The organism is Oxalobacteraceae sp. CFBP 8761 (assembly GCA_014841595.1).
GTDB lineage: Bacteria > Pseudomonadota > Gammaproteobacteria > Burkholderiales > Burkholderiaceae_D > Telluria.
This window is the reverse complement of sequence record JACYUE010000006.1, coordinates 57,672-112,744: the sequence shown is the minus strand read 5'-3', so window position 1 is coordinate 112,744 and position 55,073 is coordinate 57,672. Positions and strand designations below refer to the sequence as shown.

The window sequence follows — 55,073 nt, the reverse complement described above, 5'->3', positions numbered from 1 at the left end:
CGTGAGCTTCTGTCGAAGTACGAGTTCCCAGGCGACGACGTCCCAATCATCAAGGGTTCGGCACGTATGGCCCTCGAAGGCAAGCCGGGCGAAATGGGTGAAGAATGCATCACCCGTCTGGCCGAAGCACTGGACACCTACATCCCAACGCCAGAGCGCGCTGTTGATGGCGCGTTCCTGATGCCAGTGGAAGACGTGTTCTCGATCTCGGGTCGCGGTACCGTTGTGACCGGTCGTGTCGAGCGCGGCGTTGTCAAAGTCGGCGAAGAAATCGAAATCGTCGGCATCATCGACACCGTCAAGACCACTTGCACCGGCGTGGAAATGTTCCGCAAGCTGCTGGACCAGGGTCAAGCTGGCGACAACGTCGGCCTGCTGCTGCGCGGTACCAAGCGTGAAGATGTCCAGCGTGGTCAAGTTCTGGCGAAGCCAGGTTCGATCAAGCCGCACAACCACTTCACCGGCGAGATCTACGTTCTGTCGAAAGACGAAGGCGGTCGTCACACTCCGTTCTTCAACAACTATCGTCCACAGTTCTACTTCCGTACGACTGACGTGACCGGTTCGATCGAGCTGCCAGCAGACAAAGAAATGGTCATGCCAGGCGACAACGTGTCGATCACCGTCAAGCTGATCAACCCGATCGCGATGGAAGAAGGTCTGCGTTTCGCAATCCGCGAAGGCGGCCGTACTGTCGGCGCCGGCGTGGTAGCAAAGATTCTGCCTAACTAAGCAGAGCAGAGGGAAGCGGAAGTCATTTCCGTTTCCCTCGAACAGCATTGTCAGTGAGCGCGCGCTTGCTGTATAATGCTGGATTCAGCTGGAAGTTTTCGTAGGGGTGTAGCTCAATTGGCAGAGCGTCGGTCTCCAAAACCGAAGGTCGCGGGTTCGATTCCCTCCGCCCCTGCCACCGAATTCTGGTGCCAGGCACCGAAAGTAAAGAAGAATGTCTAATCAATCCGTGCAAACTGTCAGCACCTCGAATGACAAGTTCAAGGTCGCGCTGGCGGTGGTTGCAGCGATTGCAGGCGTCGTCGGGTTCTTTTACCTGACAGGCCAGAACAAACCAGCCTTGGTCGCCGCAGGCGCCCTTTTGGCTGGTTTAGTTTTTGCTGTCCTGCTTTTGTGGACTTCCACCACCGGCCGTGATTTCCTGAGCTTTGCCAAGGAATCGGTGCGCGAGACCAAGAAGGTCGTTTGGCCGACCCGCCGCGAAGCCTTGCAGATCACCGGCATCGTGTTTGCCTTCGTGGTTGTGATGGCGATTTTCCTGTGGGGCACCGACAAGATTCTCGAGCTCCTGTTGTACGACTTTGTCCTGGGTTGGAAATAAACATGAGCGAAAACGTACAAGAAGATACCGCGCCGGAAGAAGTTCCGGCGACCGGCGCTCCGGCGGCCGGCGCTCCGGAAGAAGGCGTTCCAGAGCAGGAAGCAGCACCAGAAGCAGCTGCACCCGTGAGTGTCCCGGTCAGCAACAAGCGCTGGTACGTCGTTCACGTCTACTCGGGTATGGAAAAGAGCGTGATGCGCGCCCTGACCGAACGGATCGAACGCGGCGGCATGCAAGAACAGTTTGGCCAGATCCTGGTGCCAACCGAGGAAGTTGTCGAGATGCGCAACGGCACCAAAGCCGTTACCGAGCGCCGCTTCTTCCCGGGTTATGTGCTGGTTGAAATGGAAATGACCGACGAAACCTGGCACCTGGTGAAAAACACCAGCAAAGTCACTGGTTTCATCGGCGGCAAGTCGAACAAGCCGACCCCGATTCCGGCGCGCGAGATCGACAAGATCATGCAGCAGGTCCAGGAAGGTGTCGAGAAGCCTCGGCCAAAGACGCTGTACGAAGTGGGCGAACAGGTCCGTATCAAAGAAGGCCCGTTCACCGATTTCAACGGCAACGTCGAAGAAGTCAATTACGAAAAGTCGAAGGTGCGAGTTTCTGTTACCATCTTCGGCCGCGCAACTCCGGTGGAACTGGAGTTCGGGCAAGTCGAGAAAGTCTAAACGCGTTAATCGGAGCGTCGCAGCAGGTAGGCGGAATCCGGTAAGAGGAGCCCCGCCGGAGACGAGTAGTCGCGGTGGGGCGCTACTACTCAAGTCAAAGATAGGAGCCTTTCATGGCAAAGAAAATCATTGGCTTTATCAAGCTGCAAGTTCCAGCTGGTAAAGCAAACCCATCCCCACCGATCGGTCCAGCACTGGGTCAGCGCGGTCTGAACATCATGGAATTCTGCAAGGCGTTCAACGCCCAGACCCAGGGTGTCGAGCCAGGCATGCCAATCCCGGTCGTGATCACCGCGTTCGCCGACAAGTCGTTCACCTTCGTGATGAAGACCCCACCGGCAACGTACCTGATCAAGAAAGCCGCTGGCATCACCAAGGGTTCGGCCAAGCCGCATACCGACAAGGTTGCATCGCTGACCCGCGCTCAAGCTGAAGAAATCGCAAAAACCAAGCAGCCGGACCTGACCGCCGCCGACATGGACGCAGCAGTGCGTATCATCGCTGGCTCGGCACGTTCGATGGGCATCACGGTGGAGGGTCTGTAATGGCTAAGCTGTCCAAACGCGTTAAAGCTATCAAAGCTAAAGTAGACCGCAATAAAGTCTACGCCTTCGACAACGGTCTGTCGCTGGTCAAAGAATTCGCCACTGCCAAGTTCAACGAGTCGATCGACGTCTCGGTGCAACTGGGCGTGGATCCAAAGAAGTCGGACCAAGTGGTTCGCGGTTCGGTCGTGCTGCCAGCAGGCACCGGCAAGACCGTGCGCGTTGCTGTGTTCGCAACGGGCGAGAAGGCTGAAGCTGCACGTGCAGCCGGCGCCGACATCGTCGGTATGGAAGACCTGGCCGAGCGCGTCAAAGCCGGCGACATGCCTTTCGATATCGTCATCGCGTCGCCAGACACCATGCGTATCGTCGGTACCCTGGGTCAGATCCTGGGCCCACGTGGCCTGATGCCTAACCCGAAAGTCGGCACCGTGACCCCAGACGTCGCAACCGCCGTCAAGAACGCCAAAGCCGGTCAGGTCCAGTACCGTACCGACAAGGCAGGTATCGTTCACGCAACGATCGGCCGTGCATCGTTCACCGACGAAGATCTGAAGAGCAACCTGGTTGCCCTGATCGACGCCCTGAACAAAGCCAAGCCAACCACGTCGAAAGGTGTGTACCTGCGCAAGGTCGCCCTGTCGTCGACGATGGGTGCTGGCGTGCGCATCGATCACGCTTCGATCGCTGCTGCTTAATCAGCAAATTCAAGTCCTCGCGCCGTTGGTGCGGGGCGATTCTTTGGGCTGTCGCAGTAACTGATCGCTGCGGCAGACAATCAAAGACCGTTGGGCCAAGTGCAGAGGTTGGGCATGCGGTTAAAAGACAACCCAACGCAGATGGTGTACCCGAACAAGTTTTGTAGTCCAGCTGCGTGAATTCATCCGCTCAGTTTAAGGCTTCTTAACTTCGGACGCCGTGTGTTCGAACCGATGTGAACATCTCGTTCTCATCATTTAAGGAGATTGACCGTGGGTCTTAATCTGAATGACAAAAAGGCCGTCGTCGAAGAAGTTTCCGCAAAAGTAGCATCTGCGCAAACCATCGTCGTCGCCGAGTACCGTGGCATCCAGGTTAGTCACTTGACCAAGCTCCGTGCATCCGCACGTGCCCAGGGCGTGTACCTGCGTGTTCTGAAGAACACGCTGGCTCGTCGCTCTGTCGAGGGCACGCAGTTTGCCTCGCTGGCTGATTCCATGACCGGTCCGCTGATCTATTCGATCTCGGACGATGCCGTTGCAGCAGCTAAAGTCATCAATGACTTCGCTAAAACCAACGACAAGCTGGTCATCAAAGCCGGTAACTACGCAGGTAAGCAGCTCGACGTAGCTGGCGTTACCTCGTTGGCAAGCATCCCATCCCGTGAAGTTCTCATCTCGCAGCTGTTGGGCGTCATGTTGGCTCCGGTGTCGGGCTTTGCACGTGGTCTGGCTGCCCTGGCAGCGAAAAAAGGCGAAGGTTCTTCCGAAGCAGCTCCGGCCGCAGAAGAAGCTCCTGCAGAAGCGTAAGCTTCCCTTTTTTTTCAAGTACCAACCTGAACTACATACAAATCAAAACTGGAGTTTCAAATGGCAATTAGCAAAGACGATATCCTGAACGCAGTGAGCGAAATGTCCGTCATGGACCTGAACGAACTGGTCAAGGCATTCGAAGAGAAGTTCGGCGTGTCGGCAGCTGCAATGGCAGCTCCTGCAGCCGGTGGTGGCGCTGGCGCCGCTGCTGCTGAAGAGCAGACCGAGTTCAACGTTGTTCTGACCGAAATCGGCGCGAACAAAGTCGGCGTCATCAAGGCAGTCCGTGAAATCACCGGTCTGGGCCTGAAAGAAGCCAAAGACGTCGTCGACGGTGCTCCTAAGACGGTCAAAGAAGCCCTGCCAAAAGCAGAAGCTGAAGCCGCCAAGAAGAAGCTGGAAGATGCAGGCGCCAAGGCTGAACTGAAGTAATACATAGGCAAAGGGTGCTGTTCGCAGCACCTGATGCGGGAGTCAAAGCTTGCAAAACTTGCCGGAAGGCGGGAATTGCGGCTTTGGCTCTTTTGTCGTCCCTGCGACAGACGTCGCCAAGGAATGACAGAATAGAGGCGGCAACACCGGCTCAGAAATATCGTAACACAGCAGTTTGCTTGTCCTTTTCATCTGGCGCGAAAGAGTAAAGACTTCAGGAATTGTGTGTGGTGGTGGCGCGTGCCACTGGCAAATCCTGAATTCTTCATCCTTTCTGTCACTCACGGAGTGTCCATGCACTACTCATTTACTGAGAAGAAGCGTATTCGCAAGTCGTTCGCGAAACGCGCCAACGTTCACAACGTTCCCTACCTGCTGGCTACCCAGCTGGAATCCTACGAGAACTTCCTCCAGGCTGATGCTGTCCCATCGGGACGCAAGGCCGAGGGTCTGCAGTCGGCTTTTTCTTCGATCTTCCCTATCGTGTCGCACAATGGTTTTGCGCGCCTCGAGTTCCTGTCGTATGTGCTGGGTGACCCTGCGTTTGACGTGAAAGAGTGCCAGCAGCGTGGCCTGACCTTCGCGTCGCCGCTGCGCGCCAAGGTGCGTCTGGTGATCCTGGACAAGGAATCGCCGACCAAGCCAGTCGTCAAGGAAATGAAGGAACAAGAAGTCTACATGGGCGAGCTGCCACTGATGACCACGAACGGTTCGTTCGTGATCAACGGCACCGAGCGCGTGATCGTGTCCCAGCTGCACCGTTCGCCGGGCGTGTTCTTCGAGCACGACCGCGGCAAGACGCACTCGTCGGGCAAGCTCCTGTTCTCGGCACGGATCATTCCTTACCGCGGCTCGTGGCTCGACTTCGAGTTCGACCCGAAAGACATCCTGTTCTTCCGCGTCGACCGTCGCCGCAAGATGCCAGTGACGATCCTGCTCAAGGCCATCGGCATGACGCCGGAACAGATCCTGGCTAACTTCTTCGTCTTCGACAACTTCGTCGTGCGCAACGACGGCGGCGAACTCGAGTTCGTCCCTGAGCGCCTGCGCGGCGAAGTCGCGCGTTTCGACATCGTCGATCCGAAGTCGGGCAAGACCATTGTCACCAAGGACAAGCGTATCAACGCGAAGCACGTCCGTGACATCGAAGCTGCCGGCATCAAGACCATCTCGGTCCCTGAAGACTATCTGCTGGGCCGCGTGCTGGCCAAGAACATCGTCGACCAGGACACCGGTGAAGTCATCGCCGTTGCCAACGACGAGCTGACCGAAGAACTGCTGGGCAAGCTGCGCGACGCAGACGTGACCGAAATCCAGACGCTGTACACCAACGATCTGGACCAGGGCGGCTACATCTCGCAAACCCTGCGCACCGACGACACCGCTGACCGCACTGCGGCGCGCGTGGCGATCTACCGCATGATGCGTCCTGGCGAACCGCCAACCGAAGAATCGGTCGAAGCGCTGTTCAACGGCTTGTTCTACATGCCGGAACGCTACGACCTGTCGGCTGTCGGCCGCATGAAGTTCAACCGCCGTATCGGCCGTGATGAACTGACCGGCGACATGACCATGTCGAACGAAGACATCCTGGCCGTGATCAAGATCCTCGTCGAGCTGCGCAATGGCCGCGGCGAAGTCGATGACATCGATCACCTGGGTAACCGTCGCGTCCGTTGCGTCGGCGAGCTGGCTGAGAATCAATTCCGTGCTGGCCTGGTCCGCGTGGAACGTGCAGTCAAGGAACGTCTCGGCCAGGCCGAAGCGGACAACCTGATGCCGCATGACCTGATCAACAGCAAGCCGATTTCGGCTGCGATCCGTGAATTCTTCGGTTCGTCGCAGCTGTCCCAGTTCATGGACCAGACCAACCCGCTGTCCGAAGTGACGCACAAGCGTCGCGTTTCGGCTCTGGGCCCTGGCGGTCTGACCCGCGAACGTGCTGGCTTCGAGGTGCGCGACGTGCACCCGACCCACTACGGCCGCGTGTGCCCGATCGAAACGCCTGAAGGCCCGAACATCGGTCTGATCAACTCGCTGGCACTGTATGCCCGCCTGAACGAATACGGCTTCCTGGAAACCCCGTACCGCAAGGTCGACGGTTCCAAGGTCACCGACCAGATCGATTACCTGTCGGCCATCGAAGAAGGCCGCTACATCATCGCCCAGGCAAACGCCGCGATCAATGAAAACGGCCAACTGATCGACGAGCTGGTCTCGTCGCGTGAAGCCGGCGAAACGATCCTGGTCTCGCCAGAGCGCGTCCAGTACATGGACGTTGCACCAGGCCAGATCGTGTCGGTTGCGGCCTCGCTGATTCCGTTCCTGGAACACGATGATGCGAACCGTGCACTGATGGGCGCCAACATGCAGCGTCAGGCCGTGCCTTGCCTGCGTCCTGAGAAGGCCGTTGTCGGTACCGGTATCGAACGCACCGTGGCAGTCGACTCGGGTACCACCGTGCAGGCACTGCGTGGCGGTATGGTCGACTACATCGATGCGGGCCGCGTCGTCATTCGCGTGAACGACGATGAAGCACAGGCTGGTGAAGTCGGCGTCGACATCTACAACCTGATCAAGTACACCCGTTCGAACCAGAACACCAACATCAACCAGCGTCCGATCGTGCAGGTTGGTGACCGCGTCGCCCGTGGCGACGTGATCGCCGACGGCGCATCGACCGACCTGGGCGAACTGGCCCTGGGTCAGAACATGCTGGTGGCGTTCATGCCGTGGAACGGTCTGAACTTCGAAGATTCGATCCTGATCTCGGAAAACGTCGTCAAGGATGACCGCTACACCTCGATTCACATCGAAGAACTGTCGGTCGTCGCACGTGACACCAAGCTGGGCGCGGAAGAAATCACCCGCGACATCTCGAATCTGGCAGAAAACCAGCTGGCGCGCCTGGATGAATCGGGCATCGTCTACATCGGCGCCGAAGTGCAGGCTGGCGACGTGCTGGTCGGTAAGGTCACGCCAAAAGGCGAGACCCAGCTGACGCCAGAAGAAAAGCTGTTGCGCGCGATCTTCGGCGAAAAAGCGTCGGACGTGAAAGACACCTCGCTGCGCGTGCCTTCGGGCATGGTCGGCACCGTGATCGACGTCCAAGTGTTCACCCGCGAAGGCATCCAGCGTGACAAGCGCGCCCAGCAGATCATCGACGATGAACTCAAGCGCTATCGCCTGGACCTGAACGACCAGATGCGTATTGTCGAGGGCGATGCCTTCGAGCGTCTGGAGCGCATGCTGATCGGCAAGATCGTCAATGGCGGTCCGAAGAAGATGGCCAAGGGCGCGGCGATTACTGCCGAATACCTGGCGGACCTGGACAAGTTCCACTGGTTCGACATCCGTCCGGCAGAAGACGACACCGCGAACGCCCTCGAAGCGATCAAGGAATCGATCAACGAGAAGCGTCACCAGTTCGATCTGGCCTTCGAAGAGAAGCGCAAGAAGCTGACGCAAGGCGACGAGCTGCAGCCAGGCGTGCAGAAGATGGTCAAGGTCTACCTGGCCGTCAAGCGCCGCCTGCAGTCGGGCGACAAGATGGCAGGCCGTCACGGTAACAAGGGTGTGGTCTCGCGTATCGTGCCAGTGGAAGACATGCCGTTCATGGCGGACGGTCGTCCTGCTGACGTCGTGCTGAACCCGCTGGGCGTGCCATCGCGCATGAACGTCGGTCAGATCCTGGAAACCCACCTCGGTTGGGCAGCCAAGGGCCTGGGCTGGCGCATCGGCGAAATGCTGCAGGCGCAAGCGAAGGCACAAGACCTGCGCGTGTTCCTGGACAAGATCTACAACGAAACCGGCCGCAAGGAAGACCTGGACAGCTTCAGCGATGAAGAGATCCTGACCCTGGCGGGCAACCTCAAGAACGGCGTGCCGTTCGCGACCCCGGTCTTCGATGGCGCCCACGAAGAAGACATTCGTCGTATGCTTGATTTGGCGTTCCCGGACGACATCGCTGCTAACCTGGGCATGACCCCGTCGAAGAACCAAGTCACGATGTTCGACGGTCGCACCGGCGAAGCATTCGAGCGCAAGGTCACCGTTGGCTTCATGCACATGCTGAAGCTGCATCACCTGGTCGACGACAAGATGCACGCGCGTTCGACCGGTCCGTACTCGCTCGTGACGCAGCAGCCACTGGGCGGTAAAGCCCAGTTCGGCGGCCAGCGCTTCGGTGAGATGGAGGTGTGGGCACTGGAAGCGTACGGCGCATCGTACGTGCTGCAAGAGATGCTGACTGTGAAGTCGGATGACGTGAACGGCCGTACGAAGGTCTACGAGAACCTGGTCAAAGGCGACCACGTGATCGAAGCCGGCATGCCAGAGTCGTTCAACGTGCTGGTGAAGGAAATCCGTTCGCTGGGTATCGATATCGATCTCGAGCGCAACTAAGCAGGCCAGCAAGGCCGCCAGCCTTCGGGCTGGCTCTTCGACCTTCGAAGTCGTCGCCCCCGGAGCAGTCCGGGGCCTAAGCCCGGTGAATCAGCCGGCACACTTGGATTCCCGCCTGCGCGGGAATGACGGTTTCTAGGGTCGGGGGTTTGCAAGCACTGGCGAAAATCAGTGAGGAGCTGGCGGCAAGCAAGTCAGTAAAGAATTCAATCACCTGGAGTGATACATGAAAGCACTGCTCGATCTATTCAAGCAAGTTCAGCAAAACGAAAGTTTCGACGCCATCAAGATTGGCCTGGCGTCGCCTGAAAAAATCCGTTCGTGGTCGTTCGGCGAAGTCAAGAAGCCGGAAACCATCAACTACCGCACGTTCAAGCCTGAACGCGATGGCCTGTTCTGCGCCAAGATCTTTGGTCCTATCAAGGACTACGAATGCCTGTGCGGCAAGTACAAGCGCCTGAAGCACCGCGGCGTGATCTGCGAGAAGTGCGGCGTTGAAGTCACGCTGGCCAAGGTGCGTCGTGAGCGCATGGGCCACATCGAGCTGGCCTCGCCAGTCGCGCACATCTGGTTCCTGAAGTCGCTGCCATCGCGTCTGGGCATGGTCCTGGACATGACGCTGCGGGACATCGAACGCGTGCTGTATTTCGAAGCATACGTCGTCACCGATCCAGGCATGACCCCGCTCAAGAAGAGCCAGATCATGTCGGAAGACGACTACGCTGCCAAGTACGAAGAGTACGGCGACGACTTCACCGCATTCATGGGCGCCGAAGGTATCCGTGAACTGCTGCGCTCGATCGACATCCACCGCGATGCCGACGCGCTGCGCGTGGAACTCAAAGAGTCGAAGTCCGAAGCCAAGATCAAGAAATACGCCAAGCGCCTGAAAGTGCTTGAAGCGTTCCAGCGTTCGGGCATCAAGCCTGAATGGATGATCATGGAAGTTCTGCCGGTCCTGCCGCCAGAACTGCGTCCGCTCGTCCCGCTGGACGGTGGCCGTTTCGCCACGTCCGACCTGAACGACCTGTATCGCCGCGTCATCAACCGTAATAACCGCCTGAAGCGCCTGATGGAACTGCGCGCACCAGAGATCATTACGCGTAACGAAAAGCGCATGCTGCAGGAAGCAGTCGATTCGCTGCTGGACAACGGCCGTCGCGGTAAAGCGATGACCGGCGCCAACAAGCGTCCGCTGAAGTCGCTGGCCGAGATGATCAAGGGTAAGGGCGGTCGTTTCCGTCAGAACTTGCTGGGCAAGCGCGTCGACTACTCGGGCCGTTCGGTCATTGTGGTCGGTCCACAGCTGAAACTGCACCAGTGCGGCCTGCCGAAACTGATGGCTCTGGAGCTGTTCAAGCCATTCATTTTCAACAAGCTCGAACTGATGGGTCTGGCTACGACCATCAAGGCTGCGAAGAAGCTCGTCGAAGTGCAAGAGCCAGTCGTGTGGGACATCCTTGAAGAAGTCATCAAGGAACACCCGATCATGCTGAACCGTGCGCCGACGCTGCACCGTCTGGGTATCCAGGCGTTCGAGCCGGTCCTGATCGAAGGCAAGGCCATCCAGCTGCACCCACTCGTCTGCGCGGCGTTCAACGCCGACTTCGACGGTGACCAGATGGCTGTCCACGTCCCGCTGTCGATCGAAGCACAGATGGAAGCACGTACGCTGATGCTGGCGTCGAACAACATCCTGTTCCCATCGAACGGCGAACCGTCGATCGTGCCGTCCCAGGATATTGTGCTGGGTCTGTACTACGCATCGCGCGAGGCGATCAACGCCAAGGGCGAAGGCATGATGTTCCCGGACGTGTCGGAAGTCATCCGCGCGTACGACAACAAGGAAGTCGAACTGGCGACCCGCATCACCGTGCGTATCGTGGAATTCCCACGTAACGCCGAAGGTGGCTTCGACCAGACCCTGACCCGCTACGAGACCACGGTCGGCCGTGCGATCCTGTCCGAGATCCTGCCAAAAGGCTTGCCATTCTCGGTGCTGAATCGTTCGCTGAAGAAGAAAGAAATCTCGAAGCTGATCAACACGTCGTTCCGCAAGTGCGGTCTGCGTGCGACCGTCGTGTTTGCCGACAAGCTGATGCAGTCGGGCTTCCGCCTGGCGACGCGCGCCGGTATCTCGATCGCCGTCGACGACATGATGATCCCGGACGTCAAGAAGGGCATGATCGCTGCCGCTGAAGCCGAAGTGAAACAGATCGAGCAGCAGTACAGCTCGGGTCTGGTCACCGCCGGCGAGCGCTACAACAAGGTTGTCGACATCTGGGGCAAGACCTCCGATGAAGTCGGCAAGGCGATGATGGACCAGCTGAAAATCGAGCCGGTCACCAAGCGTGATGGCACCGAAGGCACCCAGGAATCGTTCAACGCGATTTACATGATGGCCGACTCGGGCGCCCGTGGTTCGGCAGCCCAGATTCGTCAGCTGGCCGGTATGCGTGGTCTGATGGCGAAACCGGACGGTTCGATTATCGAAACGCCGATTACCGCGAACTTCCGCGAAGGCCTGAACGTGCTTCAGTACTTCATTTCGACCCACGGCGCTCGTAAAGGTCTGGCCGATACCGCGCTGAAGACCGCAAACTCGGGTTACCTGACCCGTCGTCTGGTCGACGTGACGCAGGATCTGGTGGTGATCGAGGACGATTGCGGCACCAACAACGGCACGCACATGAAGGCGCTGGTCGAAGGTGGTGAAGTCATCGAAGCCCTGCGCGACCGTATCCTCGGCCGTGTCACCGGTACCGATGTCGTCAATCCTGAAACCCAGGAAACCCTGTTCGAAGCCGGCACGCTGCTGGACGAAGACATGGTCGAAGAGATCGAACGCGTCGGCATCGACGAAGTGAAGGTCCGCACGCCACTGAACTGCGACACGCGCTTCGGCCTGTGCGCCAAGTGCTATGGCCGCGACCTGGGCCGCGGCATGCTGGTCAACAGCGGTGAGGCAGTCGGCGTCGTGGCAGCACAGTCGATTGGTGAGCCGGGTACCCAGCTGACCATGCGTACGTTCCACATCGGTGGTGCGGCATCGCGTGCAGCAGTGGCATCGTCGGTCGAAGCCAAGTCGAACGGTACGGTTCGCTTTACGGCAACCATGCGTTACGTCACCAACGGCAAGGGCGCGCAAATCGTCATTACCCGTTCGGGCGAAGTGCTGATCACGGACGATCACGGCCGTGAGCGCGAGCGTCACAAGGTGCCGTACGGTGCGACCCTGATCGTCAAGGATGGCCAGGCTGTCAAAGCTGGTATCGCCCTGGCAACGTGGGATCCGCTGACCCGTCCGATCATCACCGAGTACGCTGGTACCATCCGCTTCGAAAACGTGGAAGAGGGCGTCACCGTCGCTCGCCAGGTGGACGATGTGACCGGTCTGTCGACTCTCGTCGCGATCGATCCGAAGCGTCGTGGTTCGGCTGGCAAGGTGCTGCGTCCGCAGGTCAAGCTGCTGAACGAAGAGAACCAGGAAGTCAAGATCGCGGGCACCGAACACGCCGTGGCCATTGGTTTCCAGGTTGGCTCGCTGATCATGGTCAAGGACGGTCAGCAAGTGTCCGTCGGTGAAGTGCTGGCACGTATCCCGACTGAATCGCAGAAGACGCGAGACATTACCGGTGGTCTGCCACGCGTTGCCGAGCTGTTCGAAGCACGTTCGCCAAAAGACGCCGGCATGCTGGCGGAAGTCACGGGTACTGTCGCATTCGGTAAAGAGACCAAGGGCAAGCAACGCCTTGAGATCACCGACATGGACGGCAACAAGCATGAGTTCCTGATCACCAAGGACAAGCAAGTGCTGGTCCACGATGGTCAAGTCGTGAACAAGGGCGAGATGATTGTCGACGGCCCTGCCGATCCGCAAGACATCCTGCGCCTGCTGGGTATCGAATCGCTGGCCCGCTACATCGTCGACGAAGTGCAGGACGTGTACCGTCTGCAAGGCGTGAAGATCAACGACAAGCACATCGAGGTGATCGTTCGCCAGATGCTGCGTCGTGTTCAGATCGTCGAAGCAGGCGACACCGACTACATCATCGGCGAGCAGGTCGAGCGTTCGGAGCTGCTGGACCAGAACGACCGCATGAACGCGGTGGGCAAGCTGCCGGCAACGTACGAAAACGTGCTGCTGGGTATTACCAAGGCATCGCTGTCGACCGATTCGTTCATCTCGGCCGCATCGTTCCAGGAAACCACCCGCGTGCTGACCGAAGCGGCGATCATGGGCAAGCGCGACGGTCTGCGCGGCCTGAAAGAGAACGTCATCGTCGGTCGCCTGATCCCGGGCGGTACGGGTCTGGCATTCCACCGCGCTCGCAAAGAGAAGGAAGTGTGGGAAGCGGAAGAGCGCCAGGCACTGCTGCAGCAAGAGAAGGCCAATATGGCCGCCGAGCTGCAAGCGATGGAAGACCAGCAAGTTGCTTCGGCTTCGGCTGAGCAGCACGACGACGGCGAGTAATCGTCTGAGTTGAAAGCGAAACGGCACCCTGAGGGGTGCCGTTTTTTTTATCTTTAAGTTTTTAAACAACGCCAAAGGTTTAGACAAGGTTACAGGAGGAAATAATAATGGTATATTTTCTTTTTCTTAATTTTAGTCCTGATCATGCAGATTAATCCGAGTAGACCAGTTATCGCATTCGCTTTACTTCGCAATTGTGGAGAGTCTATGCAAACAGATTTATTTGGAGGTGTTGCCGTATTGATTAGACCCTTGGTGAATGACCTGGCTGGACAGATCTACGATGCACAAGTTTTAGCTGACCGAATGGCTAGTGCCTATGGCATGTCCTTGCCCGCGTCAGCGCTTGAGGATTTCACTTCTAGACTGGTTTCTGAAGGTGTATTAAGAAAAGAAGAGACTAGTGGCGGCTTGGTCAGGGCAGTATATGTAGACAGCATAGCGCCTTCTGAAGTTTTGGATGCTGACGAGGCACTTTTCCAAAGTATTATTGATGACTTCTCTATTCATGCGAAGAATCGACTTGCGGCAGCAGGGAGAGAAATCCCGTCCGAAAAATTAACATCGGGATTTTTGCGCAGGCTATGTACTTTAGATTTTTCAGCGATTCGAGCCAAACCGATCGTTTCAGTAGATCAGGGAAAGGCAACTCTTTTGGGCCCAGCTGCACGAGAGGCCCGAGCTGCAAGTGAGGAACTAAGTGAAGATGCTGCGATCGATGCATTGGTAAGTTCTTACATCGTGGCACTTCAGTCAAAAAACCCTGATTGGTTACAGACGTTGACCGCTGTAGCAGATGGAGCATTAGGCCTAGAGCTAGTATTAGATCTGCAAGCGCCTACATCAGTTCCTCGACTGACAAGTACTACTGCGGTGATCGACACTCCAATTCTTCTATCGTTTTTGGATCTTTCCTCAAAGCAGCAACATGCCTCTGCAAACGCACTTGTTAATCAATTATTACAGTCCGGGGCAAAGATTGCGGCATATCAACATTCGATTGAAGAGGCTGAGTCGATTTTGTATGCAATCGAGTCGGCACGTCTGACCGGCGAGGCATGTGGTCCAACTGTTCAGCGGATGTCGAGTCCAACTTACCGTGCGTTCTTCCAGACAATACGGGGGAAAATCGGTTGGAACTGGCAACATAAAAATAATTTCGAAATTATTCAAGAAACTGCAACTCAGTTCTATCGAAATTTTACCGAGGACGATGAGTCAGAATTAATCGGGAGAATTCGTACAAATATTGTTGATCGATACCTTACGAGTGAACGAGATGCAAAATCGGTTGCTGAAACCATTCGACGATTAGGGGGCGGCCACATTCCTCTAGGTAATATAGCAAGTTGCCGCTTTATGTTTATTACAGGAAATTCGAGCTTGCAGCGGCGTAGTGCCGCTTACTTGCGTGATAAAGGATTTGTACGGCAGGGGGAGTTTATGCCGATTCTTACAGACCGTTACACTGCAGGACTCTGTTGGCTAATTTCAGGCGGAAATCAGAAAATTCTCCCTCAACAGCGCAGTTACTTGCGAACTGCGCTGTCGCGTTACGCTCAAGGAAAGAACTAGTCAGCCGGACTAAACAGTTTTTGGCTGAGCTTGACGAAACAAAAGCTCAACATTTCGAAGCATTAATGACAAACGAGCGAGCTTCTCAGTATCTAGTCGAACTAACACTAGGTAACTTAGAAGTGATCACTGCAAACAATGTTGAGGATATTTTTGTCGAAGCACAGAGACGAGCGGCAGAAACTGTGACAAAAGAACGTGACGCGTTCTATGGTGAAAAGATTGATGAACTTACCTTACAGATTGAAGCAGGAGAATCACGCGCAAATTTGTTACAGCAGAAGGTTAATGAAATTGCGCTGGAGAGCTCGACTAAAGATATGCAGACGGCAGCGCTCCGAGCGGAATCTACAATTCTTCAAAATGAATTGGGTTCCCAGAAAAATTCGATGGAGCGGCAAGAGTTTGAATTGGCTGCTGTACGACAGCGGGTCGATGAGGTTACAGAAGTAGCTTCAGTAGCCATCGCCGATAATGAAGCCAGAAAGAAGAGGGCTATAGATTTCGCGACCCGACATGCTCAGTCGCGTGTATTTCTGCTGAGGTTTATCGGTGCAGCAATTTTGTGGATTGTGGGCTTGTCTTTGGGGCTATTGGATAAGTTTTACATTCCAACTATCTCATCGGGAAATCAAGCTGTAGCAAATTTAATTCTAGTTGGAGCTCAGGCTGTATTAGGCCTTGCAGGAATCTCTCTTTTCGTCGACAAGTTCGTAGGAAAACCCGTGGAGAAATTGCGATCTAGATTATATATTGAAAAGCTGACTGACTTGGGCTATTAAACAGGAGCGGTTTCATAAATAAGGGCAGTGTCAGGTTTGACAATCAGACACAGCCTTATCTTAAGACTGCAGCGAAAACGGCACATTGCGGGGTGTCGTTTTCTCATCGTCTAATTTGGTAGCAGCGCTGGTTAGTTAGATCGGTTTTCGTCGATGCGAGATGTAACCAGCGACCAGTTGGAATACCACTAGAGGAAAGGCTGCGCAGGATTGGAAGTAGTACGCGCCACCCTGTTCCAATCGAAGATATGGGCAAACGTCGGTCGAGTGAACTTCCACAAATACGCCGACGAACCACGGGGCGACAGGTGCGAAGCAGATTATGGCAAGCCACGGTTTGACGCATGTGCAGAGCAAGCACAGAATTGCCGCAAACAAAAGTTGAGGTCAGGTTTGACATTCAGACATGACCTCGTAGCTAGCTGTGCGGGTGCATCATCGGGGGCTGACTGGCAAAGTCAGCTGTGCGTCGCGCACTTCGAGTCTGCCCTCAAGTAGGAATGCCTAGACTGTCATGCGAACTCGCCGCCACAAACGATGTCCTGCAGATAGACGCCACCCCAGAGAATACCCATCAAGTGCATCAGTATCGTCGCGCAGTTCGCCATGTTAATTTAGCGATCTACGCGTAGAGGAATCAACATGCCCCAGCCACCAGCCCTGATCATCATCCACATGCAACAGGGCATGCAATCCGCGACCCTGCCACCCCGCAACAACCCGACCGCCGAAGACATGATCGCGCGCCTGCATGCGGCCTGGCGAGCGGCAGGGCACCCTGTCGTCAGCGTCCGCCACATCAGCCGCTCACCGGACTCTGTCTTCGCACCGGGCCAATCCGGCGTGGAATTCCAACCCCGCTTCCATCCACTGGCCCATGAGCATGTGGTCGAAAAGAACGTCCCCGATGCCTTCATCCACACCGGCCTCGAGCGCTGGCTGCATGCCCGCGGCATCACGAATCTGGTGATTGTCGGCGTCAGCACCAACAATTCGGTCGAGGCGACTGCACGCACCGGAGGCAATCTGGGCTTTTCCACCATCGTGGTGTCGGATGCGACCTTCACGTTCGACAAGCCGGATTTTGGCGGCACGCATCGCAGCGCCGAGGACGTCCATTTGATGGCTCTGGCGAACCTGCATGGCGAATACGCCGAGGTCATGTCGTCCGACGACGTGCTGCGCCGCTACGCGATGGGCATCGCGTGAGAGAGAAGTAGCCCTCCAGCCCCGACCAGCGCTTCCGTGTTCATTCCCCGGAAGCCCTGGTCAGCCGAACACCCCCTCCGCATGGAATGGTCTACACTCACTTGTCTTTTCAATATCCCGAAATTTTGCCAAGGAGTGAACCATGAACAAACAATGGATGAGTGCTGTCCTGTTCGGCGCCGTGTGCGCCTCCGCCAGCGCGGCCGACATGTCGGTCACGCTGAAAATGGCGACTGATAAAGGTGAAGGCGCCAGCATCGGTACCGTGAAGATCAGCGAAACCCAATACGGCGTCGTGTTCACTCCTGAACTCAAGGACCTGACCCCGGGCCTGCACGGCTTCCACGTGCACGCCAATGGCAGCTGCGCACCGAACCAGGCCGACGGCAAGACCGTGCCTGCAGGCGCCGCCGGCGGTCACCTCGACCCGGCCAACACCAAGAAGCATGGCACCCCATGGGGCGATGGCCACCTGGGCGATCTGCCGGGCCTCTCCGTTGACGCAAAAGGCATGGCCACCAATCCGGTGCTGGCCCCGCGCATGAAAATGGCGGACCTCAAGGGCAAGGCCCTGATGGTGCACGTCGGTGGCGACAATCACGCTGATCATCCGGCGCCACTGGGTGGTGGGGGCGCCCGCATGGCTTGCGGCGTGATCCAGTAATCCGGTAGACGCACAAGCAGCAAACGCGCAGGGCCCATCGCTTGTACACCAAGCGATGGGCCCTGCGTCATTTCAACCGTTCGTTACGGCTGCGGATTCCAGCCTTCTCCGGCCCCAAACGCCGAGAACACCTGGGCGCGGGTCGAGAACCCGGCTTCCATTTCATCGGCGCTCAGCAAATAGCCGCCAACCCGCCGCGAGAGGTCCAGCGGCACGCCGGCAAGGTCGGTGCTGCCGTATTCACGCCAGCCGCTTACCGCATTGGGCACCACCGGGTTGGGTGCGGGCTGGCTGTTCACGCCCAGCCCGGCCCAGCCTGCGGGCGCCACATGCCGGTCCATCCGGGTGTTGATGAACGCGATGTTGTCGTAGCTCGCCGTGCCGCCCGGGCTGCGCGCCAGCCAGGTGGCGCCGTCCGGTACTTCGCTCTTGAGCGGGCCGCGGCCCGGACCACGCGTCAGCGCGCTGTTGAGGAAGACAAAGCCCTTGTCGGCCGGATTGATCACGCGTGCCTGTAGCACGTAACCGCCGCTGGTCGGGCTGGAGGTGTCGCCGATCGTGCGGATCTCGCTTTCTTCGAACAGCGCGGCGCGGCTGCCGCCCCAGATGAAGTCGACGTTGCCCGATACCAGGCTGCGGTAGAACCAGTTGAACCCCTTCAGGTTGAGCGTGTCCTGCTCACTGTAGAACGCGCTGTTTTTCGCGATCAGGCGGCCACCGTCATTGTTGAAGTACAGTGTTTCGGCCTGGCCGGTGGTGGGGCCGCGCAGCGTCGTGTTGTCGATGCTGAGGGTGTCGAGCACGAGCATGTCGGCCGTCTCGACCAGCATCACGGCGCGCCCGCCGGTCGCCGCTGCGGTAGCGTTTGCCACCTGGCTCGCGCCGGTGAAGGGATTGAGCGTGTTGTGGTTGGTATAGCGGATCACGACGCCATCACGGCTCTGGCCCACGATGCTGACATTGTCCTTGCCACGCAAAAAGAGCAGCTCCTCGTACGCGCCATTCATCACCCGGATCGTTACCGGCTCGGCCTTGGCGAAGTTCTGCATCGCGTAACTGAGCGCGCCCTGCACGGTGCGGAAATCGGCCACGCCATCGTCGTCCACCGTCACGGTCGTGCCACTCGGCGCAGCCGCGCGGGTGGTAAATGCCCACCCACCCGGTTTGCCGATGCCCCGGAACGGCAAACCGCCAAGGCTGGTGCCCGTGAAGACGCCGTCGGCGATCGCCACGTAATACCCCGTGTTGTAGTCCAGCTTGTTGCTGTGCAGCTTGATGGTCACCGTGTTGCCGGCAATCTGGATCGGCGTCGTGTTGACCTTGCGGATCTGGTCCTGGCCCGGATAACCGATCATGTCGGTTTCGCCGGTCAGCTTGATCACGTCCACCAGCGCATCGTCCGCCTGGCGGAAGACCCGGATCGTGCCGCCCGTGCCGAGGACTGGTTGCTTGTCGAATACCAGCTTGAGCGTGCTGTCGATATACGCAGCACTTTCCATCGCCGCCGGCACGGCGACGCCGTCGAGCTGATACACCTGGGTCGGCTGGACGAATTGTGGCGCAATCGTCACCGCAATCGAACGTGTCATGGTCGCGTCCGAACCGGCCCGGAACACGATCTCGGCCGTGCCTGCGCCGACCGGTGCGATCGTGGCCATCGCGCCGTCGAGCGTGACGGTGGCCACCGCAGGGTTGCTCGACTCGGCGGTGAAGCTGTCCGGCGTGCCGTCGGCCGCCACCGCAGTGACCTGCACCTGCAGCGGGGCGTCGCCAGCTTCGGCGGCCCAGGTGGGCGTGCCGGGGGCAAGCGTCAGCTGCACCGGTTTCATGCGCGGGTCGCCAATGCGTACGTCGTCGATCTGGAAGCTCTTGTTGGCCGTGTACAGGCCGACCCGACCACGCGCGGCAAAACTGCTGTCGGTGACCGAGCCGAGATTTTCACCGTCGAGATACACCGTCAGCGTGGCGCCGACCATCTCGAACCGCACCGTATAGAACTGGGCATCCATCGCGATCGGTTTGCGCACCGCGCGCTGCCGGTTGAGCGCCGCATTCAGCATTTTGACGATCTCGACCTGAGTACTGGTGGTGGCATTCTGCACGTTCAGGCCAGCGCCGTACCAGTTGTTGACATCGACGTAGCGGGTGACTAGGAACAGGAACTTGTTCCCGGTGGTGCTATTGGTCATCGGCCGGATGCGGGCTTCGACGAAGTAGTCGCCCGACGGCAAGGCGCCCATCTCGCTGTCCTTGATCAGGGCGAGCACGCCGCCGGTGGTGGCTGCCGTATATTGCAGCACCTTGTTGGCGCTGCCGGCAGCTTCCGTCATCACGCTGAAGGTGCCGTTCGGGCCTGGCAACGGCTTGAGGTCCCATTTGGCGCTGCCGCCATTCTGGAAGTCGTCGCAGAAGTAGAAGCCGGTCGCGGGGCAGGCCAGCGTCGGGCCGGTATCGACGACGACCTTGCCGGTGCCGCTGATGGTCGTCACCAGCTTGCCGCCGCCGGCCTGCGCCAGCGCATTGGCTTTGACCAGCGGGATCGGCCGCGCGCTGAAAGCATACGGCGGGGTCCAGGTGACAGTCGTCGGCACGCCGCAGGCGCCGAGTGGTTTGGCGTTGAGCAGCGAACCGGTGTCCTTGAAGGCGCCGGGAATCGTGCCGCCGAAATTCTCGACGACGTCGCTGCAGGCGGTGGCGCCCGCGACCTCGAACACATTGTTGTTCGACAGGATTTTGGCGGCATGGCCGACGCCAACGTAATAGCTAGTGGCATAGACCGGGTGCGACGTCGAGCCGGCATAGTAGTTGTTGAACAGGTGCACCTGGCCATAGCGCACACGCGGTGCGCGGCTGGTGACGTCGCGGAACACGTTGTTGCTGAACGTGACGCGCAGCTTGCCCTCGTCAGCCGTTGCACCGTCGCCGCTGCCGACCAGATTGTTCTTGTTGTGCTCGCCGAAGACGTTGTACGACACGGTGACGTAGTCGGACGCGTTCGTGATATCGACCGCGCCGTCATGGCACTGCTTCACCTTGCCGTTCTCGACAGGCAGGAAATTGTCGGTGCGCGGGGCGTCGGTGAAGCTGTTGTGGTCGATCCAGACATGGGTCGAGCCCGACACGGAAATGGCGTCGAAGGCGCTGTTCCAGTTACCGCTCGATCCGTCGTTCGGATCCCAGACGGGCGCGACGTCGCAGGGATTGACGAGCTTGAGGTTGCGGATGATGATTTGCGAGACGTTCGACAGGATGATGTGGCCGTTGACGATGCCCGCATTGGCGTCGCCGATCAGCGTCGTATTGCTTTTCAGACGCACCGCGCCGCGTGCCGCCTGGTCCGCGCTGCTGGCATAGGGCTGGCCTTCGCTCATGTCGAGCACGCCGACGAGCTTGATGATCTTGTTGTCGATGCCGCCGTTCTGGATCGCGGCCAGCAGCTGGGCGCGGTTGGTGACCGTGTAGATCTGGGACTGGACGGCATTCGCGCCGCCGACGGTGCCGCCGGCCTGGCTGGCCCAGCCATCGGCGGGGGCGCTCTGGCGCGCCGGATCGACTGCATCCGCAGCGTGTCCGCTGCTGGCAAAGAGTAGGGCAGCGCACAGCGCTGCATGCAAACCTGGATAGTGCATGTGTGTCTCCTGGTGGAGGAAATGAGGCCGCGAGTCCGCCGCCGCGCTTGAAGCGCTGCCGGACTGTCCTTGAATGGCGAGAGACGCGAGGTCAGGCGCGTGGTTTGCGCCCGTTGCGTACGAGCGCCAGTGCGGCCAGGCCGCCCATCAGGATCGCGGGCGCCCCGGGTTCGGGCACGGCCACCGCCGTACCGGTTTCCAGGCGCGCGCTCAGTGCGCCGAATTCGCTCCAGTCGACCCCGCTCAGGTTGAGCGCGATCGTGTGACTGTCGATGATCGACAGGCTTGGGATGCCGGTGACGCCGCTGGCACCGGTCAATGTAAACGCCGTGACCGGCAGTGCGCTCCCAAGATCGAACCGCATGCTGTAGGCGCCGGGCGCGACAGCATAGTTGGCGATCACGGTCAGCAAGCCGTCAGCGGAAAAGTCGATCCCGAACAGGAAATCCGACGTGAAGAACTCCACGCCCGTATCGGTAGGGTCGAGCTTGCTGGTATTGGCGCCCGGGCCGGCCGCGAAGCCGTGATCCAGCCCGAGCATGCCGTCGGCGGAGCCGTTGTAGGTGGCGGTGATGCTGGCGTCTTGCAGCATCAGGGGCGCCGCGTGCACGCCCCCCTGACCCAGTGCGACGAGCGCAAGGGCCTGCAGTAAATGTTTGGTTTTCAAGATGTCTCCGGCTTGTAGTTTTTTAACTGCGAAGAAGGCTCGATGTCGGAGCCGGTGCCGATCTGGTTGATGCGTCAGGCCACCGGACGATGCATCGCCTAACCGGTTCATCGATTCTAGATTGGCCTGACCAAATTTGCAATTTGGTAAACCAAAGATGCGAGATTCTTACAACAATTTTAATAACTCACGCCAGCTTGCCCAGCGTCAGTTCAGCCAGCGAACACGTTTCAACTCTGCTTTGACGAAGGCGTAGATGACGGGGGCGGCGACCATACCGGCCGGTCCGAACATGATTTCGAACGCAAACAGCACGATGAGCAGTTCCCAGACTTTCGCGCCGATGCGATGACCCTGAATCCGCGCGCTCAGGAAATATTCCAGCTTGTGGATGACAAGGAGGAACACCGCTGAAATGACGGCGGCCGGAAACGCAACGCTCAGCGCGATCGTGCAGATCAGGGTGTTCGACACGATATTGCCCACGACGGGCAGCAGGCCAAAGAGGAACGTCGCCAGGATGAGGGTTTTGACATAGGGGAGGTCCCAGCCCAGGGCCGGCATGACGGCCAACAGGTACACCCCCGTCAGTGTCGCGTTGATGGCGGCAATCTTGGTCTGTGCCCAGGCCACGTTCTTGAAAGCGGTGGCCAGCATGCTCCAGTGGCGGTGCCAGGTCCGGTAAAAGACGGAATGCCTCCCTTCGTCGGTTGGCGTGACGGTAATGCTCACCGCGGCCAGCACCCCCGTGATCCAGCCAATCACAGTCAACAGCAGGCTGCGGAGGATGCCCGAGCCAAAGCCCGCGACCGCATTGACATGCTCTTTCAAGGTGTCCGACGCCATTTCGCGCATCTCGAACAGCGATTCAGGCATGTACTCGGCCAGCGCCGGCGGCAGGAATTGCTTGATCTGCGTGATCGTCTCGGCCACCTTCAGCGAGAACGCCCGCAACGATTCGCCCTCAAGCAACCGGACCACCAGAACGCTGATGATGGCGAGCACCGCAATCGACCCCAGGCCGACCACGAAGCTCGCAATGAATTCATGCGAGCGCAGCTTTTTGTACAGGTCACGCGTGCGCAGGATGCTCAGCAGGCCGCGCGTGAGCACGAATGCCAGGAGACCGGCCAGCAGCGCCGGTACCGCGTGCAGCATCAGGGCCAGAAGCAGGCAGATGGCGAAGATCGCGGTCGCCGCCTCGCGCGGGAGATTGAATTTGTAAGTGGTCATGGTCTAGCGGAGGGTAGTTGCTTGCGCCCATCAGGCCACCGGCGAAATCTGGTGTAACGACAGACCTGAACAGCAATCGTATGGCATTCAAATAAAGTTAACTGTCGGAAAACTTTACATAGGACTAGTCCTACAAAAGTAATTCTCGGTAAGTAGCTGTTTTTACTTATTAATTTCCCACTGGCATAAAAATTGCTCTAAGTAATTTTTGTAATTTATTTCCACCGGAACTTGTAATGAAAATCAAAATAGCCGTTGCCGGCCTTTTCCTCGTCATTGCCAGTGTGAGCGCAACCTATGCTTTGACCGTTGCACGGCACCCTGGTACTGGCGGTATCGGTTCAATCAGCTTCAGCAATGGCTCTGCCAATATTGAAAGTGGCTGGACGCAAGCATTGGCCATCCTGAACCATAATCGCGCCCCGATTCGGGCTGACGTCCCGGAACCAGTCAGCATCATGCTGTTGGGTGTTGGCCTGGCTGGTCTGGAGGCTGCCCGCCGCCGCAAGTCGATCTGATCTGTTTCCCTTGCTGGTTCCGACGTGACAGCTGCCGCGGACCGGGCGTCTGACGTGGGAATTTTCGAGCGCCACTTCACCCGTCGCTGGCCTGCTCCCGCAACCACGCCAGCGCCGACGCCGCGCTGTTCAATACCGAGATATGTCCGTCATCCGGCCGCTGCCACAGCCGCGCCGAGCGGCAGCTGCGCGCCAGCCATTCGCTGTGCGCACACGGCACCACGCGGTCCTGCGCCCCATGCACCAGCAGCACCGGTTGCACGATGCGCGCGCAGTCGAAGCCCCACGGCGCGACATACGCCAGGTCGTCGTCGATCAGGCCACCCGGGCCTTCGCTGAGCGCCGGCCGGACCACGCTGTCGAACCACGACCAGGTGCCGGACAGCTCGGCCCAGTCCTCGGGCGTGAACATCTCGCGATCGAATTCCTGATTGAGCCCCTCGTGCTGCACCTTGGCCGCATGCCCTTGCGCAGCGGCCCGCAGCGCTGCCGCGCCCGATGCCGTCATTCCCTGGAACCAGTCCAGGCCCGCCGCATCGAACGGCGCCAGGCCCGCGATGCTGACGGCGGCAATGACCCGCTTGGGCAGCAGCGCGGCGCAGGCCAGTGCGTGCGGTCCGCCACCTGAATGCCCCATCACGGCGAAGTGTTCGATCCCGAGCTGGTCGGCGATGCGCGCGACGTCTTCGGCGCACGAGGCGACATCGCGGCCGCTGCGTGCGCTCGAGCCACCGTAGCCGGGCCGGTCGTAGCCGATCCAGCGGATGCCCATTTCGAGCGCGGCGGCAAACAGCGGGGCAGGTGGCTTGCCGATGTTCGGCGTGCCGTGGTGCCAGAATACCGTCAGCTCGGGTTCCTCGAACTCCGGCTTCCAGTCGTAATAGTGCAGCACCCGGCCATCGCCCAGCGTCAGTTCGTTCTCCTGCATTGCATGCCTTTCATCGCTCGATGGCGTGATGCTACAACGAGAAACGGGCTGGCGCGCACTCGTCATGCACGCCAGCCCGTTCAGGTCCTGCTACCGGCGCGAATTATTTCGCCGACTCGCGCGCCTTGCCGAACGGGTCGCCTGCTTTCCACGTCGGCATCTTTGGTGCATCGGCCACTGCGCGGCCCAGGTTCAGCGTGAACTGCGCCTGCTGCACCATGCCCGACAAGTCCCAGCTCGGATCGTATTCGTCGCCCACCTGGTGGTATTTGGCGCGGTAGGTCTTGGCCTTGGCGTTGTTCGCGTCAGCATCCTTGACCCAGCTGCTGCCGTAGCCGACCGAGAAGGCGGGCACGCCGGCCTTGGCGAAGCTGAAGTGGTCGCTGCGGAAGTAGCCGCCGCTCAGGTCCGGCTTGCTCGGTGCAATGACCATGCCCATCGATTTGGCAACCGTGGCGGCCATCGCGCCCAGTTCGGTGCGCTCGCTGCCTGGCACACTGACATCCTTGACCAGGCCAACCCAGTTCAGGCTATCGAGGTTCAGGTTGGCGGCGGTCTTGGCGATCGGCCACAGTGGTGCGGCCACATAGGCGGCGCTGCCCAGCAGGCCTTGCTCTTCGGCGCCAACCCACAGGAACATCTGGCTGCGCTTGGCTGGATTCTTCACCGCTTCGGCGGCCATCGCCAGCAGCGCGCCGGTACCCGATGCGTTGTCGACGGCGCCGTTGAAGATCGTGTCGCCTTCGGTGCCTTGCTTGCCCATGTGATCCCAGTGCGCCGAGTAGATCACCACTTCGTCTTTCAGCTTCGGATCGGTGCCCGGCACGACGCCGGCCACGTTGAATTCTTCCAGCGAGCGCACCTGCGCGCGCGCCTCGCCCTTGACACGGGCATTCAGTGCGACCGGCTTGAAGTTCCTGTCTTCGGCGGCGGCGCGCAGCTTGTCCAGATCCTGGCCGCCGGCCGCGAATACCTTGCGCGCCGTGTCGTCGGTCATCCAGCCCTGCAGGCCGCTGCCCACTTTGCCTTCGGTGAGCTGGAAGCGCTCGGCATTGGCCCAGCTGTTCTGCACCACGCTCCAGCCATACGAGGCCGATGCATCGGTGTGGATCAGCAGGACGCCGGCTGCGCCCTGGCGCGCCGCTTCTTCGAGCTTGTAGGTCCAGCGACCGTAATAGGTCAGACCCGCGCCGTTGAAGCGGTTCGCTTCGGCGGCGGTCGGCGCCGGATCGTTCACCATCATCACGATTACTTTGCCCTTGACGTCCATGCCCTTGAAGTCATCCCACTTTTCTTCCGGCGCCACGATGCCGTAGCCGACGAAGACCATCTCGGCGTCGAGCGTGTGATCGGCCTTGCCGTCGCCCGGGCCCCAGACCCAGTCCGCGCCGAACTGCAGCGGCACGGCCTTGCCGTTGGCGACGATGCCGACATTGCTCTTCTCGGGCAGCGAGCGCACGCCGGCGATCTTGACCGGCTGGCGGAAGCTCTTGCCGTTGCCGGGCTTGAGGCCCACGGCGGCGGCTTGCGTTTCAAGATACGTGACGGTCAGTTCGCCGCCGCGCTGGCCGGTACCGCGGCCTTCGAGCGCGTCGGACGACAGGAACGCCATGTGCGCGCGCAGCGGCGCTTCTTGCACGGTGGCTTTGGCCCTGGTCTGGGCATGGGTCGGGAAGGCCAGCGCCAGGCTACCGGCGAGGACGGAGAGGATGAGGGAAGAGACGATCTTGTGCATGGAGTCCTGCTGCGAAGTGAATGCTGCGAAGTTGACGCTGCATGGTTAATCAAGCCATTCATCGGGAAGGGCGCACTCGTGGCGCGCGCGGCCATTTTATGACAACTTGTCAGTAAAACCGCAGGATATCGGTCGACATCGTCGTGCCCAGCTGCGGCGCCACGCCTTGCCGGTCCGCTGGCAAGAGATGCCGTGGCAGGCCGGGGATGTGTTCCTGCACCGTGATGGCGAAGATCTCGTTGGGTTCACTTTCGATTTCCAGCTGCAGCACCCGGTCCTGCATCCCGTACAGCGACAGCGACCACGCGCTTTCCGTCGCGCTGAGCGTCACGCCGTCGACGCGCGAGCGCAGCGCCCTGGCGCCGTGCATGGCCAACGCGATATGCGGGGCGCGATTGGCCGAGCGCACCGTGAATCTGGCCAGCCGTACGTTCCCGACGTGGTTGCGCAGGATGAAGCACTCGGGGAAGGCGATCGCATCGTCGCGCGGCGCGACCGCGTACCACTGGGGCGCGCTGCGCAGGCCGAAGACCTCGACGAAGACGGTCGGCTTCGTGCGGCCTGCGAACAGGTCGCGGCGCCAGTCGTCTAGCGGCTGCTGCGGCAGCAGCCAGTAGGCACGCCACGAGTTCATGTCCTTGTAATAGACCAGCCCCTCGAGGTTCCCGGGTTCTGCAGCCTGTTCATATCGTGCTGCAGTGCTATCGGGCAGTGCCAGGCAGGCCGCCAGCGCCAGTGCCAGCGCGGCGGTGACGGCGGCCCTGCTTCGCAGCATCAGCAGCGGGCTGGCAAAGCACAGCATGGGCAGCGCCATCAGCATCGGCGGAACATGCATGTGGCCCGGTGCAAGCAGGATCCATGCATCGCGCAGCGCCGGCGGGAGCAGGCTCGCGGCCGGCACCAGGCCGGCCAGCAGCACCAGCAGGCGTATATTTGGACCTTGCCGTTCGCCCCAGCGCGTATGCAGCAGCGTGAAGGCGCCCAGCGCCGCCACCAGCGGCCAGGCCAGCAACGGGGCGAGCGTTGGCAGGAACACGGCGGCAGAGAGCAGCATCAGCGTCGGCCAGGCCAGCGCGCCGAGCACCGTCGCGGCCGTGCCGACACTGCGCCGCAACAGGTACAAGCCGGCCACGAACACACAGGCCGTGACGACGGCAACGGTCAAAGGCAGCCGGTGTTCACCGGCCAGGCCGGCGGCGGCCAGTTCGCTATCCCAGCTCCAGGTGCCCACGCGTACCACCAGCAGCAGGAAGCACACGCCGAACGCGCCCTGCGCTGCGTCCAGCACGCCGTCTTCGCCGAACTGTCCACGCCAGGCGCCGGCCAGCATCAGGCACGACAGGATCGCCGGCGCCCACACCAGCCACGCCGCGTGGTGGACGGGGCCGACGATGGGCAGCGAAAAGTAGACGTGTGCTGCCTGGCCGCCCGGTGTTAGCGGCGCCGCACCATAGGCGCGGGCGAGGCGCAGCATGGCGTCGCCCAACTGACGCGGCGCAGCGCCGGTCGCGCGTGGCTCGCCGCCCCCAAACAGCAGCACTGGCGCATCGAGCCGGGTGAGCGGGCCGATATGGGGCGCGTCGCCCAGCAGCCATGCCAGTGTCGTATTCGCGGATGCGCCACGCAGCTCGGGCGCCGCCCGCATCCAGCCCGCCAGGGCCGGTGCACCCGCGCTGCTCGCCTCCAGCATGCGTAGCGGACCGTCGACAGCGCCATCGAACCGGAGCGCCATGCCGATGCGGCGGGCCAGCGGGTGCTGTTCGACAAATCCTCGGGATCCGAGCATGCCAACGCGCTCGCCGTCGGCAAACAGCAGCACGATATCGTTGGCCGGCGGGGCGGCGCGCAATGCGCGGGCAGTCTCGAGCAGGGCGCTGGCGGTGGCCGCGCCGGGCAGGGCGTCACGCGGCGCCGCGCCGCTGTCGTAATGGGTTGCCAGCAGCAGGGCGGGGCGCCGCGCAGCATCCGGCGCAGTACCCGGAATCGTCGCGACGATGTTGTGCACGACCCCGATCGTGTGATGAATGCCGCCGAACAGCCGGGTAACCGATGTGCGTACGGTGGCGCGCTGCACGCCAGGCGCCAGTCCCATCGCGCGCAGTTGCGTCACCAGATAGGCGCGCGCGTGCGCATTGTCGCTACACCCGATCGAGCGGGGGCTGGCCGCCAGCACCCGCTGATGGTTGGTCACGCGCGCATCCCACGCGGGCGATGCGACCGATGCGACAGGCGCGGGTACATCGGGCGGGGCCAGCGCCAGCCAGGCGAGGGCGGCGAGTATGGCCAGTGCGACAGCGCCGGCAAGGGCATGTCTGAAACCCGTGATGTGGAAAGCGGGTGTTACGGCGCGGACGGCATCCATCGGTTGTTCTCCATGCACTTGTCATCAGGGCGAAAAAAAGCCCGCCGGGTCAAGAGGGGCGGGCGAAGGACGGCGGATTTGACTACTTGAGTGTCCAGACACAGGTCAGGTCCGGCGATGAGGGCAAACTTGCCGGCTTGCTACCGACGCCATCTTGAATATGAGGACAATGCATATCGACCTTCCTGCGTGTTGTGAAGGGTGCATATCTACCGCTGATGGAATCAATATATGCTAGAGCCTAGCAATTTGCAAATCCATAATGAAGTAAATTTAGTTCTTCTAGCAGGTTGTTGATGATGCGACGATGTTTCCCGCACGTCCAATCAATGCACAGTCTCACTGCGCATCGCATGCTGTATCCGCCTTTTTACCCATCGCTTCCCTGCCCGTTGTGTGAAATAATTCCCCTCTATTCCCGGGGCCCATTGCCCCGGCCGTGCATGCCGCACCAGGCACCGCACGCGCAACGCATGTGCACCACAGGCCCCCGCGCCAGGAGAACAAATTGGCAGATCAGAACAAACCCATCCGCGTCATGCTGGCCGACGATCACCCCATCGTCATGACCGGTTTTGCCATGTCGCTCGAAGCGGCCGGCATGCAGGTGGTGGGCCAGGCCAAGACCCCGAGCGAGGCCACCGCGCTGTACGCGGCCGAGCAGCCCGACGTCGCCGTGCTCGACATGCGCTTTGGCACCGAGCTGACCGGCATGGATGCGGCCCAGGCCATCCTCAAGTCCGATCCGTCGGCCAAGATCGTTTTTCTCAGCCAGTTTGACCAGGATAGTCTGATCAAGGAAACCTACCGCCTCGGCGCCCACGCCTTCGTCACCAAGGATTGCGACCCGGCCGACCTGGCCACCGCCGTGCGTCACGCGCACGAGGGCAAGCTGTACTTCCTGCCGCATATCGCCTCGCGCCTGGCCAGCATGGCCGTGCGCGGCGAAGTCACGCCGCAGTCGCAGCTCGATGAGCGTGGCCTGGAAATCTTCAAGTTCATGGCCGAGGGCATGACCAACGCCGAAATCGCCGAACGGCTCGACTTGTCGACCAAGACCATCAGCAATATCAGCCAGTCGATCAAGGAAAAGCTGGGCGTGCACCGCCAGGCCAGCATCACGCTACTGGCCGTCAAGCACGGTCTGATCGAGCCGTAAGCGATGGCCAAGCTCCTGCGCCGGATGCAGAACGCTTCACGCGCGCGTTCACTGGTCCCGCTGATCGCCATGACGCTGGCATTGGCCGCCACCGGCGCCCATGCGGTCCACGCCGCGCAGGCCCCGCAAACGGAGCGCGAGCGCGAAGAAGTGCAGGGCTACCGCTTCCAGATCATCACCGGCGACGACAGCGCGGTCACGCACCGCATCGTCGACGACCTGTACAAGCGCCTGGTGCCGACGTTCGCCGCGTTTCGCACCGAGCTCGCGCAAAAGCGCCGCATGCTCTATATCGCGATCGGCCCGACCGCGCTGCGCGATGCGCTGTCGCGGCGCTGCGATTGCGTCGTCATCTCGGCCTATACGTCGAGCCAGGTGTGGCGCGGCCTGACGGCGCGCCTGCCCAAACCCCGCCGCGTGGCCATCACGGCGGTGTACGCCGAGCCGGCGCCCAACGACCAGATGCGCCTGGCCGAACTCGTGTACGGCCGCCCCGTGCGCGTGGGCGTGCTGCTCGGCCCCGACACCGCCTTCCTGCGTCCGGTGCTGCACGACGCCACCGAGATCCAGATGTTCACGCCGGGCGACGACCTGAATCACACGCTGAACAGCATGACGCGCGCCGAGACGCTGCTGGCGCTGCCCGACAGCGACATCTACAACGCCGAAAACGTGCGCAACATCCTGCTCTCGACCTACCGCCGCAAGCAGGGCGTGATCGGTTTTTCGGCCGACATGGTCAAGGTCGGTGCGCTGGCCACCACGTATTCGGAAGTCGAAGAGATCAACGCTCAGGTAGCCGAGCTCACGGCCGATTTCGTGCGCACGGGCGAACTGCCTGCGCCGCAGTTCCCGCGCTACTTCCGCACGATCATCAACGAAGGCGTGGCCAGCTCGCTCGACCTGCGCGTGACGGATGTTGCGCGCAACTTCGCCCGCCCAGCGCCGGCGCCGGCGGCGCGATGAACCTGCGTTTCTGGCGCGGCTGGGGTGTCGGGCGCCGCATGGCCGTCATCACGATGCTGCCGGTGATTCTGCTGTTTACGTCCTTTGTCTGGTACTCGTGGTACGCGCACCGCGCGCAGGTGGCCGAAGAACTGGCCGAGCGTGGCCGTATTCTGGCGCGCGCGCTGTCCGAGACGTCCGAGTACAACGTCATCTCGGGCAACCTGTCCGACCTGCGCCTGACGATCAATGGCCTGGTGCAGTCCGACCGCAGCATCTACCGCGTCGATGTCATCGACGGCAGCGGGCGCGCTGCCGTGCGCGTGGTGTCCGAATCGGCCGCCGACGCCCAGTCGCACTATTACGAAGCCCCGATCCGCAAGCAGGTCGTGTGGATCAACCTGTTCTCGGACAACGGCACGCCGCACGTGTCGGCGTCGAGCGATTCGCGCCCGCCCACGCTCACCACCGAAGTGGTGGGCTGGGTGCGGGTGACGATGTCGCCGGCGAACATGATGGCCAAGCAGACCGACCGCTTCCAGATCGAGCTGTCGATGGCGGCGCTGGCGCTGGCCGCCAGCGGCATCCTGGCCTGGGTGCTGGCGCGCTCGCTGATCGTGCCGCTGCGCGAGGCGATCGGCACGTTGCGCCAGATCCGGGGCGGTAACTTCCGCGTCCATCCGCCGGTCACCACCGGCGGCGAGATCGGCGAGCTGCAGTCGTCGATCGGCGAGATGTCGCTGGCGCTGGGTGAATCCAAGCGCGACCTCGAAAACAAGGTGGCCGAGCGCACGCGCGACCTGCTCGCCTCGCGCAACGAAGCGCTGCGCGCCGATGCCGACAAGCGCAAACTGATCCAGAAGGTCAACGAGATCATCGAGGACGAGCGCAAGAGCATCGCGGTCGAGATCCACGACGAACTCAATGCGTCGCTGATTGCGGCGCGCCTCGAGGCGCAGGCGATCGGCCTGCTGGCGGCCAAGGCGCCTGCCGGCCCCGAGGTGGTGGAAATCAAGCGCAAGTCCGAAGCCATCACCAAGCTCGCGCTCGACCTGTACGCCAACGGCCGGCGCCTGGTGCGTCGCCTGCGGCCCGAGGTGCTCGACATGCTCGGCCTGCACGGTGCGGTCGAAGAGATGGTGCGCCATTACGACACTACATCTGGCTGCCGCTTCGACCTGCACAGCGAAGGCGACTTCGCGCGCCTGTCCAACGAGCTGGCCATTTCGGCCTACCGCATCGTGCAGGAAGCGCTGTCGAACGTCATGAAGCACGCTGCGGCGCGCTCGGCGCACGTCAGCCTGCTGCTTGACGAAGGCAAGGGCATGCTGCGCATCCGCGTGGTCGACGATGGCGCCGGCTTCGACACGGCCAGCGCCTCCGAAGGGATCGGCATCATCGGCATGCGCGAGCGCGCCTACGCGCTGCACGGCACGATCGAGGTGCGCTCGAGTCCCGGCGAAGGCACCGATGTCGCCATCGCCCTGCCATTGACACTGGCGCCGCCGGCGCCGGCCGCGCCCACTGCGCCAACCGCGACTGCGCCTGCCACACCCCCCGGCGTCATCCTGTAAGCATCACCTTTATTAGCGAAGAACTCCATGGCTACTGCACCCCTCACGCCCTACGAACAAGGCAACCTGAACCAGACCACCACCTGGGCCGACTGCATCGCCTGGTACGAGGACCTCGCGCGCCAGTATCCGGCGGTGCTGCGCTTCGAGCAGGTGGGCGTGTCCGATGCCGGCGTGCCGATCCATGCCGGCGTGGTCAGCAGCGACGGTGTGTTCGACCGCGCCGCGATCAAGGCCGCCGGGCGCGCGGTCTTCTTCAACAACAATGGCATCCACCCGGGCGAGCCGGAAGGCGTCGATGGCTGCATGGCGCTGGTGCGCGACTTTTGCGTCGAGCCGGAGCGCCTGGCTGCATTGGGCACGACCGTGTTCCTGTTTGTCCCGCTGTACAACGTCGACGGCGCCTTCAACCGCGCCGACACGTCGCGCGTGAACCAGGACGGACCGGAGCAGTTCGGCTTCCGTGGCAACAGCCGCCACCTCGACCTGAACCGCGACTTCGTCAAGTGCGACACGCTCACGGCGCGCGTGTTCAACGAATTGTTCACGGCCTGGGACCCGGACGTGATGGTCGACACCCACACGTCCAATGGCGCCGACTACAGCTACACGATGACGCTGATCCACACGCAGGCCGACAAGCTCGGTGGGGGCCTGGGCGAGTTCCTGCGCGCCGAGATGCTGCCCGCGATGTACGCCGGGATGGATGCGCGCGGCTGGCCGACCTGTCCATACGTGAACCCGGTGCAGGACAGCCCCGACCACGGCATCGCCGAATTTCTGGAAACCGCGCGTTTCTCGACCGGCTACGCGGCGCTGCACCACACGATCGGCTTCATGCCCGAGACGCACATGCTCAAGCCGTTCCGGGACCGCTACGAATCGATGCGCGCGCTGGTCGACGTCGCACTGGCCTTTACCGTGCAGAACGCCCCGCGCATCCAGGCGCTGCGCCGCGCGGCCAAGGACGCGGGCCGCACGCAGGCCGAGTGGCCGGTGCGCTGGAAGATGGACGAGGCCAATCCGTCGAGCTTCCGCTTCAAAGGGTATGAAGCCAAGTATAAAAAGAGCCTGCTGGGCGACTACACGCGCCTGTACTACGACCGCAGCAGCGTCTGGGAACGCGATATCGCCTATTACAACCGCTTCCCGGTCGATGTGACTGTGCCGGCGCCGCAGGCGTACGTGGTGCCGCAGCAGTGGCGTGAAGCGATCGAGCGCCTGGAATGGAATGGCGTGCGCATGGAGCGCATCGACGCCGACCGCATGCAGCAGGTTGCGTACTACCAGATCGACAGCGTGACCTCACGCCCCACGGCGTACGAAGGCCACATGTTCCATGACGACGTGGTGCTCGAACGGCGTCACGCCAGCGTGCAGCTGCGCGCCGGGGATTATTTGGTGCCGCTGGACCAGGACAATGCGCGCTACGCGGTCGAGACGCTCGAGCCGCTGGCGCACGACAGCTTCTTCCGCTGGGGCTTCTTCAACAGCGTGCTGGAAAAGAAGGAAGCGTATTCGGAATATGTGTTCGAGGACGAGGCCGAGCGGCTGCTGGCGCAGGAGCCAGAATTGGCAGCGAAGTTTGAACAGTGGAAGGGCGCACATCCCGGCTTGCTGACGAACCAGGAAGCGGTGCTGGACTTCATCTTCGCCAATTGCGCGCGCTACCGCGAGCCGGAGTGGCGCCGGTATCCGGTGTTCATGATCGAGCGTTGAACAGAGCGTTGAATCGTACGGTGGACGGCCTGGCCGTCCACCGTGCCGGTGTTACTTCGACGCTGCAATCCAGCGATCGACTTTTGCCTCCAGCACTGCCAAGGGCAGCGTGCCTTCATCCAGCACCACGCGGTGGAATGCCGGCAGGTTGAACTTGCTGCCCAGTGCCGCCTGCGCGCGCTGGCGCAGTTCCATGATCTTCAGGGCGCCGATCTTGTACGCCAGCGCCTGGCCTGGCATGACCATGTAGCGCTCGATCTGGGCGCGCGCTTCCAGTTCCGAGTACCCCAGCGTCTCGCGGAAGTACGTGATCGATTGATCGCGGCTCCAGCCCTTGGTGTGCATCCCGGTGTCGACCACCAGGCGCGCCGCGCGCAGCATCTCGTCGTTCAGGTGGCCGAAATAATCTTCCGGCTTGTCGAACAGGCCCATTTCCTTGCCCAGCGTTTCGGCGTACAGCGCCCAGCCTTCGGTGAACGCCGTGTTGCCGCCGAACTTGCGGAAGTTCGGCAGGCCGAGCTCCTGGGTCAGCGCGATATGGAAGTGGTGGCCCGGCTGGCCTTCATGCAGGTACAGCGTGACCATGCCGGTGCTGCCGTACTTGGTCGGATCGTTCACCACCGACCAGAACACGCCGGGGCGCGAACCATCGGCCGCCGGTGACGAATAATGGTCCGACGCCGTCTCGCGCGTCAGTTCCGGTTCCAGGCGCACTTCGAGCGGCGCCTTCGGCATCAGCGAGAACAGTTTTGGCAGCTTGGTGCGCACGTCGGCGTCGATCTTCTCGAACACGGCGATCACCTGCGCATCCGACGTGAACGGCTTGTACTTCGGCTGCTCCGACACCCAGCGCGGCAGGCCGGCCGCAGGACCGGTGTACCCCATCTTCGGGCCGATCTTGCCGTACTCGCCCTGGATGCGCGCCACTTCCTTCTGGCCGATCTCGTGGATCTGCTCGGGCGTCAGGCTCGTCGTGGTCATCGCTGCCACGCGCGCCTTGTACCACTCGGCGCCGTTTGGCAGGGCACCCCAGCCGGCCGTCGTGCGGGTGGCCGGCATATAGTCCTTCTCGACATACGTGGCCAGGCGCGCCAGTGCCGGATTGAGCTTGTCAGCGATCGTCTTGCGGTACGACGCCGTCAGTTTGGTCTTGTCGGCGTTTGAAAAGCCCGCCGGCAGCGCCTTGATCGGGCTGTAGAAGATGCTGGCCTCGGGCGTGGCCGCGACCAGTGCCTTCAGTTGCGGCAGCAACGACATCATCGGCTCGCGCGGATGCACGACGCCGCGCTTGACGCCTTCGCGCATATTCGCGATCGCCTGATCGATGTAGGCGACCATCTGGTCCAGGCGGCTCAGGTAATTGCGGTAATCCTGCGGCGTGGCGAGGGGCTGCGCGCCCTGGCCGCCGGCGTAGTTGGCCATGAAGACCGGCATGTTGAACATCTGATCCACCGGCAGCAGGTGCTCGGGGAAGGCACCAAGGCGCAGCGCGGTCTCGAGCTCGAACTTGACGATGTCGTAGCTGGCCTGGTCGCGCGGATTGAGGCGCTCGCGCGGGATCGCGCCCAGGCGTTTCAGGTAGCCGCGGTATAGCGCAAACTGGGCATCGCGGTTTTTCGGCGCGATCGGCAGGCCAAGCTGGCCGTCGAAGCGGCCGTCACCGGACTCGGTCGCCCACACCGGCTCGAAGCGCGCGTAGGCATCGTAATACTCGTCGACCAGCTTGTTGATGGCCTTGCCGGCCTGGGTGTCGGCAGCCGATGCCGATGCTGGTGCGGTGGCCGTGACCGGCGCGGCGCCGGCACTGGCGCACAGGATCAGGGCGGCCGTGGCCAGCACGCCGGTTTTGAAGAATGGGTTCATCGTGATCGAGGTCCTGGTAAAAAATCAGTAGCTGGCCAGCGGCGTGAGGGCGCCGTTCTTGAAGGTGTAGACCGTGACGGCCGTTTTCTTCAGATTGCCCTTGGGATCATAGCCGTACATGCCGACCACGCCCTGGTAGCTGATCGTGTGCATTGCGACGCCGACCGCCTTGGCATCGACCGTCTTGGCCGACTGGATCGCCTGCGCGATGAACTTGGTCTGGTCGTAGAACGATGGCGCATACACGTCCGGCTCGCGGCCGAAGCGTTTCTTGTAGCCGGCCAGGAAGGCCGCGCCGCCAGGCTGCCTGGCGACGATCGCGCCGGCCTGCGCGCAGCGCACGTTCTCGCCGACCGCGGCGCCGCCGAGCCTTGCCATCTCGGGGCTGCACAGCGTGTCACCGCCCAGCAGCGGCACGTTCAGGCCGAGCTGCTTCATCTGGCGCACCATCGGCGCGGCCTGCGGCGCGTAGCCGCCGTAGAAGATGGCGTCGACTTTCTTGGCGCGCAGCGCGGTCAGGATCGCGGCGAAGTCGCTGGCCTTGTCGTTGGTGAACTCGTGGCCCGCGACCTTGATGCCGGCCTGCTGCGCCTGGCGCTTGAATTCCATCGCGATGCCCTGGCCGAACGCCGTGCGATCGTCGATTACGCCGATGTTCTTGATCTTGAGTTCCTTGGCTGCGTAGCCGGCGACCGAGGCGCCCACCTGCGTGTCGCTCGCGACGATGCGAAACACGGTGGGGTAACCGCTCGCGGTGATCTTGGGATTGGTACCGACCGTCGACATCAGGATGCCGCTGTCGTTGTAGACGCGCGAGGCCGGAATCGCCACGCCCGAGTTGTAAGGACCCAGCACGAACTTGACGCCGGCATCGGCGAATTTCTGGGCCACGGTCACGCCCTGTTTCGGGTCGCCCGCGTCGTCTTCGGATTGCAACACGAAGCGCAGCACGTTGGCGCCGACCTGGATCTTCTGTGCGTTGAGCTCTTCGATGGCCATGCGCACGCCGTTTTCATTGTCCTTGCCGGCAAACGCATTGGCGCCCGACAGCGGACCGCTGACGCCGATCTTGACGACCTGCTCGGCAGCGTGCGCGTGCACGCCGATGGTGGCAATCAGTGCGGCCAGCGCCAGCGGCGCCATGGTGATTTTCGATGGCATTGACTCAGTCTCCCGTTGATGTGGACGGGCGCCATCATCGCACGATTCGGGCGCGCGGCGAAAGCACACGACGCCTGTAAAGACTCAGGCTGGCGTGCCGTGCGAGATCAGTTCGAGGGGCAGGGCGGTGGTGGACTTGATCTGTTCCATCGAGAAGGCCGACGACACGCCGGTCAGGCGCGCGGTCTTGATCAGCTTTTTGTAAAAGCGGTCGTAGCCGGCGATATCGGTGGTGACGACCTTGAGCAGGTAATCGACGTCGCCGCTCATACGATGGAATTCCAGCACCTCGGGCAGCGCGATCACGGCGGCGGCAAAGCGCGCCAGCCATTTTTCATCGTGCTCGGGGGTCTTGACGCTGACAAACACGGTGACCGGCAAGCCGACCTTTTCGCGATTGACGATGCTGACGCGGCTTTCGATGAAGCCTTCTTCTTCCAGGCGCTTGACGCGTTTCCAGCAAGGCGTGCTGGACAAGCCCACCTTTTCGCTCAGGCCCGAAATGGACAAAGTGGCATCCGCCTGCAGGGCAGCGAGGATCGCACAATCAAACTTGTCGAGTGAATTCATATTCCGCATTGCTGATTATAAGAATAATTATCCTACTGTTTGATTGAAAACCAGAAAGTTTAGGACGTATTGACCGTCTTTAGCTCGTACCATATTACTGGACAATAACATGTTGTGCGACACCTTTTTTATATTTTTGGCACCTATTCATGCAGACCGAAATTTACCTCGATACCAATGCCACGTCCCCGGTATTGCCCGCCGCCGCTGCCGCCGCCATGGCCGCCATGCAGGATGGCTTCGGCAATCCGAGCAGCAGCCATGCAACGGGCCTGCGCGCCCGGGCACTGCGCGAGAGCGTGCGCGCCAGTGCGGGCCGGGTCGTCGGCGCCGGGGACGGTCGCTTGATGTTCAACAGCGGCGCCACCGAAGGCATCCAGACGGCCGTGCTCTCGGCCCTGTGCGCAGTGCGCGAGCGGCGCGCGCGTGGTGAAGCCTGCGGCGACATCGTCCTGATCGGCGCGACCGAGCACAAGGCGATACCCGAAAGTCTGGCGCACTGGAACCGCCTGCTGGGCACGGACCTCGAGCTGCGCATGCTGCCGGTCGATGGCGATGGCCGCCACCGGCTCGATGTACTGCGTGCGCTGGCGCCGCGCGCGGCGCTGGTGTGCACGATGGCGGCGAACAATGAAACAGGCGTCGTATCCGACCTGCATGGCATCGAGGCGGTGCTGCGCGATGCCGGGAGCGATGCACTCTGGCTGGTCGATTGCGTGCAGGCGCTGGGCAAGCTCCCGCTCGACCTGGCCGCGAGCCGCATCGATTACGCGCCGTTTTCGGGACACAAGCTGTATGCACCGAAAGGCATCGGCATGCTGTACGTGCGCCGCGGCGCGCCCTACACGCCGCTGATGTGCGGTGGCGGGCAAGAGGATGGCCAGCGTTCGGGCACCGAAAACATGGCCGGCATCGCGGCGCTGGGCGCCGTGTTCTCGGCGCTGGAACGGGGCGACACGTTCCGCGACGGCGCCGCGCTGCTGGCATGCCGCGCGCGCCTGGTGGCGGCGCTCGAAGCGGCTTTGCCCGGCATCGTGTTCAATGCGCCCCTGGCGCGGTCGCTTCCCACGACCATCAATTTTTCGGTGCCGGATGTCGCCAGCGCCACGCTGCTCGACCTGTTCGATGCCGCCGGCATGCGCGTCAGTGCCGGCTCGGCGTGTTCGGCGGGGAAGGCCGGGTCGAGTTACGTGCTCGATGCAATGGGCGTGCCAGCCTGGCGCAGCGCGGCGGCGGTACGCCTGTCGTTTGGCGCGCTGCTTGACGACGCGTCGCTCGACCTGGCGTGCGAGCGCATTGCGCACTGCGGCGCGGCGCTGGCCACGCCGATGCCTGTGGCAGGCGCCGAGCCGGCGATTGATAGCGCCATCGACAGCGCAATGCTGGTGCCCGCCGATACTGCCCGTGACTGGCTCGCTGCGCATCCGGACGCGATCGTGATCGACGTGCGCAACCTGCGCGAGCACAGTGTTGCAGGTACGGTCCGCCTGCACGGCCACACGGTACGCAACGTGCCGCTGGCGTGCGTTGCCGACGAGGCGCCCCAGTGGCTGGGCGCGACGGCGCCGTTGCTGTTCGTCTGCCGCAGCGGCGCACGCAGTGCCCGCGCGGCGCAAGCCTTGCGCGCCATGGGCCATCCGGGCGCCTGGTCACTGGTGGGCGGATTCGCGCTCGTTATCTGATCTCGGGTAGCATGGCCCCCATGCCCGCGCATCGGTGGGGTGTGTTCGTCAGCGCACAGTAACGATGCTGGTCTTTGCCTAGCATGGGATCAGCCGTGCGCGCCCAGCGTTTCCTGCCCTGATCCGTCCCGGACGCCACTGTGCTCCAGCGGTCTGCTGCGCACGCTCAGTCCCGAGGCCCCGTTGAACGTCAAGAACCACAACCTGCCCGCCGGGCAGCGCACGCCGCATGATGCGGCGCGCGCGACCGGCGACGATGCGCCATGGCGCGCAGCACCTCTCGGCGCGCTCCAGCGCGCGGAACACGCACGCCAGCTGACGGCGCGCCACGTACTGCAACCCACCACGGCCGGCAAGGGCGGCGCCCACGCCCTGCATAAACTCCTGGGTACGGATGCCGACGCCATCGCCGCTTCGTGCGACGCGCTCGACGAGGCAGCCCGCGCCGGCTTCGCGCTGCCGCCTGCCGGTGCGCGCCTGCTCGACCAGCATCATCTGCTCGACGCCCAGGTACGCCTGGTGCGCGCCGGCTTGCGGCCCGCCGCCGCCTTGCCGACACTCGCCCCGGATGGCGCCGTGCGCGCCTGGCGCCTGGTGCTCGATGTGGTCGCGCATGGCGATGGCCGCATCGACGCCGGGGAACTGGCCTTGTTCGTGGCCGCTTACCAGGAAGGCCCGGAAAGCGGCACGCTGCGCATCGCCGAACTGGATGCGCTGCCGGCGCTCCTGCGCCTGGCCCTGATCGACAACCTGCGGCGCCTGGCCGCGCGCGCGGCGCGTGCCTGCGCCGCGCATGAGCAGGCCGCCGGGTGGGCCGTGCGCCTGCTGGATACGGCCGAGACGCGGCCCGGTGACCTGATCCTGCTGGTGGCCGACATGATGCGCAGCGTCGAGGCCAACGACAGCTTCATCGCCGAACTGGCGCGGCGCCTGCACGGCCGCGGCGGCGCCGTGAGCCAGGTACTGGACTGGCTCGACGCGCGCCTGGCCGATGCCGACAGCAGCATTGCGCAGCACACGCAGCGCGAACACAGCGAACAGGCCGAGGATGCCATCTCGGCCGGCAACACGCTGGCCAGCCTGCGCCTGCTGGGCGGGATCGACTGGCGCGCCTTCGCCGAGACACACGGCGCGGTCGACGCGCTGCTGCGCACCGACCCGGATGGCAGTTACGCCGCCATGGACGGCGCCACGCGCGACAGCTACCGGCATGCCATTGCGCGGCGCGCCCGGTCTGCCAAGGCTGACGAAGTCGAGGTCGCACGCGACGCGTTGACACTGGCCGGCACACACCGCGCGCCGGGCGAAGGTGGCCTGGACGTGCGCACCCGCCACGTGGGCCACTACCTGCCGGCCCTGGCGCACAAGGCGCCAGTTGCCACGCGCATCGGCGCAACCGCAGTCCTGACACTGCTGCTGACGATTGCCATCCTCGTGCACGCACGCCAGGGCGATGCCGGCGCCTGGTTGCTGGTGCTGATTGGCCTGCTGGCGTTGCCGGGGGCCAGCGCGCTGGCGCTGTCCCTCGTGCGCATGATGGAACGCTGGCGCATTGCGCCTGTCACCACGCCGCGCATGGATTTCAGCGCCGGCATTCCCGACACCTGCCGCACCGTCGTCGCCGTCTGCGCGCAAGCGGGCGACGCTGCCGCGACCGAACGGCTGCGCGAAGAGCTCGAGGTGCGCTACCTTGGCAACCGCGACCCGAACCTGCGCTTTTGCCTGCTGCTCGACCTGCCCGATGCCGCCAGCGAAACCCTGCCGGCGGACGACGCGATGCTGGCACAGGCACGCACCGCCATCGAGACCTTGAATGGGCGGTATGCCCCTGACGGTGACGGGCCATTCATGCTGCTGGTGCGGCCACGCACCCGCAGCGTCGACCAGCAAGCCTGGATCGGCCAGGAACGCCAGCGCGGCCAGATCGCCGACCTGAATGCCTGGCTGTGCGGCGCGCGCGAGCGCTTTTTGCTCAGCGCCGGCAATACCGGCGCGGGCGCCGCGATGCGCTATGTGATTGCACTGGACGCCAACGCCGGCCTGCCGCGCGGCGCGGCGCGCAGCCTGGTGGCCGCAATGGCGCACCCGCTGCACCAGCCGGTGCAGGACGACAGCGGCCGTGTGCTCGAAGGCCACGGCATGCTGCTGCCCGCACGTGGGCCCGCGCCACCGGGCCATCGCGCGCCGCGCTTTGCCCGCATGGGCGGGGCCGCGCTGGATGCGCGCTACGGTTGGGTCGCGATCCATGATGTCGATGCCTGGCGTCGCGCCTGCGGCGACGTCGTGCGCGATGACGGACGGGCCTGGCCCGGGGCCGTCGAGCGCGATCGCCTGCGCGCCGGTCGCGTGGCGGACCTGCGCGTGGACGCACTGCGCCCGCCCAACTATGGTGAGTACATGCTGCGCCGGCACCGCGCCGTGCGCGCAGCCTGGCAATCGGTGCAGCGCCTGGGCCGCGGTCCCGATTACCTCGAGTACGCGCCTGCGCGCTGGATGCTGTTCGACCAGCTGCGCGCGAGTCTCGTCGCACCGGCGTCCCTCGCCTTGCTGATTTTGTGCTGGAGCCTGCTGGCCGCCCCCGTGTTCTGGACCGCGGCGGTGCTGGCAGTCGTGTTCGTGCCGGCGCTGGTTGGCATGCTGGTGGCGCTGGGAGACCGGCCGCTTGACGCACCATGGCGCCAGCACCTGGATGGCTGGGTGCGCAGCACGCGCCTGACGCTCACGCGCAGCGCCTTGTGGGCCGCCTTCCTGCCGCATGCAGCGCTGGTCGATGCCCATGCCCTCGTGCGGGGCCTGTGGCGCCGGCACGTGACGCAGCGCGGCTTGCTCGATACGCAGGCGGGGGCGGTCCCTGGCCACTCGCTGGAAATCAGCGGCCGCGCCATGTGGTTCCCGCCACTGCTGGCGATGGGCACTGCCATGCTGGTGAGCTTTGCCAACCCGTACGCCTTGTTCGCCACGGCCCCGATGCTGCTGGTGTGGTTCCTGTCGCCGGTACTGGCCTGGTGGACGGGCCAGGTAACCCGCCGCAGCGCGCGCCTTGCGCCGGCGCAGGACCAATTCTTGCGCGCGCTGGCGCGCCGCACCTGGGGCTTCTTCGAACGCCACGGCGCCGATGGCCATGGGCTGGCGCCGCACGCCGTACTGGAACATCCCGATCCGGCGGTCGATGCGCGGGTCTCGCCCGACGGGATCGGCCTTGGCCTGCTGGCCACGCTGAGCGCGCGCGACTTCGGCTTCCTGCCACTGGGGGGCATGCTCGAACGCAGCGAGCGCGCGTTCGCCTCGCTGGCGCTGCTCGAACGGTGGAATGGGCATCTGCTGCACCGGTATGACGGCGCCACGCTGGCCCCGCTCGAGCCGCACCATGTCGATACCGCCGCCAGCGGCAGCCTGGTACTGGCGCTGCGCACCTTTGCCGTCGGCATGGACGAATTCGTGGATCAGCCGATCGCCGGCGCTGCGCCGGACGGCATCCGCGCCACGCTGCTGGTCGTGCGCGAGCACGCACAGGGTGCGCCGGCGTCATTCATGGATGCGCTGGACGAGATGGATGGCGCGCTGACGCCCGAACGCTGCCGCGCACTCGATACGCTCCCGGGCCTTGCCGATTGCCTGCGCCTGGCGCTGGCCAATGCCGAGCGCTTGACGGCCAGTCTGCCCGAGGATGCGGCGGCAGAGCCCGCGCTGCCCGCCTGGGTCGAGCGTCTGCATGCCGGCTGCAGCGCGCAGCTGGACGACCTGTACGCGCTGGCGCCGTGGATGCGCGCCGTGCAGGAATATGTCCTCGGCGCCGGCCTGACCCGGATCCCGACACTGCGCGAACTGGCACAGCTCGACGCGCCGGCAACAGGTGGCACGGGCCTGGCTGCCCTGGTAGGTGCGGGCCGCGCTTGTGCGCAGGAGCGCATCGAACGGCTGACCGCGCTGGCCGCTGCGGCGCGCGACGCCGCGCGCATGGACTTCGGCGCGCTGGTCGATCCCGCCACCGGCCAGCTGGCCGCCGGCTACCACGTGCGCGACAAGCGCCTGGACGGCGACAGTTGCGACTTGCTGGCATCCGAATCGCGCATGGCCAGTTTTGCCGCCGTGGCCCAGGACCAGTTGCCGCAGCAGCACTGGTGGTCGCTTGGCCGCCCGCAGCGCATGGCTGGCGGCAGCACGCTGCTGCTGTCGCGCCGTGGCGCCATGGCCGATCTGCTGGCGCCGCAACTCTGGATGCCGGTCTGGCGCGACACGCTGCTCGACGCCGCCGCCCGCGCGCTGGTGCGCGCCCAGGCTGCACACGCCAAAAGCAGGGACGTGCTGTGGGGCTTTTCGCCATCCCGTTGCAATGCCGTGGACGCCGCTGCGCGCTACCGGTCCGGCCAGTTCGGCTTGCCCGCCGCCGCGCTGCAGCGCCAGCGCGATGATGACCTGGTGGCGGCGCCGTACGCCGCCGCGCTGGCGCTGGGCGTGACGCCGGGCCTGGCCAGCACCAACCTGCGCGCGTTCGCGGCGCAAGGCATGCTGGGCGAACTCGGATTGTATGAAGCGCTCGACTATGCGCCGGGCCGTTTGCCGCAAGGCGAGCGCCAGGTCGTCGTGCGGGCGTACGCCGCGCGCCATCAGGCGATGCTGCTGCTGGCGCTGGCCCGCCATCTGCTGGGCGAGCCGATGCAGCGCCGCTTCTGCCGCGATCCCGAATTCCGGGCCGCGCTGCCCTTGCTGCAAGAGCCGGTGCCGGTCTCCGGCGCGGCCGCCGAACGTCGCTACACCGGCGCGGCGACCGCCAGCCAGAGCGTGACGGCGCGCCCGTATGCCCGCGTCATCGGGAGCGAACCCCCGGTGCTCCCCGAAGTCCAGCTGCTGTCCAATGGCCGCTATCACCTGGTCGTGGCCAGCGATGGCACTGGCGCCAGCCGCTGGGATGACAAGCAGATCACCCGCACCGGCATCGGCGACACCGGCTTGATCTGCCATGTGCGCGACGTCGCATCCGGCCAGGTCTGGCCGGGCCTGTTGCCTGACAGCGAGCGCGAAACGGTGTTCTCCGAGGGCCGGGCCAGCGTGCGCTGCCTGGATAACGGACTGGCCATGCACACCGACATCGTGGTGGCGCCGGACGACGACGTCGAGCTGCGCCGCATCCGCATTGTCAATCAGGGCCTGCAGCCGCTGACGCTGGAGCTGACCAGCAGCGTGGCGCTGGCCGGACCGGCGCTGGAACCGGGTGGCCGCAGTCACATCATGATCGAATTCGACGCTCCCCACGACAGCCTGTTGTGCGTCACGGCAGCCGATGCACCCGTCGTCATGCACCGCATGGCAGTGCGCGACATCGCACCGGCCGTGACAGTCGAAACGGACCGCGCGCGCTTCATCGGCCGTGGCCACGACCTGCGCGCGCCGCAGGCCATTGGCGCAGGCGGCGCGCTGCCGGGACTCGTCGCCGAACCGGATGACGCGTTGCTGGCCTTGCGCCGCACCGTCACGCTGGCGCCGCAACAAGAGATCACCGTCGACCTGGTGCTGGGCGTTGCCGCCAGCCGGGCGATGGCGCGTGAACTGGCGGCCCGCTACAGCGCCGGCCATGCGGTGGACCGCGCGATCGACGCGGCCTGGACCCAGGCCCAGGCCTTCCTGCGCCGCATGGACGTGAGCGAAGCCGATGCGCAGCTGTGCAACCGCCTGGCCGGCTGCCTGCTGCAGCCGGTACCGGCCCTGCGCGCCGACCCGGCCGTCATCGCGCGCAATGTGCGCGGCCGCGCCGACCTGCTCGCCTACGGCATCGATGGCGTGCGGCCAGTGCTGCTGCTGCAGCTGGCGGACGGTCCGGATACCGGCCTGGCACGCCAGGTGCTGCAGGCGCATACCTACTGGCGCAACCGCGGCTTCGCGGTCGACCTGCTGGTCCTGTGTGACAGCCGCGCCGTGCGCGAGGGGGTAATGACGCTGGCGATGGCCCTGGTCGATCCCGACACCTTCGATGCGCCGGGCGGCGTGCACCTGTTCCTGCGCGAAGACGTCGCGCAGGAAGACCGCATCCTGCTGCGCTCGAGCGCAAGCGTGCTGCTGCTGTCCGGCCGGGGCGACCTGGCCGACCAGTTGCGCCGCGCCGCGCGGCCCGGCGCCGCCTTGCCGTCGCCGCTGGTGGCCGGTGCAACGACGCCGTGGATGACCGAAGCACTGCCCACCGTGCAGCCCGAGCGCCTGTTCGACAATGGCATCGGCGGTTTCACGCCCGATGGCCGTGAATACGAGGTGCGCAGCAGCGCCTCGGTGCCGGTGCCACAGGCGCCCTGGGCCAACCTGCTGGCCAATCCCGGCTTTGGATCGGTGGTCTCGGAACGGGGCCATGCCGTTACCTGGAGCGGGACGCGCGGTGCGCGCCTGAGCGCTGGCAGCGACGATGTCGCACCACAGGATGGCGAAGCGTTCTACCTGCGCGACGAAGACAGCGGCGCCTTCTGGTCGCCCACGCCGTGGCCGGCGCCATCGCCGGAACCCTACCTGACCCGGCACGGCGTCGGCTACACCGTGTTCGAACACGGGGCGCACGGTATCCATTCGGCGCTGCGCTGCTTCGTGGCGCCGGATGTGTCCATCAAATACAGCGTGCTCCGGCTGCGCAACGACAGCGATGCGCCGCGCCGCCTGAGCGTGACCGGATTCGTGGCATGGCAGCTCGACAGCGTCGACGCCACGCCTGGCCTGCAGGTCGTCACCGGCATTGACCTGGCCAGCGGCGCGCTGTTCGCGCGCAATGCATTCAGTGACGATTTCCGTGACCAGGTAGGGTTCTTCCATGTCGACGCCGAGGACGTCGCCGCAACCTGCGACCGCGACGAATTCATTGGCCGCCAGGGCAGCATCGCGCAACCGGCGGCGCTGGGTCGCAGCAGCCTGTCCGGCGCCAGCGGCGCGGGGCGCACGCCATGCGCGGCCCTGCAAACGGCCATCACGCTCGCGCCGGGCGAAGAGCGCGAACTGGTGTTCGTGCTGGGCGTGGCCGGTCCCGGCACGCTCGACGCCAGCCGCGAGGTGCAACTGCACGGTGGCGCGCGTGCCGCCGCTGCCGCGTGGGAGCGCCTGCACAACTGGTGGGCTGGCACGCTGGGCGCGGTTCAACTGCACTCGCCCGACGCTTCGCTCGACTTGCGCGTGAACACCTGGCTGCCGTATCAGGCAATCAGCGCGGCGTGGGGCGAGCGTTGTCCCGCCACGCGCCTGCAGTCGCTGCTCGCCAGCGTGCATGCCCGGCCCGAGCTGCTGCGCGACGCGTTGCTGCAGGCGGCGCGCGACTTCGCCACGGCGCAGTCCAACCTGCCGGCCCCCGCGGTCGACGATTTCCTGTGGCTTCCCTTTGTGCTGACGCGCTATCTGGCCGTCACGGGCGACTCCGCGCTGCTGGCCGTGCTGCCATTCGGCGCCGATCCCGGCGACGCCACGCGGCTGGCCGCCGGGGACGACCTGTACCAGCACTGCGTGCACGGCCTGCGCGGCTGCCTGCGCTTCGGCCAGCGCGGCCTGCCGCTGGCGGCGGCGCGCCTGCACGACGATGACGCCACGGGCCGTGTCGAAAGCGTGCGCACGGGCTTTTTCATGGCGACCGTGCTGCAACGCTTCGCCGACGTGGCGGACCGGCGCGGCGACTTCGGGTTTGCCACCACCTGCCGCGGCGCCGCGCTGGCGCTCCGGGCGCAATGCGAAGAACATGGCTGGGACGGCGACTGGTACCGCTGGACGTGGCTGGACAGTCGTAATGCGCTTGGTTCGATCGCCAATGCCGCCTGCCGCGTCGAGTTGTCGACCCAGGGTTGGGCGGTGCAGGCCGATGCCGAACACGGTGCGGCTGCGCTGCGCGCCGCGGCGCTGCGCCTGGTCGACGAGGCGCACGGCGTCACGCTGCTGTGCGATCCGGCGGTCGACGGGCACTGGAGCGAGCGCGTGGTGGCCAGCCCTGGCCAGGACCACGGCGCCGTCGCGCTGGCGGCGACGGGCTTTGCGCGGCTGGGCGACGCCGGCCGCGCGTGGCAACTGGCCGGCATGCTCGATCCGCTGGCGCCGACCCTGGAACCGGACCGCACGGCGGATATCAGCGCGCCGCCATACTTCCTCGCGGGCGGCGTGCGCACGGTCGCGCCACACATCGGCCGCGCCATCGGCGGCTTGCACACCGCCTCGGCCGGGGCCACCTGGCTGCTGGCACTCGAAGCGTTGCTGGGCGTGGAGCGCAACGGCGCGCGCCTGCACCTGACGCCGCACCTGGCGCCGGGCTGGGAAGGATTCAGCCTGCGCTATCGTTATCACAGCGCGTTCTACGAAATCACGGTGCACGCGGGCGACGGGATGGAAGGCCTGCTGCTCGATGGCCAGCCTTGTCCTGACTGGACATTCGAACTGCAGGATGACCGGCGCGATCACCGGGTGGAGCTTTGGATCGCGGGGACGCCGGCCGGCGCCTAGGGCCAGCGCGCTGGGCGTGGCGGCCCAGCCACAGCCGGCGCTGAAAATCGCCGGGGCGGTGGCCGGCCGCGCAGTGCGAATTGGCTTGCGCTATATAATTCGGGAACGGCCCCTGATCGCCGCTGATCTTCCCTTATTCGTGACCGATCGCGCATGCTGCGCACGGCCCTGACACTGACGACCGCATGACACTAGCCACTGACCAGAATGTTGACCGCCACGGTATTTCGCCCACCGGGTTGCAATTCATTTCCATCCGCGACGCCGTCATGGACCGCTGGGAACGGGAAGTGCGCGCGCGCGTCGACGGCGCACAGAATCTGCTGCGGCCCGTGCTGACCAACACGCTGCCGGCGTTTTTCGACAATATTGCCGAAGCCCTGAGTCCGGACCATCCGCGCACGCAGGCTGCGAGCGGCAACAATTCGGCGAGTGTCCACGGGACCGAGCGCGCCCGCATGACGCCGTTCGGCCCCGACCAGGTGGTCCACGAATACCAGATCCTGCGCGAGTCGATTGCGGTCGTGGCCAAGGGCAGGGTGGTCCTGGACGACGACCACTGGCGCATCATCGACGCATCGATCAATGCCGCAATGCGCGAGGCAGTGCGCTCGTTCACGCAGATCCATGAAGATCTGCGGCACAAGATGGCGGCCGCGCTGTCGCACGACATGCGTACGCCGTTGTCGGTGGTCGCGCATGGCGCGCAGCTCATGTCGATGACGGCCGACTGGGCACAGGTGAAAAACGTCGCCGCCCGGATTGGCACCAACGCCGACCGGCTCAACGAGATGATGGCCGAGCTGCTCGACGCCCTGACGTTCCAGGGCGCGGCGAAGATCCCGTTGCACCTGACGCACTTTGACATCCTGGGGCTGACGCGCGAACTGGGCGAGCAATACGGGCACGGCCCGCATGGCACGCAGGTCGTCGTCGACGTGGCCGGCGAGCCGGTCACGGGCCACTGGTGCCGCGCCTCACTCTGGCGCGCACTGGAAAACCTCGTCAACAACGCGATCAAGTATGGCGACGGCGGCACCGTCAGCATCAGGGCGCACCAGACGCGCGGGCGCATGATGCTGAGCGTTCACAACGAAGGTAACGCGATTCCTGAAGAGCAGCACAACCGGATCTTCGAGTACCTGCGCCGCGAAACGGGGCCGTTCTCGGCCACCGGCTGGGGCATCGGTCTGCCGTTCGTCAAGGCCGTGGGCGAAAGCCACGGCGGCAGCGTGTCGGTCGACAGCTCGCCCGAGCTGGGCACGACGTTCCTGATCGACATCCCTGTCGACTGTCGTCCTTTCGTGGGCGACAGCGCGCAGTGCGCCGCCTCGGCGTGATCACGTCGCAGGGCGCGTTCAGCCGGTAACGGCGACGCCGTCTAGCAGCGCCCGGACGGCGCCGAGGTCGGGCGCGTGCGCCCCCGCCACCCGGCCTGCGGCGCTGCCCGCCGCCACCGCAAACGCCAGGTGCGCGGCCATGCCTGCATCGGGCCACTGCTGCAGCGAATAAATCAGCCCGGCCATCCCCGCATCGTCCGCGCCCAGCGTATCGACCACGTCAACCACGTCGACGACGGGCGCCTGCGCATGCCACGTCTGCGCGCCGTGATACAGCGACGCACCGCCGGCGCCGCGCGTGAGCAGCACCAGCGCTGCCGGATTGCGCGCGCGCAGGCGCCCCAGCGAACCAAGCGTGTCGTGGCTGCGAAACAGCGCGCGCAGGTCGTCGTCGGCCACCTTGATGACGTCGGCCAGTTCGGTCATGCGGCGCAACGTGGCGTCGTAGGCTGGGCCCATCAGGTTGCGCCAGTGCGGGTCATAACTGATGCGCAGCCCATGTGCTTTCGCCTGTTCGGCCAATGCGATCAGCGCGAGGTCGAGCGGGCCACGCGCCATGCTGGTGCCGCCGAAGTGCAGCCACTTCACCTCGTGCGGCCAAGCCGGCGGCATGATCGTCACATCGAAATGCAGGTTCGCTGCAACGTCGCCGCTGGTGATGTCGTGTGGTGGCGTGGCGGCCCGCTGCAGGTAGCGCAGGTCCAGGCCCGCCGCTTCGCTGGCGCGCCACAGTGCATCGCCGGCCATGGAACGGCTGATGGCGCCGGCGAAACCGCTGGCGACGCCCAGCGCGGCCAATGCCCGCGCCACGTTCCAGGTCGAGCCGCCGGCGTGGCTGCGCCATGTGTCGCCGTCCTGGTGCAGCAGGTCGGCCAGCGCCTCACCCGCGCAGAGGATAGCCGCTGGCCCGCTCATCGCGCCTCTCCGGTGCTGCTCTCGCGGGCCACCAGCCGTACCGTGAGTGTCTGTTCGGGGCCGGACGTGGCGGTCTTGTCCAGCAACAGGTTCACCCCCATCCGGCCCAGCAGATCCTTGTCGATATTGATGCTCGAGAGCGGCGGCACCGCGGCCGCGGCGGCGCTGATGTCGTCGAAGCCGACGATCGCGATGTCGTGCGGGACCTTCAGGCCGCGCGCCAGGCAGTGGCGCATGGCCGCCAGCGCGGCGCTGTCGTTGTAGCAGAACAGCGCATCGGGCCGCGGTTCGCGCGCCAGCAGCGTGTCGACCGCCCCATGCAGATTGTCGTGCGTGTCGCCGATGCTGGGCAGCTGGATTTCGAGGTCGGGATCGGCCAGCATGCGCGCCTCGAACAGGGCCTTGCGAAAGCCCCGATAGCGCTCGCTGATGCTGTGATGCGACAGCGGACCGGTGAGCATGGCAATGCGGCGCCGTCCCAGCGCGAGCAGGTGGCGCGTGGCCAGGTAGCCGCCCAGCGCATGGTCGGGATTGACCGAGCGGTAGCCAGGCAGGCGCATGTCGAGCAGTACCAGGGGCTTGCCGGTGTCGCGTAGCGCGGCCACCAGTTCCGGCTCAAAAAAGCCGGCGCACAGCAACGCGTCCGGCTGGTGCAGGCGCACCAGATCCAGCATCGGCTCGGCCGGACCGACCACGACGAACGAGAGCGCGATGCCGTGCTTGCGGCAGGCATCCTCGGCGCCGTGCAGTACCGGCAGGTAGAACGGGCTGGCCGATTGCGTGTTGTGCTGGCGGTGCAGCAGAAAGGCGACGCGGCGAATCTCGCTCTGGCGCAGATTGCCGACGTCGTACCCCAGCTCGCGCGCCGTGGCGCAGATGCGCGTGCGCGTCTCGTCGGCCAGGCCTTCCTGGTTTTTCAGCGCGCGCGAGACCGTGCCGATCGAGTAGCCGGTGGCACGGGCGATGTCGCGGATCGTCACGGCCATGTGCGCGCCGGTCAGTACGCGGTCTGCGTGTACGGGCGGGCCTCTTTCGCCGTGCCCCAATCCTTGTTCGGCGTGGCCTGCATCGTGAAGACGAGTTCACCGCCGGCCATGATGTCCTGATGGCGCAGGAAGGTGCGCGCGAGCGGCTTGCCGTTCAGGGTCACGCGCCCGACATAGCCATTGGTGGCCGACAGGTTCTCGGCGCGCACGGTGAAGCGCTTCCCGTTGGGCAGGTTCAGCGTTGCCTTGTCGAGGAACGGGCGGCCGATCACGTACTCGTTGCTGCCCGGGGCGACCGGATAAAAACCCAGCGCCGTGAACGCGAACCAGGCCGACATCTGGCCCAGATCGTCGTTACCCGACAGGCCATCGGGCTTGTCGCTGTACTGCGTGGCCATGATATTGGCCAGGCGTTCCTGCGTGCGCCACGGCGCGCCGGCGTAGTTGTACAGGTAGGCGACGTGGTGCGATGGCTCGTTGCCGTGGGCGTAGTGGCCGATCAGGCCCGAGATGTCTTCCATGTGCGCGTACAGGTTTTCGTCGACCTTGGCGTCGAAGACCTCGTCCATCTTGGCCACGAGCTGTGCGTCGCCGCCCAGGAAGCCGATCAGGCCTGCATTATCGTGCGGCATGTACCAGGAATACTGCCACGCGCTGCCCTCGGTGTAGTCGCTGCCGAAGTTCGACTGCGCCGGATCGAACGGGGTGCGGAATTCGCCAGTGGATTTACGGGCGCGGATGAAGCCCGTGTCCTTGTCGAACACATTGCGGTAGTTCTGGGCGCGCCGGTAGTAGCGGGCGGCGACATCCTTCTTGCCCATCTTCTCGGCCATGCGCGCGATGGTCCAGTCGTCGTACGCATATTCGACGGTCTTGGAGGCTGCTTCCTTTTCCAGGTCGATCGGCACGTAGCCCAGCTTCATATAGTGTTCCAGCCCGCCGTACGGGCCGTATTCGGCACTGGCGGTCATCGCTGCCAGGGCCTTGTCGGCGTCGAAGCCACGGATGCCCTTCATGTAGGCGTCCGCGATCACGGGCACCGCGTGGTAGCCGATCATGGTCCAGGTTTCCAGGCCGTGGAACTGCCACACCGGCAGCACGCCGTAGGGACTGTGCTGCTGCGAGGCGATCAGCGAGTTGACGAAGTCGGCGCTGCGCTGTTCGGGTGCGACGATCGTGAGCAGCGGGTGCAGCGCGCGGTAGGTATCCCACAGCGAGAACGTCGAGTGGAAACGGAAGTCCTTGGCCTTGTGCACCGCGTTGTCCGGACCGCGGTAGCTGCCGTCGAGGTCCATGAACAGCGAGGGCGCGAGCATCGTGTGGTACAGCGCCGTGTAGAACTGCGTGCGCATCGGTGCCGGCGCCTCGACCTTGACGGCGCCCAGCGCCTCGTCCCAGGCCTTGCCGGCGCGGCGGCGTTCGGCGTCGAAGTCCCAGCCCGGCATCTCGGCCAGGTTGGCAATCGCATTGTCTTCGCTGACGGGCGAGAGCGCGACCTTTACCAGCAGGGTGCCATCGGCCGGCACGCCGAAACTGAAGTCGCCCATCAGCGCCTTGCCCTCGACCAGCGCGCGGTCGCCCGGCGTCTTGCCCGGCTGGGCAAAGCCCTTGTACTCGACGGCTTCTTCGCGATTGAGCAGCTGGCGCGTATCGATCGGGCGCGAGAACCGGATCGCGAAATACAACTGGCGACCTGGCGCCCAGCCGCGCGTTTCGCGCATGCCGGTGACGGTGGTGGCGTCGCGCATGCGCAGGCGCGACCACAGGTTCTTGCCGTCGTAGTTGTAGATGCTGGTGCGCAGGTCGAGTAGCACCTTGGCCGGCTCGCCGGCCTTGAACTTGTAGCGGTGCAGGCCGACACGCTCGCTCGCGGTCAGCTCGACATCGACGTCATGGTCTTTCAGGCGCACCGCGTAGTAGCCGGGTTCGGCCTGTTCCTGGTCGTGCGAGAAGCGCGAGCGGTAGCCCGAAAATGGTCGCTCGGGGTACCCCGGTTCAAGCTTGGTCTCGCTGCTGTAGGGCATCAGGAGCACATCGCCCAGGTCCGAGTGGCCGCTGCCCGAGAAGTGCGTGTGCGAGAAGCCGAGGATCGAGCCGTCGCCGTGGTTGTAGCCGGCAGCCCATGGATAACTCTGGCGGAAGTGGCGGTGCTGGGTGTCGGGACTGAGCTGCACCATCCCGAACGGGCGGCTCGCGCCCGGGAAGGTGTGGCCATCGCCGCCAGTCCCGATGAAGACGTTCACCGCTGCGGCCGGGGAGCCCGGTTCGGCAGCCTGCAACGGCGCCGCACTAAACAGCAGGACTGCGAAGGAAAGGGAAAGCGATTGGGGCTTGAAACGAGCTGTCATTGGTGTCTCCACACGTGGCGGGAGCGCACAGCCCACCGCCTGTTCTTCATACGCTACGCCAGAGGCACATCCAGCGTGCGGGCGATGTCATCAACGCGCACGCTCGAGCCTGTTTACAGGTTATAGGTGGAGTCAGGTTTCCCGGCAATCATTACCGGGTTTTACTGGGCTGTTTAGCCAGTTTACTAAACAAACTGGTCGGTTAAGGCCGAACGATCTTTGCGACTGCCTCGATTTCAACCAGCGTATCGGGTGACGCGAGCGAAGCGACACCGATGCCGGTCAAGGCAGGGCGGGGCAAGCCCAAGTGCTGCACGAGGATTGGGGCCACGGTCTCGAGGTGCTCGCCAATCTCGCCGCGCACATAGACGCGCAGCTGCAGGATCTGTTCGACCGATGAGCCGGCGGCATCGAGCACCGTGATCAGGTTGCGCGCTGCGCCTTCGGTCTGCGCGGCCAAGGTGGTGTGCCTGACCTGGTAACCCCGGTCCCAGTCGACCTGGCCGGACACGAACACCAGGCCAGTGTCATGGTCGATCGTGGCGTGCGACAGGCCGTGCGGCGCGCCGTCATACAGGGCAGGTGGGTTGATGCGTTCGATGGTCATGGGGCGCTCCTGGGCAGGTGAAGGGAATCGGCCAGCATAGACAGGCCCGTCCCGCGCGGCAATCGGTCGACGCTTGTAGCCGATACAAGTGACGCTAGGCCGCTGCCGCCAGCCGCGCCCTGATGCGCTCCAGCATCCACATCATGAACGGATCGTTCTGCGCAGTCGGGTGAAACGCCGCGACCACGCCATAACCGGGCGGATACTTGGGCAGCGCGATCTCATGGATGCCGTCGCATGGCAGCAGGCGTGCCGGCATGAAGGCCACCATTGCCGATTCCTTCAGGTACTCGAGCGCCATGAAGAACGACGGCGCCGACGCCACCACGCGCCGCTGCAAACCCTGGCGCGCGAACCAGCCGTCGGCCGATCCCGTGAAACTGGCGCCGCTCGGATTAGTGACGATGAAGTCGTGCGTCACCAGGGTGGCCAGCGGCATCGTTCCTGCATCGGCCAGCGCGCGGTCGGCCGTCACGCAGCGGTACTGCTCGAGAAACAGCGGCATCGACACCAGGCCCGGGGCAGCGATACCCTCGGCCGTGAAGATCACGTCGATCTCGCCCTGGTGCAGCTTGCGCGTCAGGGCACTGACTTCGAGGTCGACCACCGCGATCTTCACCTTCGGCGCCGCGTGGCGCAGGTCGCGCAACAGGTCGGCCACGATCACCTTCTGCGTGTAGTCGGTGCCGGAGACCACCAGCGTGCGCTCGACGTCTTCCGGCCGCACAGTCGATGGCAGCGGAATCGCATGCAGGCCCGCCAGCACCTGCGCGATATGCGGCGCGATCAGCCTGGCGTACGGCGTGGCCGCCATGCCCTGGCCAGTACGCACGAACAGCGGGTCGCCCAGGATGGTGCGGATTTTCTTCAGTTGCAGGCTGACCGCCTGCTGCGACACGTCCAGGTGCTCGGCCACCGCCGAGATGGTGGGAAAGCGCGCGAGCGCGTCGAGCGTACGCAGGTGGGAGATATCGAGTTGGTCGATCATGCGCCAATATAACGAAAAGCTGGGGTCAGGTCTGACATTCGGACACGATCTCGACAGTCAAGTAGTCGGAACTAGCTAGAGCCGGGCCATGAA

At 63.6% G+C, this 55,073-nt stretch carries 34 protein-coding genes, 1 tRNA gene and 1 pseudogene; 22 read left to right on the top strand and 14 right to left on the bottom strand.

What is annotated here, in order from left to right:
- The 14 genes from tuf to IFU00_22625 form a co-directional block, all read left to right on the top strand.
- The coding region (gene tuf, locus IFU00_22690; protein ID MBD8545089.1) for an elongation factor Tu at nt 1-732 on the top strand (732 nt) is incomplete at its 5' end.
- Nucleotides 733-834: 102 nt separating this feature from the next.
- Nucleotides 835-910, top strand: a tRNA-Trp gene (locus tag IFU00_22685).
- 36 nt (nt 911-946) lie between these two features.
- Nucleotides 947-1,333, top strand: a complete 387-nt coding sequence (gene secE, locus IFU00_22680; GenBank protein MBD8545088.1) for a preprotein translocase subunit SecE — start codon at nt 947-949, stop codon at nt 1,331-1,333.
- Nucleotides 1,334-1,458: 125 nt separating this feature from the next.
- Complete coding sequence (gene nusG / locus IFU00_22675; protein MBD8545087.1) at nt 1,459-2,007, top strand: transcription termination/antitermination protein NusG; 549 nt, start codon at nt 1,459-1,461, stop codon at nt 2,005-2,007.
- 113 nt (nt 2,008-2,120) lie between these two features.
- Nucleotides 2,121-2,552, top strand: coding sequence for a 50S ribosomal protein L11 (gene rplK / locus IFU00_22670; protein ID MBD8545086.1), 432 nt, complete (start codon nt 2,121-2,123; stop codon nt 2,550-2,552).
- Nucleotides 2,552-3,250, top strand: coding sequence for a 50S ribosomal protein L1 (gene rplA, locus IFU00_22665; GenBank protein ID MBD8545085.1), 699 nt, complete (start codon nt 2,552-2,554; stop codon nt 3,248-3,250). Before rplK ends, rplA begins: the two co-directional genes overlap by 1 nt.
- A 273-nt stretch (nt 3,251-3,523) precedes the next feature.
- The gene (gene rplJ, locus IFU00_22660) at nt 3,524-4,060 is read left to right on the top strand and encodes a 50S ribosomal protein L10 (GenBank protein ID MBD8545084.1); all 537 of its coding nucleotides are present in this window, start codon (nt 3,524-3,526) and stop codon (nt 4,058-4,060) included.
- 60 nt (nt 4,061-4,120) lie between these two features.
- Nucleotides 4,121-4,495: a 50S ribosomal protein L7/L12 gene (rplL, locus tag IFU00_22655; GenBank protein ID MBD8545083.1), complete on the top strand. Its 375-nt coding sequence runs from the start codon at nt 4,121-4,123 to the stop codon at nt 4,493-4,495.
- A 294-nt stretch (nt 4,496-4,789) separates the two neighbouring features.
- Complete coding sequence (gene rpoB, locus IFU00_22650) at nt 4,790-8,899, top strand: DNA-directed RNA polymerase subunit beta (GenBank protein ID MBD8545082.1); 4,110 nt, start codon at nt 4,790-4,792, stop codon at nt 8,897-8,899.
- Nucleotides 8,900-9,125: 226 nt separating this feature from the next.
- Nucleotides 9,126-13,373 carry a DNA-directed RNA polymerase subunit beta' gene (rpoC, locus tag IFU00_22645; protein MBD8545081.1) on the top strand — a complete coding sequence of 1,416 codons (4,248 nt, stop codon included), beginning with the start codon at nt 9,126-9,128 and terminating at the stop codon, nt 13,371-13,373.
- 207 nt (nt 13,374-13,580) lie between these two features.
- The gene (locus IFU00_22640) at nt 13,581-14,948 is read left to right on the top strand and encodes a hypothetical protein (GenBank protein MBD8545080.1); all 1,368 of its coding nucleotides are present in this window, start codon (nt 13,581-13,583) and stop codon (nt 14,946-14,948) included.
- 20 nt (nt 14,949-14,968) lie between these two features.
- A complete protein-coding gene (locus tag IFU00_22635) occupies nt 14,969-15,730 on the top strand; it encodes a hypothetical protein (protein ID MBD8545079.1) in 762 nt (253 codons plus the stop codon).
- 642 nt (nt 15,731-16,372) lie between these two features.
- Entirely contained in the window at nt 16,373-16,939 is a 567-nt protein-coding gene (locus IFU00_22630; protein MBD8545078.1) for a cysteine hydrolase, read from the top strand.
- A 142-nt stretch (nt 16,940-17,081) separates the two neighbouring features.
- Nucleotides 17,082-17,603, top strand: a complete 522-nt coding sequence (locus tag IFU00_22625; GenBank protein ID MBD8545077.1) for a superoxide dismutase family protein — start codon at nt 17,082-17,084, stop codon at nt 17,601-17,603.
- Between the two features lie 83 nt (nt 17,604-17,686).
- On the opposite strand, the gene IFU00_22620 is transcribed toward IFU00_22625, so the two are convergent.
- The 3 genes from IFU00_22620 to IFU00_22610 form a co-directional block, all read right to left on the bottom strand.
- Nucleotides 17,687-21,232: an Ig-like domain-containing protein gene (locus IFU00_22620; protein MBD8545076.1), complete on the bottom strand. Its 3,546-nt coding sequence runs from the start codon at nt 21,230-21,232 to the stop codon at nt 17,687-17,689.
- Between the two features lie 91 nt (nt 21,233-21,323).
- On the bottom strand, nt 21,324-21,899 hold the full coding sequence (locus IFU00_22615) for a hypothetical protein (protein ID MBD8545075.1): 576 nt from the start codon (nt 21,897-21,899) through the stop codon (nt 21,324-21,326).
- Between the two features lie 207 nt (nt 21,900-22,106).
- Nucleotides 22,107-23,132 carry an AI-2E family transporter gene (locus IFU00_22610; protein ID MBD8545074.1) on the bottom strand — a complete coding sequence of 342 codons (1,026 nt, stop codon included), beginning with the start codon at nt 23,130-23,132 and terminating at the stop codon, nt 22,107-22,109.
- Nucleotides 23,133-23,368: 236 nt separating this feature from the next.
- On the opposite strand from IFU00_22610, the gene IFU00_22605 reads away from it, so the two are divergent.
- Complete coding sequence (locus tag IFU00_22605; GenBank protein ID MBD8545073.1) at nt 23,369-23,650, top strand: PEP-CTERM sorting domain-containing protein; 282 nt, start codon at nt 23,369-23,371, stop codon at nt 23,648-23,650.
- Between the two features lie 76 nt (nt 23,651-23,726).
- Here IFU00_22605 and IFU00_22600 read toward each other — a convergent pair whose 3' ends face one another.
- From IFU00_22600 to IFU00_22590, 3 genes are all read right to left on the bottom strand, one after another.
- Nucleotides 23,727-24,578: an alpha/beta fold hydrolase gene (locus IFU00_22600; protein ID MBD8545072.1), complete on the bottom strand. Its 852-nt coding sequence runs from the start codon at nt 24,576-24,578 to the stop codon at nt 23,727-23,729.
- 103 nt (nt 24,579-24,681) lie between these two features.
- The gene (locus IFU00_22595; protein ID MBD8545071.1) at nt 24,682-26,313 is read right to left on the bottom strand and encodes a M28 family peptidase; all 1,632 of its coding nucleotides are present in this window, start codon (nt 26,311-26,313) and stop codon (nt 24,682-24,684) included.
- 109 nt (nt 26,314-26,422) lie between these two features.
- Nucleotides 26,423-28,675 carry a M28 family peptidase gene (locus IFU00_22590; GenBank protein MBD8545070.1) on the bottom strand — a complete coding sequence of 751 codons (2,253 nt, stop codon included), beginning with the start codon at nt 28,673-28,675 and terminating at the stop codon, nt 26,423-26,425.
- A gap of 508 nt (nt 28,676-29,183) precedes the next feature.
- On the opposite strand from IFU00_22590, the gene IFU00_22585 reads away from it, so the two are divergent.
- From IFU00_22585 to IFU00_22570, 4 genes and pseudogenes are all read left to right on the top strand, one after another.
- Entirely contained in the window at nt 29,184-29,834 is a 651-nt protein-coding gene (locus tag IFU00_22585; GenBank protein ID MBD8545069.1) for a response regulator transcription factor, read from the top strand.
- 3 nt (nt 29,835-29,837) lie between these two features.
- Entirely contained in the window at nt 29,838-30,800 is a 963-nt protein-coding gene (locus tag IFU00_22580) for a hypothetical protein (protein ID MBD8545068.1), read from the top strand.
- A pseudogene (locus IFU00_22575) lies at nt 30,797-32,272 on the top strand (HAMP domain-containing protein). Before IFU00_22580 ends, IFU00_22575 begins: the two are co-directional and overlap by 4 nt.
- Before the next feature lie 108 nt (nt 32,273-32,380).
- Nucleotides 32,381-34,072, top strand: coding sequence for a peptidase M14 (locus IFU00_22570; GenBank protein MBD8545067.1), 1,692 nt, complete (start codon nt 32,381-32,383; stop codon nt 34,070-34,072).
- 51 nt (nt 34,073-34,123) lie between these two features.
- On the opposite strand, the gene IFU00_22565 is transcribed toward IFU00_22570, so the two are convergent.
- The 3 genes from IFU00_22565 to IFU00_22555 all read right to left on the bottom strand — a co-directional run bounded on the left by IFU00_22565 (nt 34,124) and on the right by IFU00_22555 (nt 37,666).
- Complete coding sequence (locus IFU00_22565) at nt 34,124-35,935, bottom strand: DUF885 domain-containing protein (protein MBD8545066.1); 1,812 nt, start codon at nt 35,933-35,935, stop codon at nt 34,124-34,126.
- Between the two features lie 24 nt (nt 35,936-35,959).
- The gene (locus IFU00_22560) at nt 35,960-37,096 is read right to left on the bottom strand and encodes a branched-chain amino acid ABC transporter substrate-binding protein (GenBank protein ID MBD8545065.1); all 1,137 of its coding nucleotides are present in this window, start codon (nt 37,094-37,096) and stop codon (nt 35,960-35,962) included.
- An 84-nt stretch (nt 37,097-37,180) separates the two neighbouring features.
- Complete coding sequence (locus IFU00_22555) at nt 37,181-37,666, bottom strand: Lrp/AsnC family transcriptional regulator (protein ID MBD8545064.1); 486 nt, start codon at nt 37,664-37,666, stop codon at nt 37,181-37,183.
- 149 nt (nt 37,667-37,815) lie between these two features.
- On the opposite strand from IFU00_22555, the gene IFU00_22550 reads away from it, so the two are divergent.
- The 3 genes from IFU00_22550 to IFU00_22540 all read left to right on the top strand — a co-directional run bounded on the left by IFU00_22550 (nt 37,816) and on the right by IFU00_22540 (nt 49,136).
- A complete protein-coding gene (locus IFU00_22550; GenBank protein MBD8545063.1) occupies nt 37,816-39,348 on the top strand; it encodes an aminotransferase class V-fold PLP-dependent enzyme in 1,533 nt (510 codons plus the stop codon).
- A gap of 315 nt (nt 39,349-39,663) precedes the next feature.
- Nucleotides 39,664-47,796, top strand: coding sequence for a hypothetical protein (locus IFU00_22545; protein MBD8545062.1), 8,133 nt, complete (start codon nt 39,664-39,666; stop codon nt 47,794-47,796).
- Between the two features lie 185 nt (nt 47,797-47,981).
- The gene (locus IFU00_22540) at nt 47,982-49,136 is read left to right on the top strand and encodes a HAMP domain-containing histidine kinase (protein ID MBD8545061.1); all 1,155 of its coding nucleotides are present in this window, start codon (nt 47,982-47,984) and stop codon (nt 49,134-49,136) included.
- A gap of 18 nt (nt 49,137-49,154) precedes the next feature.
- Here IFU00_22540 and IFU00_22535 read toward each other — a convergent pair whose 3' ends face one another.
- The 5 genes from IFU00_22535 to IFU00_22515 form a co-directional block, all read right to left on the bottom strand.
- On the bottom strand, nt 49,155-50,051 hold the full coding sequence (locus IFU00_22535) for a carbohydrate kinase (GenBank protein MBD8545060.1): 897 nt from the start codon (nt 50,049-50,051) through the stop codon (nt 49,155-49,157).
- On the bottom strand, nt 50,048-51,037 hold the full coding sequence (locus IFU00_22530) for a LacI family DNA-binding transcriptional regulator (protein ID MBD8545059.1): 990 nt from the start codon (nt 51,035-51,037) through the stop codon (nt 50,048-50,050). The genes IFU00_22535 and IFU00_22530 overlap by 4 nt, the downstream gene beginning before the upstream one ends.
- An 11-nt stretch (nt 51,038-51,048) precedes the next feature.
- The gene (locus tag IFU00_22525) at nt 51,049-53,385 is read right to left on the bottom strand and encodes a GH92 family glycosyl hydrolase (protein ID MBD8545058.1); all 2,337 of its coding nucleotides are present in this window, start codon (nt 53,383-53,385) and stop codon (nt 51,049-51,051) included.
- Between the two features lie 202 nt (nt 53,386-53,587).
- Nucleotides 53,588-53,992, bottom strand: a complete 405-nt coding sequence (locus IFU00_22520; protein ID MBD8545057.1) for a RidA family protein — start codon at nt 53,990-53,992, stop codon at nt 53,588-53,590.
- Between the two features lie 94 nt (nt 53,993-54,086).
- Nucleotides 54,087-54,980 (bottom strand): LysR family transcriptional regulator, encoded by an 894-nt coding sequence (locus IFU00_22515; GenBank protein ID MBD8545056.1) that lies wholly within the window; start codon nt 54,978-54,980, stop codon nt 54,087-54,089.
- Between the last annotated feature and the right edge of the window lie 93 nt (nt 54,981-55,073).

Bases quoted from the DNA above. Each gene is read 5' to 3' on its own strand.
- IFU00_22525 (MBD8545058.1), bottom strand. From the start codon at position 53,385: ATGACAGCTCGTTTCAAGCCCCAATCGCTTTCCCTTTCCTTCGCAGTC.
- IFU00_22565 (MBD8545066.1), bottom strand. From the start codon at position 35,935: ATGAACCCATTCTTCAAAACCGGCGTGCTGGCCACGGCCGCCCTGATC.
- rplK (MBD8545086.1), top strand. From the start codon at position 2,121: ATGGCAAAGAAAATCATTGGCTTTATCAAGCTGCAAGTTCCAGCTGGT.
- IFU00_22535 (MBD8545060.1), bottom strand. From the start codon at position 50,051: ATGAGCGGGCCAGCGGCTATCCTCTGCGCGGGTGAGGCGCTGGCCGAC.
- IFU00_22600 (MBD8545072.1), bottom strand. From the start codon at position 24,578: ATGCAGGAGAACGAACTGACGCTGGGCGATGGCCGGGTGCTGCACTAT.
- rpoB (MBD8545082.1), top strand. From the start codon at position 4,790: ATGCACTACTCATTTACTGAGAAGAAGCGTATTCGCAAGTCGTTCGCG.
- IFU00_22630 (MBD8545078.1), top strand. From the start codon at position 16,373: ATGCCCCAGCCACCAGCCCTGATCATCATCCACATGCAACAGGGCATG.
- IFU00_22605 (MBD8545073.1), top strand. From the start codon at position 23,369: ATGAAAATCAAAATAGCCGTTGCCGGCCTTTTCCTCGTCATTGCCAGT.
- secE (MBD8545088.1), top strand. From the start codon at position 947: ATGTCTAATCAATCCGTGCAAACTGTCAGCACCTCGAATGACAAGTTC.
- IFU00_22520 (MBD8545057.1), bottom strand. From the start codon at position 53,992: ATGACCATCGAACGCATCAACCCACCTGCCCTGTATGACGGCGCGCCG.
- IFU00_22560 (MBD8545065.1), bottom strand. From the start codon at position 37,096: ATGCCATCGAAAATCACCATGGCGCCGCTGGCGCTGGCCGCACTGATT.
- IFU00_22580 (MBD8545068.1), top strand. From the start codon at position 29,838: ATGGCCAAGCTCCTGCGCCGGATGCAGAACGCTTCACGCGCGCGTTCA.
- IFU00_22540 (MBD8545061.1), top strand. From the start codon at position 47,982: ATGACACTAGCCACTGACCAGAATGTTGACCGCCACGGTATTTCGCCC.
- IFU00_22570 (MBD8545067.1), top strand. From the start codon at position 32,381: ATGGCTACTGCACCCCTCACGCCCTACGAACAAGGCAACCTGAACCAG.
- IFU00_22530 (MBD8545059.1), bottom strand. From the start codon at position 51,037: ATGGCCGTGACGATCCGCGACATCGCCCGTGCCACCGGCTACTCGATC.
- IFU00_22640 (MBD8545080.1), top strand. From the start codon at position 13,581: ATGCAAACAGATTTATTTGGAGGTGTTGCCGTATTGATTAGACCCTTG.
- rplA (MBD8545085.1), top strand. From the start codon at position 2,552: ATGGCTAAGCTGTCCAAACGCGTTAAAGCTATCAAAGCTAAAGTAGAC.
- IFU00_22515 (MBD8545056.1), bottom strand. From the start codon at position 54,980: ATGATCGACCAACTCGATATCTCCCACCTGCGTACGCTCGACGCGCTC.
- IFU00_22590 (MBD8545070.1), bottom strand. From the start codon at position 28,675: ATGGATGCCGTCCGCGCCGTAACACCCGCTTTCCACATCACGGGTTTC.
- rpoC (MBD8545081.1), top strand. From the start codon at position 9,126: ATGAAAGCACTGCTCGATCTATTCAAGCAAGTTCAGCAAAACGAAAGT.
- rplL (MBD8545083.1), top strand. From the start codon at position 4,121: ATGGCAATTAGCAAAGACGATATCCTGAACGCAGTGAGCGAAATGTCC.
- IFU00_22550 (MBD8545063.1), top strand. From the start codon at position 37,816: ATGCAGACCGAAATTTACCTCGATACCAATGCCACGTCCCCGGTATTG.
- IFU00_22595 (MBD8545071.1), bottom strand. From the start codon at position 26,313: ATGCACAAGATCGTCTCTTCCCTCATCCTCTCCGTCCTCGCCGGTAGC.
- IFU00_22555 (MBD8545064.1), bottom strand. From the start codon at position 37,666: ATGAATTCACTCGACAAGTTTGATTGTGCGATCCTCGCTGCCCTGCAG.
- IFU00_22625 (MBD8545077.1), top strand. From the start codon at position 17,082: ATGAACAAACAATGGATGAGTGCTGTCCTGTTCGGCGCCGTGTGCGCC.
- IFU00_22610 (MBD8545074.1), bottom strand. From the start codon at position 23,132: ATGACCACTTACAAATTCAATCTCCCGCGCGAGGCGGCGACCGCGATC.
- IFU00_22620 (MBD8545076.1), bottom strand. From the start codon at position 21,232: ATGCACTATCCAGGTTTGCATGCAGCGCTGTGCGCTGCCCTACTCTTT.